Genomic DNA, 57,671 nt, shown 5'->3' on the forward strand with positions numbered 1-57,671 from the left:
ATGAATTCTCCCACCAAACCGCAAGCGGGCACTATTCCATAAATAATCGACTAACGGATTGCGCTGGTGATGAAACATGCCTGCAACCGGCTTACCCTGTTCAGCGAGCAGCATTGCAGGAATATCAATCGACCAGGCGTGTGGCACCAACAAAATGACATTGCGTTGCTGCTGTTGCAGCTCATCCAGAATCTCCAACCCATGCCAATGAACCCGAGTTAATACTTTCTTTGGATCACGAAAGCACAGTTCTGCCATCATCATCAACGGTTGCGCCGCAGTGGCAAACATCTGGTCAATGATATGTTCGCGCTCAGCTTCCGGCAGATTTGGCATACAATAAAGAAGATTAATACGGGCGCGACGACGGGCGCTCTTGGCAAATTTGCCCGCCAGACGGCCTATTCCTGCCAATAAAGGATCACGGAATTTCGGTGGCACATAAGCCATCGCAGCCATCGTCCCGGCCCCCAGCCATACCCCCCAAAACCGTGGGTGGAGGAAAGAGGGCTTAAATACCGGAATAAAGCCTGCGGCGTCGTTTTTATCTTTATGCATGGGGGAGCTCTTGGAATTCTGTGGGCTAATAATAGTATACCTTTCATCTATGAAGCCGCAGGGTTGGTTACGCCTCTCACTCACCCATTAACGTCAGTTAATCGAGTTTCGTTGGTTTGCCGCCCCTGCGACGCCACTTTCTGGGTATAACACTCAGGTAGATAGTGGTGACTGGATAACGATTAATCCAGTTGTAACTGCGGAATGACCTGCTTAGCAATAGCCAGATATTCACTGCGGTCTTTACCACTCAAGCCTTCTGAACGCGGTAGTTTAGCGGTTAATGGATTAACGGCTTGCTGGTTCATCCAGAATTCATAGTGCAGATGAGGGCCGGTTGAACGGCCAGTATTACCTGACAGTGCAATACGATCACCACGTTTGACTTTTTGACCAGGCTTGACCAATAACTTTTTCAAATGCATATAACGGGTGGTGTACTGGCGACCATGGCGGATAGCGACATAGTTACCGGCTGCTCCACTGCGTTTCGCAATGACCACTTCACCATCACCGACGGCGAGTACTGGCGTCCCGACGGGCATAGAGAAATCCACACCTTTATGCGGTGCAATACGCCCTGTTACCGGGTTAAGCCGGCGCGGGTTAAAGTTTGAGGACACACGGAATTGCTTCATGGTTGGGAAACGCATGAAACCACGGGCCAGACCAGAGCCTTGGCGGTCATAGAATTTACCGTCATCGGCACGGATAGCAAAGTAATCCTTACCGCCGGAACGCATACGCACCCCGACCAGTTGGCTTTGCTCACTGCGACCATCAAGAATTTCACGTGACATCAAAACCGAGAATTGATCACCTTTACGCAGTTTGGCGAAGTCAAGCTGCCACTGTAATGCTTTAGTGACCGCGCGAATCTCGGAAGCCGTCAAGCCCGCCTTCCTGGCGCTGGTGACAAAGCTGCCATCAAGGCGGCCCGTCAGAACCTTGTTGCTCCACTCACCTTTTTGTAGCTCTTTGGTCTCTTTGAAATTATTGCCAACACGATCATAAGTGCGCGTTTCACGACGAGAAACTTCCCAAGTCAAGCTCTGTAAATCACCTGTATCATTGACGGTCCAAGAGATTTGCTGCCCGATCTTCAGATTACGCAGATCACGGTTTTGCGTGGCCAGCAGGGAAACATCCGAGATATCGATACCGTACTGGGTAAGAATGCTGCTCAAGGTATCCCCAGTTGAAACCACATACTCATGGACACCGGTTTCACTGGCATCTTTAGCATCTAGCTCATCTTGCGGGATTTCATCATCAGGCGTGGGCTGATCAATGGGTTCACTGGCTTCTGGTAATAAAATGCGGGGTTGACTGTTATCTAATACCACGCTCTTGGCGACAGGTTCATGCTCGGGGTGATAAACAAAAGGCCGCCAAACAGCTACGGCCAGTGTCATTACAGTCAGCGACCCCAGCATAATGCGGTGGGGCCGAGGAAGATTGTTATACGCCAAGGTGATAGTTCGGACTATCTGCTGCACTTATGAGTATCCTTTTAATCTTACTTCAGGCAGCTCACGTATTGGTTCGACAACTGAGACAAAAAGTTCACATAGCTGTCCTTGCCTAATACGATACCGCTGCCCAAGGGATCTAAGGTGCCTGAACGCACATTTGTTCCTTTAGCAACGGCATTAATGACGGCCGGCCTGAATTGTGGCTCAGCAAAAACGCATACCGCTTTATGCTCAACCAACTGTGTTCGAATTTGATGTAAACGCTGCGCACCAGGTTGTATTTCGGGATTGACTGTAAAATGCCCTAACGGGCTCAAGCCAAAGTATTTTTCAAAGTAGCCATAAGCATCATGAAAAACGAAGTATCCCTTACCTTGGGCAGGCTTCAGCATAGTAACAATATTTTTTTCATTTTGCGCTAGTTGATCCTCGAATCGGCGCAGGTTTGCATCTAATTTGTCCTTATTTTGTGGCATAAGTTCCAATAATCTATCGTGAATAGCGATTGCAGATTGTTTCGCAATTACTGGCGACAACCAAATATGCATGTTGTTTTCGCCATGATGGTGCTCATCACTGTGATTATCTTCAGCATGATCATGGTCATGCCCTGCGCTCTCACCTTCAGGTTCATCATGTTCGTCACCTCTAATCAATAAAGGTGTAACTGAAGGTAACTCAGCCAATGCAATCTTTTTATTATCAGTAACTTGTGTCAACGGTTTTGCTAAAAATGCTTCCATTTCTGGTCCGACCCAAATAACCAGCTCGGCACTGCGTAACCGCTGGACATCCGATGGACGAAGCGCATAATCGTGCGGCGACGCGCCATCAGGCAATAAGACTTCAGTTGGCAAAACGCCATCGGCAATGGCTGAAGCAATAAAACCTAACGGTCGTATCGATGTAACGACCGCAGCAGAGGCAATATTAAATGGGTTAGCAAGTAAAATTGCGCTGGCTAACATCGCCCGCTTTAACCACTTTTTTTTATGTAACATAATACGAATTCTCGACGTTTTGTTGGGTAAAGCGTAATATTATAACATTCACTCGGTTCTGCAAACGTAATCATAATGTCCACATTGGTAACTCTAAGTAATATATCCGTCACTTTTGGTAGTCGACGGGTACTGAATGATATTTCCCTTTCGCTGCGCCCAGGGAGAATTCTCACCCTGCTTGGGCCAAATGGGGCGGGTAAATCAACGCTGGTTCGCGTGGTGTTGGGCCTAATTCCGCCCACCAGCGGTACCCTTATCCGTCAGCCGGGTTTACGTATCGGTTATGTTCCGCAAAAACTCCATTTGGATGCCACATTACCACTCACTGTAAGCCGTTTCATGCGCTTGAAACCAGGTGTCAAGCAGGCGGATATCCTACCCGCCCTCAAGCGCGTACATGCCGCGCATTTATTAGACCAACCGATGCAAAAATTGTCTGGCGGTGAGAACCAACGCGTGCTGTTAGCCCGTGCGCTACTGAACAAACCGCAGTTACTGGTACTGGACGAGCCAACGCAAGGTGTTGATGTTAACGGTCAATTAGCGCTATACGACTTAATCGAGCAACTGCGTAAAGAGTTAGGCTGCGCTGTTATGATGGTTTCCCATGACTTGCATTTAGTCATGGCCAAAACCGATGAAGTATTATGCCTTAACCAACATATTTGCTGCTCTGGCGCGCCAGAGGTTGTTTCCACTCACCCTGAATTTATCGCCATGTTTGGCAATCGTGGTGCTGAACAGTTAGCGGTTTATCGTCATCACCATAATCATCGACACGATTTGCACGGAAAGATTATTTTGAAAAACAGTGGGAGTCGCGAGGCATGATTGAATTATTGTTGCCTGGCTGGTTAGCGGGAGTATTGCTGGCAACTGCGGCAGGCCCGCTGGGGTCGTTCGTCGTTTGGCGTCGAATGTCCTATTTTGGTGATACTCTGGCCCATGCCTCTTTACTGGGTGTTGCCTTCGGTTTGCTGCTAAATGTAAATCCGTTTTATGCAGTAATTGCGATGACTATGGTGCTAGCTGTGATTCTGGTGTGGTTAGAACGTCGCCCACAGCTTGCAGTCGACACTCTGCTGGGGATTATGGCTCACAGTGCATTATCACTGGGTTTGGTGGTGGTCAGCCTGATGCATAACGTCCGGGTCGATTTAATGGCCTATCTGTTTGGTGATCTGCTTTCCGTAACACTGAGTGATATCTGGTTGATTGCTGCGGGTGTGATTGTGGTTTTGGCGGTACTTGGCTGGCAATGGCGGGCACTGCTGTCAATGACCGTTAGCCCGGAACTGGCTCATGTCGATGGAGTCAATCTGGAACGGGTACGGATGCTGTTGATGCTGGTAACCGCACTGACTATCGGGTTATCTATGAAGTTTGTCGGTGCATTGATCATCACCTCGCTGCTCATAATCCCTGCCGCTGCGGCTCGTCGGTTTGCTCAAACTCCCGAACAAATGGCTGGAATTGCCATTGGTATCGGTATTGTTGCGGTGACCGGTGGCCTGACATTCTCTGCTTTCTATGACACTCCCGCTGGGCCTTCAGTGGTACTTTGTGCTGCCGTCATGTTTGTACTGAGCCTGTCACAAAAAGCGCGTGGATAATTGCTCAATTAGATGGGGTTTAACGTGATAAACCCCTATCCACCCTTGCCATTAATCTTATCAAACCATGTATTCCCGCCACTGCTAGCAATAACCAGGCTCACTATTAACGCCTATTGCCAAATATATCGACAATCATCAATTCTGTTTTTTATATTTTAATTAGTGTGATCAACCACAAATACAATATAATTGCAGTGTAATACCCTGCCTAACACTCAAACCAATGAGCAATATAATGGTTATGCAGATACGTATCTCGTCTCTGCGTGGGCTTGTATGCTCCCAATTTATGCAGAATGATTATTCCGCAGAGGCGGCCTCTCATGGATAGATCCACACCAACTGGTTTACTTCAGCAACCCAAACCGTTCTTTATGATTTTCTTTGTCGAACTATGGGAAAGATTCGGTTATTACGGTGTTCAGGGTATTCTTGCTGTTTTCTTCGTCAAACAGTTAGGGTTTTCACAAGAACAAGCCTTTGTCACTTTTGGTGCTTTTGCCGCTTTGGTTTACGGCCTGATTTCGATTGGTGGATATGTCGGCGACCATTTATTAGGCACTAAACGCACCATGGTATTAGGGGCTATAGTGCTGGCTCTCGGATACTTCGCTACCGGTTTATCATTGTATAACCCAAATCTGATTTTCTTTGCTTTGGGGACCATTGCTGTTGGTAATGGTTTATTTAAAGCTAACCCGGCCAGTTTATTGTCAAAATGCTATCCCCCCAAAGATCCACGCCTTGATGGGGCTTTCACTTTGTTTTACATGTCGATCAATATCGGCTCCTTGATTTCACTGTCATTGGCTCCGGTTATTGCCGAACGTTTCGGTTATACCGTGACCTATTATTTGTGCGGCATTGGTCTGATCTTTGCCCTGCTGGTCTATTTTTGCTGCCGCCATATGGTGAGCCATATTGGTTCCGAGCCTGATGCCAAACCACTAAATTGGCGAAACTTGCTACTGGTACTGGCTGGCAGTGTGGTGATGATATGTATCTGTGCCTGGTTAATGAACCATGTGGTGATTGCCAATCTGGTGCTAATCGTTTTATCGTTGATTGTCGTATTTATCTTTTTCAAAGAAGCATTTAAGCAAGATAAATTAGGCCGCAATAAAATGTATGTCGCTTTTATTCTGATGATTGAAGCGATCGTCTTCTACGTGCTGTACGCACAAATGCCGACGTCACTCAACTTCTTCGCTATCAATAATGTTCATCATGAAATTCTGGGTTTCACTATAAACCCGGTGAGTTTCCAGGCGCTGAATCCATTCTGGGTGGTGGTAGCCAGCCCGATTTTAGCCTCAATTTATACTCGTTTAGGCAGTAAAAACCGTGACTTATCGATGCCGGCCAAATTTACTTTAGGCATGTTTTTATGTTCACTGGGTTTTCTGACAGCGGCGGCTGCGGGGATGTGGTTTGCTGATGCACAAGGTCTAACATCACCTTGGTTTATTGTTCTGGTTTACTTATTCCAGAGCTTGGGGGAATTGATGATCAGTGCGTTAGGTTTAGCGATGGTAGCAGCGCTGGTACCACAATATCTGATGGGCTTTATTCTGGGGATGTGGTTCCTGACGCAAGCCGCATCGTTCCTGATTGGCGGTTATGTTGCCACCTTTACCGCAACACCTGAAGGGATAACGGACCCACTCGAGACACTGCCTATCTATACCGATGTTTTTGGCAAGATTGGCATGACTACACTGGCCATTGCACTGGTTATGGCGCTACTCATTCCATGGCTTAACCGAATGATTAACATACCGGTCGGCGAACAAGCAACTGCCTGATTATCACACCATCAGGGCTGGCATTGGCTCAGCCCTGCATCAAAAGAATTTACTCTTCGCGGGTGATACCAAAATGTTTGTAGGCATGATTGGTGGCAATTCGCCCACGAGGTGTGCGTTGAATAAAACCTTGTTGGATCAAATAAGGTTCCAGCACGTCTTCAATCGTTTCCCGCTCTTCACCAATTGCGGCGGCCAAGTTATCCAGCCCTACCGGCCCCCCCATAAACTTATCGATTACGGCGAGCAACAGCTTACGATCCATAAAGTCAAACCCTTCGGCATCGACATTAAGCATATCCAAAGCTTTCATCGCCACATCGCCGTTAATCGCGCCATCGGCTCTGACTTCAGCAAAATCTCGCACCCGCCGCAGTAGGCGGTTAGTAATACGTGGCGTCCCTCTTGAGCGACGCGCCAGTTGATGAGCCCCTTCTGGCGTCAATTCTAACCCCATACACCTGGCACTGCGCGCGACAATATGTTCTAAATCTGCCACCTGATAAAACTCCAAGCGCTGCACAATACCAAACCGATCACGCAGTGGAGAGGTTAACGAGCCAGCACGGGTGGTCGCACCTATCAGGGTAAATGGCGGCAAATCAAGTTTGATTGAACGGGCGGCTGGGCCTTCGCCAATCATGATATCCAATTGGTAATCTTCCATTGCCGGATAGAGGATCTCCTCTACAACCGGCGATAATCGATGGATTTCATCAATAAACAGGACATCGTGTGGCTCAAGATTGGTCAGCATCGCCGCTAAATCACCAGCCTTTTCCAAGACTGGGCCGGAGGTCGTTCGCAGGTTCACCCCCATCTCATTAGCAACAATATTTGCCAATGTGGTTTTGCCCAGCCCTGGCGGGCCGAAAATCAGGACATGATCCAGCGCATCGCCGCGCTGTTTTGCCGCCTGAATGAAGATTTCCATTTGCTCGCGGACGTGGGGCTGCCCGACATATTCAGCTAATAGCTTCGGTCGGATAGCCCGATCAATGCTCTCTTCATCACTGATGATACCTGCGGAGATCAGGCGGTCTGCTTCAATCATCCTGTATGACTCACTTTATAGTGCGGAACGCAAAGCGTCGCGGATCAGGGTTTCACAGTCAGCACCCGGTTTAGCAATTTTGCTCACCAACCGGCTGGCTTCCTGTGGTTTATAGCCTAAAGCGACCAGTGCAGAAGCGGCTTCCGCCTCTATATCAGCATCCGATGTTTGCGATGAACTGGCGGGTAACTGAATATCGCCGGTATTATTGAACAGATCACCATTAAGGCCTTTAAAGCGGTCTTTCATTTCCACCACCAGCCGTTCAGCAGTTTTCTTGCCGACACCCGGTAATTTAACCAAAGTAGTAATGTCTTCCCGTTCAACTGCGGCAACAAATTGCTGCGCAGACATGCCGGAGAGAATGGCCAGCGCCAGTTTAGGCCCAACACCGTTAACTTTAATCAGTTCGCGGAACAACGCGCGCTCCTGCTTATCATTAAAGCCATACAGAAGTTGGGCATCTTCTCGCACCACAAATTGGGTGAAAATAATGGCTTCCTGCCCCAGATCCGGCAGCTCATAAAAGCAGGTCATTGGCAATTGGACTTCATAGCCAACACCGTTTGTTTCCAACAGCACCAACGGTGGCTGTTTTTCCAGAATGATACCTCTGAGGCGCCCTATCACGTTGACTCTCTCCTCGTTTACCCACGGCCGGGTATAAGCATAATGGCTGTTTATAGCACAAAAAAGGCTGGATGGATATACAGCCAACAATTACTGTTAACCTGTTCGTCTAGTAATGAGGCTTTACTCAAAGAACCTGGGATTGCAGGGAGGCAGCCTCTTAGAGGCAAGGCCGAGTAATAAACGCCGCACCACCCTGCGCTCACAAGTCTAAGGGGATGATCAGCGTATTCTGCCCCGCGCCAATGTCATTTGGTCATTACCCAATCGCAAGGTATTTTGACTAAGATGGCAATGGGTTATCGCAATAGCCAATGCATCGGCAGCATCGGCCTGAGGATTCGCTGGCAGTTTCAACAGTGAGCGCACCATATGTTGAACCTGACTTTTTTCTGCCGCCCCAGTCCCCACGACGGTTTGTTTTACCTGGCGGGCTGCATACTCAGAAACCGGTAAATTCAGGTTGACCGCAGCGACAATTGCAGCACCACGTGCTTGCCCCAGCTTTAACGCCGAATCCGGGTTTTTCGCCATAAACACTTGTTCAATAGCAAAAAAATCAGGTTGGAACTGAGTGATAATTTCAGTCACACCGGCATAAATTAGCTTCAGACGAGTAGGCATATCGTCAACAACAGTGCGGATACAGCCGCTGCCCAGATAAGTGAGCTGACGGCCTTGCTGACGAATAACGCCATAACCGGTGACACGAGAACCGGGATCGATGCCTAATACGATCGCCATACCAGTTTCTTTACCTTATTCGCTGCATTGCTTCTCATTAATATTATGTTGAGTAACATTAATGAGCAAAGGCACCGCACCTGTGCAATACCGTGGGTGCCTCTAAAAACACTGGCCACATAGTGCGGCCAGAGAGAATGACATAACTCATTGAACAGCCCGATGGGATGACGCTGTTTTACAATGTTGCCGCCACTTCATCAGAGATTTCACCATTATGGTAAACCTCTTGTACATCATCAGAATCTTCCAGCATATCGATCAAACGCAGCAGTTTTGGTGCTGTTTCTGCATCCAGATCTGCTTTAGTTGATGGAATCAACGCAACTTCAGCACCTTCAGCCACCAGACCTGTAGCATCCAGCGCATCTTTCACCGCACCCAGTGACTCCCAAGCCGTGAACACGTCAATAGCACCGTCATCATATACCACGATATCATCAGCACCCGCTTCCAATGCCGCATCCATCACGGCATCTTCTTCCAGCCCTGGTGCGTAAGAAATGACGCCTTTTTTGGTAAACAGATAGGAAACAGAACCATCGGTTCCCAAATTACCGCCGGTCTTAGTGAATGCATGGCGGACTTCAGATACGGTACGGTTACGGTTATCACTCAGGCATTCAACCATCACGGCAGTGCCGCCAGGGCCGTAGCCTTCGTAAATAATAGTTTCCATGTTGTTATCTTCGTCACCACCAACACCACGGGCAATGGCGCGGTTCAGCGTGTCACGCGTCATATTATTCGATAGCGCTTTATCGATGGCCGCACGTAAACGTGGGTTTGCACCGGGATCACCACCACCCAGACGTGCTGCAGTCACCAGCTCACGGATAATTTTAGTGAAAATCTTACCGCGCTTGGCATCCTGTGCCGCTTTGCGGTGTTTTGTGTTGGCCCATTTACTATGACCTGCCATAAATAAGTATCTCCAAAAATACTAGCTTGAATAAAGAACGTACTCTTCAATCGCTTGCTGATTACTCCAGGATTTAGTTAATGCTGCGGCAGTCGCTGCATCTAACCACTGGTAAGCAAGATGTTCGGTGATCACCACATCCCGCTCTTCGGGTAACGCCAGACAGAACCAATGTTCTTTATTCCGCGTAACACCCGGCGCATAGCGACGGCGCAAATGCACAAAGAGTTCAAATTCCACACAACGCTGGCAGTCGAACAGATCAAGGTTTTCACCCAGTATATCAATGCCGACTTCTTCCTTTACTTCGCGCTGCGCGGTTTGCCACGGCGCTTCCCCCTCTTCCAGACTGCCGGTCACCGACTGCCAGAAATCAGGATCATCACGCCGTTGCAACATCAGCACCCGACCACTGGATCTGGCGTAGATCACCGCCAGTATTGATTCTGGGCGCTTATACCCGTCATCTTTCAAACTGCAAGTGTGTTGGCTTCGCTCAATCATCCGAATCACTTACCGGTGTAAGCTCTCCGGGATTCTCTTGCTTGCCGCCTTCCTGCATCTTGAAATCTATTGGGTATATATAATTCATTACTGATTCTCTTCTTCCGCTACGTCTGTTGCCCCTTTCTTCGCCACCACGCTGATTGACAGCTCTTGCAGAGAAGCAGGATTAGCAAAGCTTGGCGCATCGGTCATCAGACAAGCCGCCGCAGTGGTTTTCGGGAAAGCAATAACATCACGAATGTTATCAGTACCGGTCAGCAGCATCACCAGACGATCCAGGCCGAAAGCCAGACCTGCGTGTGGCGGTGTGCCATATTTCAATGCGTCCAGCAGGAAGCCAAATTTCTCACGCTGCTCGTGTTCATTGATACCCAGAATACCAAACACCTGTTGCTGCATTTCGGTACGGTGAATACGCACTGAACCGCCACCGACTTCATAACCGTTAATCACCATATCGTACGCATTGGCGATAGCCGTAGTCGGTGCCGCAGCCAATTGCTCTGGGCTCATCTCTTTTGGTGCGGTAAACGGATGATGCATCGCCGTTAGGCCACCTTCGCTATCATCTTCGAACATCGGGAAGTCAACAACCCACAGCGGTGCCCATGTCCCCAGTTTGGTCAGTTCCAGGTCACGACCTACTTTCAGACGCAATGCCCCCATCGCGTCAGTGACGATTTTGTTGCTATCGGCACCAAAGAACAGAATATCGCCGCTCTCAGCCTGAGCGCGAACCAGAATGGCTTCCAGCACCTCTGCACTAAGGAATTTCGCAATTGGGCTTTGCACACCTTCAACACCTGCTGCACGGTCATTGACTTTCAACCATGCTAAGCCTTTCGCGCCATAGATGCTGACAAACTGGCCGTACTCATCGATTTGCTTACGGGTAACCTGTGCGCCACCGGGAACACGCAGTGCAGCGACACGGCCTTTGGCATCATTTGCCGGGCCAGAGAAGACTTTAAACTCAACGTCTTTAACCAGATCCGCAACATCCACCAATTCCATTGGGTTACGCAGGTCTGGTTTATCAGAACCGAAACGACGCATAGCTTCAGCAAAAGTCATCACCGGGAAGTCACCCAGATCCACGCCTTTGGTTTCCTGCCACAATTCACGCACCAACTTCTCCATCACTTCACGCACTTGATCGGCGGTCATGAAAGAGGTTTCAACATCAATTTGGGTGAATTCAGGCTGGCGGTCAGCACGCAAGTCTTCATCACGGAAGCATTTTACGATCTGATAATAGCGGTCAAAGCCAGACATCATCAGTAACTGTTTAAACAGCTGTGGTGATTGTGGCAATGCATAGAACTTGCCTTTGTGTACACGGCTTGGCACCAGATAGTCACGCGCACCTTCTGGGGTTGCTTTGGTCAGCATTGGGGTTTCAATATCGAGGAAACCATGGCTGTCCATAAAGCGACGGACAAAGCTGGTGATTTTGGCACGGCTTTTCAGGCGATCAGCCATTTCCGGGCGGCGCAAATCCAAATAGCGATACTTCAGACGCTGTTCTTCACTGTTGGTTTGATTTGAGTCCAGTGGCAACGGCTCAGAACGATTGATGATATTCAGCGCATTGGCAAAGATTTCCACTTCGCCCGTCGACATATCTTTATTGATTTGGCTATCAGGGCGGGCGCGCACGGTGCCGGTAATCTGGATACAGAACTCATTACGCAACTCTGAAGCCTGTTCAAAAGCGGCTTTATGGTCTGGATCGAAAAATACCTGAACAATGCCTTCGCGATCACGCATATCAATAAAAATCAGACCACCCAGGTCACGACGACGGTTAACCCAACCACAAAGTGTAACGCTTTGGCCCACATGGGACAGATTCAACTGCCCGCAATACTCAGTACGCATACAATATCCTTTTACTCAGCCGATGCCGCACGCGCTATGCACTGTCCGTGCGACTGTTTTCTTAGGTGTTTTGGATTAAAGAGTCTTGAAAAATGGGGGTCATTATAAAGGAATTTCATGGTATAGATAAGAGCGAACGCACAGCTCAGGCACGACAAAATCCCTTTCAGCGATGTTTTAACACATCATTTAACAAATTTATCCCCTCACAAGGACCGCCCGATAACATATGCTGGCATAAACAGGGCAACGGGTGAAACCGCTCATCCCAACTTTCGCATAATGATATTAAGGTGTAGCAGAATGAAACTTGATGTAAAAACCACCGCACTGGTGCTGATTGACTTACAACAAGGGATCTTACCTTTTGCCAAAGGCCCCTACACGGCAGCACAGATCATCGCGACCAACGCGCAATTGGCAGAACAGTTTCGCTTGCTGGATGCTCCGGTGGTTTTGGTGCGTGTGGGTTGGTCCGATTCCTTCGCCGAGGCACTAAAACAACCGGTAGATCAGCCAAGCCCTGCCCCCAAAGGCGGGTTGCCAGACTCATGGTGGACGTTCCCCGAACAACTCGCGGTGGCTGATCAAGATATCAAAATCACTAAACACCAGTGGGGCGCATTTTACGGCACAGATTTGGATTTACAATTGCGCCGGCGCGGCATCAAAACCATCGTATTGGCGGGGATTGCCACCAATATCGGTGTGGAGTCAACAGCTCGTGCAGCTTGGGAGCACGGTTATGAATTGGTGATTGCCGAAGACGGTTGCAGTACGGCGAGCAATGAGATGCAGCAGTTCGCATTTACGCATATTTTCCCACGGATATCCCGCGTGCGCAGTAGCCGCGAAATTCTTGCGGCCCTTAGCGCGTAACGCTATAACGTCAGTGCAGCTAACAACGCTGTAGCGCCAAGTAAGAAGGGTAAAAAATGTATATCGGACTGCCGCAATGGCAACACCCAACCTGGAACCGGCTGGGTATCAAGGATTTAGCTGACTATAGCCGCTACTTTAATTGTGTAGAGGGGAATACGACGTTTTATGCATTGCCACGGCTGGAGATCGTACAGCGCTGGCGCGATATGACGCCGGACAATTTCCGCTTTTGCTTTAAATTCCCCTCAACGATTAGCCATCAGTCTGCGTTGCGCGAATGTGAACTGGATCTACAGGCTTTTTATCACTGGTTGGCCCCATTGCATGAACGCATTGGTCAGTTGTGGTTACAGTTGCCCGCAGCCTTTGGGCCTAATGCGTTGAATCATCTGTGGCAATTTCTCGATAAATTGCCTGCTGGCTTCAATTATGGGGTCGAAGTACGCCATCCTGAGTTTTTTGCCAAAGGGGCCGCTGAGTTGGCGCTCAACCAAGGTTTGCACCAACGGTCAATCAATCGGGTGATATTAGATAGCCGCGCTATTCATGCAGCCAAACCGGCAACAACGGCAGTACGGGATGCGCAAAGCAAGAAACCCCGCCTCCCCGTACATGCCGTCGTCACTGGCAATCAGCCCTTAGTACGATTTATTGGTGGCGACCAAATGGATGATAATTTAGCGCTATTTTCGCCATGGTTACAAAGGCTGCCACAGTGGGAACAGCAATATCAGCCTTATTTATTCATTCATACCCCTGATAACAGTGATTCGCCGCAGCAAGCGCAAAAGATATGGCAACAGTTAGCAGCACGCATACCGACGCTAGCAACTGCTCCAGACTGGCCCGAACAAGCGACGTTGTTTTAACCTCATCTTTCCAAACACTAAACTGAACCTCAAGAAATGATAATCCAGCGATTTTTCTAGCGACAGTAACCCAACAGGCGGTTATCATTATTCAGCCAGTTATGGTTGGGCAATGGAGTTGAAAATGGTTAGCTCGCTTTATGTCGTGTTGGGCGCACTGTTATTGATAAAGCTTTCATTTGATGTGGTTAAATTGAGAAACCAGTACCGGGTCGCTTATGGCGACGGCGGCTTTTATGAATTACAAACTGCCATCCGGGTACATGGGAACGCCGTAGAATATATCCCTATTGCTGTTATTTTACTCATTATGATGGAGATGAACGGTGCTGAAACGTGGATGATCCATATCTGTGGATTAATGCTGATAATTGGCCGTCTGCTGCATTATTATGGCTTGCGCCATCGTGAAATTCGCTGGCGTCGCTCCGGGATGAGTGCCACCTACGTTTCGTTGGTATTAATGGTTATTGCTAATATTTACTATTTGCCTTGGGATCAGGTTTTCAGTCTGACCTGATCTGAATTGTCGCTTGATCCGTTACGAGAGTGACATCGCCGCAACACCGTTAGTTTGGGCGGCTGACTACCGCCTTCATGCCCATCTGCTCCCGTCACTCGTATTATCGCGCTGATCTACACAGATTTCTGTTATAATATGCGCCTTAAATTTCTTGTTAATGCCAATGACAGTCATGCCAAATCGCGACACTCAATCTCAAAACGACACACAGCGCCATCCGTCTGAGGCGATAGAGCCACAGCGTGACAGCCTGTTTGCAGCCCCTATTGCCCAGTTAGGTGACTGGACCTTCGACGAAAAGGTCGCTGAAGTATTTCCCGATATGATCCAGCGATCGGTCCCAGGTTACTCCAATATTATTTCGATGATAGGTATGTTGGCGCAACGTTTTGTGCAGCCTAACAGCCAGATTTATGATCTCGGCTGCTCGCTGGGTGCGGCGACACTGTCAATGCGCCGTAATATTAAGGCTGAGGGCTGCAAAATTATTGCCGTGGATAATTCGCCAGCAATGGTTGAACGTTGCCGCCGCCATCTGGATGCTTTCCGGGCGGAAACGCCGGTGGACGTCATAGAATCCGATATTCTGGATATTCAGCTAGAAAATGCCTCCATGGTGGTGCTGAACTTCACACTGCAATTCCTTGAACCCGCAGATCGCCAGCGGCTACTTAATCAAGTGTACCAAGGGTTACGCCCAGGAGGTGCCTTGGTATTATCCGAAAAATTCAATTTTGAAGATAACGATATTGGTGAATTGCTGTTCAATATGCACCTCGATTTTAAGCGCGCCAATGGCTACAGCGAACTGGAAATCAGTCAGAAACGCAGCATGCTGGAGAACGTCATGTTAACCGACTCGGTTGAAACCCATAAACAACGCTTGCATCAGGCGGGTTTTGAACACGCAGAAGTCTGGTTCCAATGCTTTAACTTTGGCTCGTTGATCGCGCTGAAAGCAGGAGAGGCGCAATGATTGAATTTGGCGATTTTTACCGGCTGATTGCCAAAGGCCCATTAAGTCCATGGTTAGATACCCTGCCCGCGCAGCTCAGTGCCTGGCAGCGGGAGTCGTTACACGGTAAGTTTAAAACTTGGTTTAACGCGGTAGAGCATTTGCCGTTACTTACACCGACCACATTGGATTTACGTGACGGTGTGCGAGCTGAGATGTCGCCCCTCCTTTCAGCCGGCCAGCGGGAAGGGATGGAGAATATGTTGCGCACTTTGATGCCGTGGCGCAAAGGCCCATTCTCTCTCTACGGGCTGGATATTGATACCGAGTGGCGTTCTGACTGGAAATGGCAACGCGTGTTACCCCATATCAGCCCACTGGCTGGTCGTAGCATTTTGGATGTCGGCTGCGGTAGTGGTTATCATTTGTGGCGCATGATTGGTGAAGGTGCCCACCTGGCTGTTGGCATCGACCCAATGCAACTGTTTTTATGCCAGTTCGAAGCTATTCGTAAACTGTTGGGGGGGGATCAGCGAGCGCATGTACTGCCGCTGGGTATTGAACAACTGCCGGAGCTGGCAGCTTTTGATACTGTGTTCTCAATGGGGGTGCTGTATCACCGCCGCTCACCTTTGGACCACCTTTATCAGCTCAAAAATCAGTTGGTCAACGACGGCGAACTGGTACTTGAGACCTTAGTCGTTGAAGGTGATAGCCAGCAGGTATTAGTCCCCGGTGACCGATATGCCCAGATGCGCAACGTTTATTTCATTCCATCAGCACCGGCGTTAAAAGCCTGGCTGGAAAAGTGCGGGTTTGTCGATGTCAGGATCGCTGATATGGCGCTGACCACCACCGATGAACAGCGCCGAACCGGCTGGATGACCAGCGAATCGTTAGCCGAATTCCTTGACCCACATGACCCAAGCAAAACGGTAGAAGGCTACCCTGCCCCTCTCAGAGCAGTATTAATCGCGCGTAAGCCATAATAAAACCGCCCCCGATTTAATCAGCCGGGGGCGGTGTACAACCGGTGAGCCAAGTACGCAGGATCTAGGCGCTTTGCGAAAGAGGTGCGCCCATCACTAACAGACTCTTCATCGCTTCCACAACGTCACCATCAACACAATAATGGGCAAACTCATCAGCATCGCTGTCGGCACACATTGTGACGCCCGCTTTGCGATATCTCATGGTCGATGGGGCAGCCCGCCCGGCAGAGCTGTGCAGCTCACGGATACCGGCATCGATAAACTTCTGCATATTCGTCAAGCGGACTCCCGCACCAGCCATAATCACCGGCCCGGAATCCTGGGTTGCAGCAAGCAAGTCCTTTAATAATGCCAGTCCCAGTTCAGCATTTGGCTGCTGGCCCGAAGTCAGAATTCGAGCCACTCTCAGGTCGGCCAATTGTTGTAAGGCAGTCATGGGGTTCTGGCACATATCAAATGCCCGGTGGAAAGTGACCGCCAACGGGCCGCTGATGGACATTATCTCCCGCATCCGTGGCATATCAATGTGGCCATCTTCATCCAGTACGCCAACCACTACCCCCGCAAATCCCATATCACGGATTCGCGCGATATCATTCTTGATGATTGCAAAGTCATTATTGCTATAACAGAAATCACCACCCCGTGGTCTTACGATAGGATGCACCGGAATAGTGACGGTTTCATTGGCTTGCATTAACATGCCAATGCTAGGTGTTAACCCCCCTTCGGACTGACCGCAGCATAATTCAATCCGGTCGGCTCCTGCCTTTTCTGCTATCTGCGCGCAATCAACGCTATAGCAACAAATTTCCAATATAGTCATTCTCTCTCCCGTTTGACGAACGCCACAGCGACAGTATCTATACCCTGCTGAGTTGCGGGCATATTAATAAGAATTAAATAATTCATCTATTGAATGAATAAATAGCCAAACCTCTCTCGAACTAAAACACAAACTAATAAATCATACTTAAGTGTTTACTATGGCACTCATTTTGAATCTATGAGTAGATGTCAGTCACAGTGATAACCATAAGTGAAAATCGCTATCGAAATAAATAACCCATTCACGTTAATCATTACGCTCACTGGCCACAATCTGGCGCAACGTATAGGGATGAAACTTAATAGTTATCTCACCATCACTCACCGCCAGTGTCGGGTTGGCTAAGCGCTCATGTTCCCCTTGTGGAGAACTGAATTTCTCGCTAATACCTTCCGGCAATGTGGCTGGCAATAAAGCACGGGCACGTGACCTCAAGGTATGTGGAGAACCAGGCAGGACTAGCTCGATATGCTCCCATCCCTGGTGCGGGTAATGGGTTTTCCCCGGATAGGGCAATTCCACGCAATCTATCAACCATGGCCCGACCACCAGTGGTTGAGCCAGATCAAACAGGCAAATGACTCGGTCATTAATGAGTGTCTCGGACATCAAATCACCACAATGGGCTAAGCCAGTGCGCCAACGTTGCGCGGTTTCGGTTTGGTGGCAACGCAGCGAAATATGGTCAGCGCTAAACTGCATTAAATCCAAATTCAATCTGGCGGCGAAGTTAGCCAATTTTTGCTCAAAATAGGGCAGGTCAGTTAATAAGTCCTGTAGCTCAACAATATCTTTCAGGCTGCGCATTCGGATCTCCTTTTGAATTGTTATTGCGTGCAGTAACGCGGCCATAATCTACCGTTATTACCGCTTATCAGCCATATTTAATCTAACCGTTCTGTTATTTCACATCCGCCATTGCTAATAAAATAACCGGTTAATCTATTTAGCCATGAGATTCACCACAACCATTGGCCTGATGCTGACGCCGAGGGTCAAATATGGTATAAATCCTGCCATATTGTGACTAACCATCCACCAAGCCACTCTGCCGCCCGTCAGTCTTTTGCGGTGCAAGGCTCAGGCTTTGTTTGAATTAACTGGCACAGAGATTCTCTTGTGCGTCATTAATCTGTCTTTTGTGCGTAATTAAGGTAACCCGGTGAATATTCAGGCTCTTCTCTCAGATAAAGTCAGCCAGGCGCTGATTGCAGCAGGTGCTCCAGCAGACAGCGAAGCTCAGGTTCGCCAATCTGCTAAAGCTCAATTTGGCGATTATCAAGCTAATGGCGTAATGGCCGTTGCCAAAAAACTTGGCATGCAACCGAGGCAGTTGGCGGAAAAAGTCATCGAGCTGCTTGATCTTTCAGGCATTGCCAGCAAAGTTGAGATTGCCGGCCCCGGTTTTATCAATATTTTTCTGGACCGCCAATGGGTTGCAGAAAAAGTAGAACATGCGCTGACGGCACCGAAACTCGGTGTTGCACCGGTAGAACCGCAAACTATCGTGGTTGACTACTCGGCACCCAACGTGGCTAAACAGATGCATGTTGGTCACCTGCGTTCGACCATCATCGGTGACGCAGCGGTGCGCACCTTAGAGTTCCTGGGCCACAATGTTATTCGCGCTAACCACGTGGGTGACTGGGGTACCCAATTCGGCATGTTGATCGCCTATTTGGAAAAAATGCAGAACGAAAATGCCAGTGATATGGGCTTATCGGATCTGGAGCTTTTCTATCAGCAAGCCAAAAAAACCTATGACGAAGATGAAGAGTTTGCCCAACGCGCCCGCGCCTATGTGGTAAAACTGCAAGGTGGTGACGAGTATTGCCGTCAGATGTGGCGCAAGTTGGTGGATATCACCATGGCGCAAAACCAGATTGCCTACGATCGGTTAAATGTCACACTGACCAAAGATGATGTGATGGGTGAAAGCCTGTATAACGCCATGTTGCCGGGTATTGTTGCTGATCTGAAAGCCAAAGGGCTGGCGGTGGAAAGCGAAGGGGCAACGGTGGTGTATCTGGATGAATATAAAAATAAAGATGGTGAGCCAATGGGCGTCATCATTCAGAAAAAGGATGGCGGTTACCTCTACACCACCACTGATATCGCTTGTGCCAAATATCGCTATGAAACCTTGGGCGCAGACCGCGTGCTGTATTACATCGATACCCGTCAGCACCAGCATCTGATGCAGGCCTGGACTATCGTTCGTAAAGCCGGTTATGTTCCTGAGTCAGTACCCCTTGAGCACCATATGTTTGGCATGATGCTGGGTAAAGACGGTAAACCGTTTAAGACGCGCTCCGGCGGTACAGTGAAGCTTGCCGATTTACTGGATGAAGCTATTGAGCGTGCTGGTAAATTGATTGCCGAGAAAAACCCCGATATGCCCGCAGATGAGCTGAAGCAGGTGGTGGACGCCGTTGGTATTGGTGCAGTGAAATATGCCGACTTGTCTAAGAGCCGCACCACTGACTATATCTTCGACTGGGATAACATGCTGGCACTGGACGGTAACACTGCGCCTTATATGCAATATGCTTATACCCGCGTGGTTTCAGTCTTTAAACGTGCCGGTATTGATGAAAGCAACCTGACATTGCCATTGGTTATCACTGAAGACCGTGAGGCGGCACTGGCTACCCGCCTGTTGCAGTTTGAAGAGGTCATCACCACGGTGGCCCGTGAAGGCACACCACATGTGATGTGTTCATACCTGTATGATTTAGCAGGCTTGTTCTCCAGCTTCTACGAACACTGCCAGATCCTGAATGCAGAAAGTGAAGAAATCCGCCAAAGCCGCCTGAAACTGGCGATGCTAACAGCAAAAACACTGAAACAAGGTCTGGATACTTTAGGTATTCAAACGGTAGAACGGATGTAATTGGTGGCGACATCAACTCTCGTCGCCCTGCCAAATACAGGGTGAAAGTGAGTCGTATCTCAGTGAAAAAGGCACCCTCTGGTGCCTTTGTTATAATACGAACCAACAGATTAAATCACCGACTGCTAATTACTTTCAGGGACGTCAGGCATAATATGCTCACCGCTTGAATAATTAAAAATTCCGCCCTGAACATTGTTATCCTTGTTAGTATTATAGGGGGTGCGTATCAGTAACTTTTTCCCTGAAGCTGAATCAGAGATAGTGCCTCGGGCAACACCCAGTATAGTAGATGCAAGATTAAATCCACCACCACCTTGATGATAGCTATTACTTATATTCCCAACGTGCAGTTCTTTGATATTAGCAATAACTTCATTCTCCGTGTTATTTATTTGAGCGGCTATCAATGTCGTTTTTCCTAGCACCTTAATATCAGCCATTTTTTGCGCAAAAATGCCTGACACATGATCGATGGCATCATTTTTAACTATATTGACATCTAAATTAGCATGACCGGCTAATCCTGCAGGGCCGGTTAATCCCGATTTAAATTTATCGCCAAGAAAACGGGCCGTCTTATCTGCAAGGTTTTGTGATTGAGTTTTGCTTGATAGTGGCGGCAATGCTACAGTTTGCTTATCTTTGCTAAAACTAACCCCTCCCATGGTATCTTTGGGTGGAAATCTTTTATTATACGCCGCACCTGTCTTGTTAATCCCTCTGGTTAATATATCCTTAATCTGCCCCTCAAAACGCTTGGTGCCGATTTTCGATATATTGCTGACCACACTGCTACTTTTATCATTTGTATGACTCAGGGCAAAATTGACCAATACCTTAGTGATATCTTGTTTATCTTTCTGGCTTTCTATATGGAGATCACCGCCAACATCAACCAGTGCGATATCAGTCGAGACATCAGCACCGACCATGCGGGTATCTTTATGACTTTTGAGTGTGAAAGTGTCCGTCTTTATATGGGTGTTTTGGTGCTCAACGATATCTTGCTTATCGATACCCACTTTTATTCCTGCACCAGTATAATGGCTTTTACTACCACTACTTTTGTCAATAAGACCATCGCTATCTTTATTAAATTTACTGGTTAGCACTAAGTCGGCGTTAATATCAAAGTTCCAATTGTCTTTTGGTAAAATAGTTAACGAAGACTCCATAAATATGCCTCCTTTATTGGCACTGACATCTACTTTTTTTGCATCAACCTGTAGCCCTTGAGTATAAATAGCCTGATTATCATCGCTACCCGCTTGTAATGAAAGCACCCCGGCACTGTATATCTTCATTCCTTTACGGACCACTCTGGATTCATTGACTTTATCTGCATTACCATCACCGCCAATGAAACCCATTTTGCTGCTATCAGTCACAGAAGCGGAGACCTTGCCCCCAACTCTGATATTCCCACCGGCTTTAAGACCATTATTAGCACTGTCTGACAGCGAGGCCCCTAATATTAATTTTTGGCCTGCCATCATCTGAACATTGCCAACCTTGGCTTTTTCATTACCTATTTCAGTCCCGATGAGAGTAATGTTAGCCGCGTCAAAAATGACATCATGCCGTGCATTAATTTGACTCACTTTTGCATTAGACTCATGATCATCATTCTTTTGGTAACCTCCCCCCAAATCAAGGCGTAACTCTTTAGACCCCATACCACCGCCCAGTGTTAACTTGCCTTTCCCATGAGTGCCTGTGGCGTTATTACTGCGGCTATCAATGACCTGATCAAAATATATATCCCCACCAGATTTAATATGCCCCCCTCCTTGCTCAGAAGAGAACTCAGTCGCTTGATAATAAGCATTGCCGATTGTTTTAATCAGAATATGACTACCCGCCTTAATAGATGAGGGTAACAACATGCTACTAGCATTATTTTTTTTAGATGTCTCGGCTGCACCCGATAATACAACTTTTATATCTTTACCCGTCATGGTTGATACCCGAATCGCGCCCTCACCTTTCTCACCATCAACCTCTGACTGACTTGAATTTATTGCTGTATGACTGAAATGATGGCCTGCATCCAAACTAAACAGCCCGCCTTCCTTATTAAGACCCTTGGCATGATACTGCGTCCCATCATCGATGATATTTTCTCTTGCCAGTAAAGTAATATCTGCAGCGGCTATTTCAGTTACTGAAGCCAATGAACTGAGACCTGATTTAGTCGTCTTACCACCACTGGCATAGATATCTACACCAGCATTAGGATCTGAAATTCCTTTGATACTCCCTGTGCCCCCCAAATGATGAAGCACATTCGCCGGGTCCTTTATGATTTTTTCTATTTGCCGGGTATATTTACTGTAATTAATATTAAAACCTAACCCCGATTTAATTTCTTTCTCTGTACTGTTACTGATGGTTTTATCATTGCTTGCCATATGATAGATATTTTTTGCACTTTCTTGATATTTCCCATTAACCTGATGCTGAGCACCTTGATGAGTTATATCCTCTCCAGCGGTAATTAACATGTTACCATTAATGTCAGTCTTTGAGGCAATACTGGTGTTGGTCATCTTATGGTGTTCATAATAACTATATTTACCCTCAACACCACTACCAAACATATCTATTCCACCATCATAATGTGCACCGCCAGAGTAAATCGTGCGTTCTTTATCTGTCAGATGGGAATCAATCGCCGCCAGAAATTGAATCCCCTCTTTAGCCGACAACGCTAAATCCCCCTGATTTGTTTTTATCGCAGTACCGTAAAACCTAATGTCTTTATCTGCATTAATATTAATTTTATTTGCCGTTAATGTAGCGAAATGTCTCTTTGTCTTACTATTTTTTTCTTTGTTATTAACATGTTTAATTTCAAATCCTGCCCGAAATTGCTTATCTTTCTGTTTGTTAGCAAACCACTCCCAGCTAAGGCGACTATTTTCTTCATCACTCTGCTGTTGTTGGCGAGCTGCTGTGACAACAAAATTACCCTTGGCATCAACGCCTAATGCCCCGCCAGTATTAACCAGTGCACCATCAATAAAGACATTATTTGAGTCTAAAACAACGCTGCCCCCGGATATTATTTCAGTATCAACAAAACGCTCATTGCTGTTTTCCTTATTGCTAGAATCAGTAATGATATTAAATGCACCACCGGTTTTTTTGTTATGATATTCTGTTATTTTATTAAGCACTCCCGCCAAAATCAGATCGCCTGCCGCTTTAATCGACGTGTCATTTAACGCATTAACTTTACTAGCAACAATAGAAACATTTTCTTTGGCATTGATATAAACATTGCCGCCAGATAATTCTGACGGCTTATGGATATAAGTATGTTTTTTATCTAAATCTTTTTCACTGCCACCTAACGCGTCCCATTGAGTAAAGCCCGTATAATTCACTTTGGAATCTTCAATTTTTTGTGGATTCACACTAATATTATTGCCACTATTTAACTTAAGATGCCCCCCCCATCGACATTAACTTTCACGCCAGCAACATTGATGTCTCGCCCAGCCTTCAACTCAGTATTTCCATTAGCATATATGTTTGCTTTACCTAAATTCTCAAATGTAATCAATTCTCTTTTATTGCCATTTTTTAGATCCGAACCAAAACTCTTCATTACAACCAATTTATCAGTCGTTTCCTTGCCAATATTCCCGCTGATAAGTAAATCACGACTTGCATCCAATTTTACCCCATCAAAACTTCGCAGAGTCGCCCCTTTTATAACCAAATCACCATCAGTAGCCTCAATATTTAAACTACTGTCACCGAGTATTACACTCTCGTCAAATTTCTTCACACTTTGAGTATACTCGGTGATTTTATCACCAAGACCATCACCCTGTTTGTCTGAATCTATAATGGTTTTCTTTTCGCGTGCTGAACCTTCTATTATTACTGTAGAACCTTTGACCAATATGTCACTTGCTCTAATTTGAACACTGGTTAGTTGGGTTTTATCGCTAGCGATAATATTGACATCACCGCCGTCCACAGAAATAGTTTTAACTACTTGATTCGGTTCTTGTAAGGTTGAAGAGTCTTTAGCCATGATTACATTCTTGGCGTGTAGATCAATAGTCCCTCCCTTTACCACATCGCTTTGTAGCCAGATTGTGCCTGCTGCATTTATATTTAATTCCTCCTGAGCCGTGATATCGCCCCTCAACGCCACACCACTCCCTTTACGGGTATCGATGAGTTGAATACGATTTGCCGCAATACTGCCAAGGTAATATCCGTCAATCATCGTCTTGCTGGCGTCACCAGCATCAGAGTCGAGCACTACATTTTGGCTAGAAACCGTGTTTTGCCCAACAATAACATTTATATCCTTAGTTGCCCGAATATCACTGTGAGCATCGAGAGTCGGGGTGATTAACGTCAATACAGTCGCCAGATCGGCGGCTGCGGTGTTCTTTATTGTCATTCTTTGTGTATTATTTGAAGTATCAAATTGCTGTAATACCCCGTCATTCACCACAGACTGTCCCACCACCAGGGTTACCTGATTGAAATTAGGGTCAAAGCTACAGCCATCACAACTAATACCATTCGGATTTGCCAGAATGTAGTCAGCGGCCATACCAACAACTTGCTGTTGCCCCAGTAACAGCGAGGCATTACGACCAACCACCTCATTTAGAATCAAGCTGGCGGCTTTGTCTTGCAGATTAGGGTTGGCACTGAGTTGCCCCGCATTTGAATTAATACTTTCCAATGAGTTATTAAATACCATACCTTCATGACCCACACTGAACTCCTCATACTGATTGTGAGACATTCCCGATGCCGAAGGTGGGGTGATATCAATCACGGTCACACCATTAGTGGCAACATGAATATCAGGACTATGTGCCCCCGCTGTTGCTGCCAGACTCGACTCCGCTGCGTGAATAACAGAGATAGGCGTTAGCATCATCGCCAATAGAACGGTTAATTTACCTGCTGGCGAAAGTTTAAACTCTTTTTTCCCCATGAATTATTATCCTTATTAATCTGTTTTGTATTAAAATTAAAATGCGTAACTTAGCCGCCCTAATATCTGGACGGGTTCTTTACGAGTTGAACGCTCTGATAACAGCCAACCACGACTTACCTCGGCATCAAGACTTACCTTTTTGTAGTAAAACCCGACACCGGCACTCAAGCCTGCACTGCTTTGCCAACCTTGTTTATTATCACGTTGCAATACTCGCCCAACATCTATGCCCACACGGGGTATAAAGGTTAAATTAGCGCTCGATATATGCCGTGAAAGTGTATTTTTGATATACCAACCTAAGTGCCCTTTACTGGCTTCTCGGCTAAATCCGCGAATAGCATTACGTTCTGTTATGCTGAACTTCTCCGAGTTGGGCAATTGACCATAACTATATTGCCCGGATAAAATACTGTTTAGTTGATACCGGGAATTAAGAACCATAAATCCGTAATTTAAATTAAAGTTGACACCTCCTTTTGTGAATTTATTATCTATTTTAAACGCATTTTTATTACCACGAGTTTTATCATCACCAAACCATGGCATACCTTTTTCGATATAAGTATTAATATTAATTATTCTTGCGGGCTTGATGAAAAATTGGTTTAAACCAAGTTTCAGTGTAGTAAATTGATAACTACTTACCTCGATTTTCTTATCATTAAGATGGGTATTTGTTTTCTTATTTTTTAACTGCACACTGAGTGTGTTTATCTTGTTCTTGCTGCGTTCGAATGTATATTCAGAGCGAAAATTAACGTCTCTTACATTCCCATGAAACTTAACCCTATTATAAGTCAGTGTTTCATAACGCCTATATTGCATTTGGTTAATAAAGGCACTGAATGTAAATGCGCCATAAGGGATTGAATAAGATATTGTTGTTTCATTTTTATAACGCACTCTCTCGTTATCTAATGTTTTATTCAGACTAACACTGATCACATCTGACAGCCCGAGTGGGCTATCCAGAGTAAAAGACATCTTTTTCTTCCACTCATCAATATTTTTATAACCATAATTATCAATTGAACCTGATAAATGCCATGGCATAGCCTGTTTGTTTTTTATCAGAATAATTGAGTTATTCTCGTTACTGCCTGGTAATATATCCAGCGTAACTTGGTTAGATTGCAATCTGTTGGCCTGGTCTATGGCTTGATCAAGTTGTGATATTTGGATGGGGTTACCCACCACGCCAGGAAATAACATGTTGTAATGTGTGCGTTTATCCCCACCGGTAATTTTTTCAACAATACCTTCGGTCACCCGCAGTCCAAGCTGTCCCTGCGCATTTATGGGGATAAATCTGACACGCGCGGCAATATAGCCTTTTTTTATATACTCGTTAGTGATGTCTTTGGCCAGAGCGTTAATGTCATTATTTGTAATACAGTTGCTTTTGACATTAATGAGTCGCTCTATCTCCTTTAATGAGATAAGTGTATTTCCTTGAACAAAGAGACCTGATATTGCCAAACACTGTTTTCTTTTATCATTCCCGGTCAAATCAGTCTTATCTGCATGAGCAATATTACATGTAAAGAAAGCGATTAAAATAGATAACCGTAAAATATGCATTTATCAAATACCTTGAATACGCACTTCAACTATTTCATATACATAGAGACGAGTAAATTCACGGATAGTGAAAGGTCAATATGGACGATTTTATTTAAATTGGTGCACATGTCAGCACCCATTCAAAATACATAATGCCCTAACCCAATAAAGTACATGATAAGCTAATGAAATGATTTTTAATGATTAGTAATGCAATTAGTCGATTTGGTTGTATTTATTTAATAGAAATAAAAATTGTATTATGCAAAGCAATGAATGTAAGGTATTAAAACATAAAAAAAGCCCCAATAAATTATCGGGGCTTTCGCTAAACTATTTATTTAACATATAATTATATTTTGATTGATTGACTCAAGACGTTCTCCGGGCAAAATCCCGAATTTTAAATCCGAGTAACGCCAGCGCGGCAAAGTAGGCAATCACCCCTGCGGCAACGACAGCAGACAACCGTAACAAGCGATAGGCCATCCCTCCCACATCCCACGCAGGCATCACCCAGAGCAGCCCCAGTAACACAGCCGACATCACCACTACACCGATAACCAACTTAGTCAGGAACACAGCCCAACCCGGTTGTGGCTGGAATATTTTCTGCTTGCGTAACTGCCAATATAACAAGCTAGCATTAAGGCAGGCCCCCAAACCGATAGAGAGTGATAACCCTGCATGCTTGAGCGGCCCAATGAATATCAGGTTCATCACCTGAGTCAATATCAGTGTGATAATGGCAATTTTTACCGGTGTTTTAATGTTCTGGCGCGAGTAAAAGCCAGGAGCCAGCACTTTCACCACAATAAGCCCCATTAAACCAATGGAATAAGCCACTAACGCTCGTTGCGTCATTGCTGCATCAAAAGCACTGAATTTACCGTACTGGAACAATGACACCACCAGCGGTTTAGCTAAAATCCCTAATGCGACAGCACTGGGTAACGCCAGTAGGAAACATAAACGCAAGCCCCAATCCATCAACCTGGAGTATTCATCATGATTGCCACTGGAGAAACTTTTTGCCAGTGAGGGCAATAAAATAGTGCCTAGTGCTACACCCAGCACACCTGATGGAAACTCCATCAAACGGTCAGCGTAGTACATCCAGGAAACGGAGCCTGACACTAAAAATGAAGCAAAAATGGTATTAATAATCAAAGAAATTTGGCTGACTGACACACCAAGGATCGCCGGCCCCATTTGGCGCATAACTCGCCAGACACCTGCATCTCGCAGTGATAACCGCGGCAGCACCAACATGCCAATCTTCTTCAGATGAGGGAGTTGATAGCCTAATTGCAGCACCCCGCCAACCACCACCGCCCAGGCCAGAGCCATTACCGGTGGATTGAAGTAGGGAGCAGCAAACAGCGCAAAACCTATCATGCTGATATTAAGGAAGGTGGGTGCAAAGGCAGGAATAGAAAAACGATTCCAAGTATTAAGGATAGCCCCCACTAAAGAGGCCAGCGAAATCAGCAAGATATAGGGGAAAGTCACGCGTAGCAACGCGGAGGTTAACGCAAACTTATCCGGTGTATCAGTAAAACCAGGGGCAGTAATAAAAATCACCCAAGGTGCGGCTAACATCCCCAATACGGTTACGACGGCCAGTATCAGCGTTAACAGACCAGAGACGTAAGCAATGAAAGTCCGCGTTGCCTCTTCACCTTGCTGACTTTTATATTCAGCCAGTATGGGGACAAAAGCCTGTGAGAATGCCCCTTCAGCGAATATACGCCGCAATAAGTTAGGCAATTTAAACGCCACAAAGAAGGCATCCGTTGCCATCCCGGCACCAAAAACCCGCGCCACTATCGCATCACGGGCAAAGCCCAATACGCGGGAAAACATGGTCATGGAACTGACGGCTGCCAGTGATTTCAGTAGATTCATAGGTTGTCTGATATGGGGTTCTGATCTGTTTTCCGATCTATTTTTTAATACGTCGTAAATATCAACGCCTGCATTAGCAGGCGTTGCTTCTACCCAATTGTTGAGGTGCCAAAATTAAGGTGCCCCTGAAACGGTTTGAACACAGCCGCCAGTCTACGTATCCGGCGATGAATATCCATCGCAAGGTGTAACAAATTACTGACTTAGCCCGCTTTTTGTACCGTAATGCTCTGCATTACCGACTTATTGAACAGTACCCTGCGATATAATTTGTTCTATCATCCGTTGTGCATAAATAGCCTGGTCGCCCGAAACTTGTGGTGCCGTTTGGTTGCTTACTGCATCAATAAAATGCTGCACTGCTCCAGTAAAGCCACGCTGATCTAACGTGGTTTGCCAACTGGGTGCAGGCAAACTTAGCACCTGCCCATCAGACTCCTGCTGCCAATGGCTCATGTTGTTTATCTGGTAGCAGGCTCCGGTACTAACTGCTTGCACACTTTCGCGCTGTGTCCCTGCCTGGCGGTGCATACTGGTGGTTATCAGACCATTCCCCGCTTGGAAATGGTGTTCTGCATACAACATCTGCCCCAGAGCATTTGTCTGAACCGTTCCACTCAGGAGCCTTGCCGCCTCGCCACCAAGCCACAGTGCGGTATCCACCACATGCAGATAATCATCAAGCAAGGTAAAGCGCAGATCATTCGGCCCCACACTGTTCTGGCGATGTTTCTCCATCCGCAGCGATGCCGGGTGGATGACTTGTTGTTTAAGCTGCTGGTAGAGCGGAGCAAAACGTCGATTAAACCCGACCATCAGTGCCAAACGCCGTTTCGCGGCCAGCGCTATCAATTGTTCTGATTGCTCAAGTGTTTCGGCCAACGGCTTATCGACATAAACATGAATCCCTGCCTGCAACAGTTCACTTACCACTTTAAAATGGCTGGCAGTACTGCTGTGAACAAAAATAGCATCGCATTCAGCAGCTAACGTATCTAATCGAGAAAAATAGCGCATACGATAGCTGTCACACAGGGGTTGCGCTTTGACTTGATTGGGGGAGAACGCACCAACCAGTTGCCAGTCCCGTGCTTGAGTCAAGATAGGTAAATAGGCTTTCTGCGCAATACCGCCCAAGCCGACAATACCAATACGTAGCTTTTCCATAGGATCCTTATTAATCATCCAACTGAATCAATACTTCATCCAGCCGACGTGTCAGTGCGATCACTTGCCGTTCAAGTTGGGCAACTCTTTCCTCAAGGGCGCTGCTTTCCCCCTCAGCATTCTCTGCTATTGCTGATGCCGGGGCCACATCACCACTAAAAAGATGCATAAAACGGCTTTCACGTTTACCCGGCTCACGGGCCAAACGCACCACAAATGGCCCATCTTCGCGGATTGCCAGTTGGTTTAATACCTCTTCCGTTTCAGTAACATCAGCAAACTCATACATCCGGTTAGTACGGGTACGCAACTCTCCAGGTGTTTGTGCACCACGCAATAATAGCGTGGTAATCACCGCCAACTCAGCGGATGAGAACTTTAGGTTGCCAAATTCTGAATTGCAAAAGCGGTGCTCGTACTTCATTACTCGGTTACCGCTCTGGGTGCGGATAAGGTGTTTTTTGAGCAAGAAATCCAGTGTCTGCTGGACTTCTGAGTCAGATAACTCCATCACCGGTTCACGGTTGGTTTTCTGATTACAGGCGACGGTCACGCCATTGAGCGACATCGGATATTGCTCCGGTGTTGTCACTTGTTTTTCTAGCAAACAGCCAATAACTCTGGCTTCCAGTGCGTTTAAACTGTGTTTCATCCTGACCTCAGCGAGTTGGCGTCCATTCTTTATTAGTCAAAGCAGTCAGCACATGATCGCGCCACTGACCATCAATCAGTAAATAATCCTTGGCGTAACCTTCACGCTCAAAACCAAGGCGTTCCAGTAACTTGCCACTACGATGATTGTGCGGCATATAATTAGCCATGATACGGTGCATCCGTTCCTGCCGCTGCATATAGCGAATCAGCGGCTGCAACGCTTCAAACATTAAACCCTGCCCCTGCCAGCGCTCACCTAGTGAATAGCCCAGAAAACAGGCATGGAACGAACCTCGCAATATATTGCTAAAATTCGCCACCCCACGCACTTCTTTCTCTTCGGGGTCCAGCAGAATAAAATAGTAGGCACTCCCCTGTTTTTGCAGCTCCATGATCATTCCCAGCCGCGCCTGCCAACCGGAAGGCATACAGTGGCTTTGATCGCGTACCGGCTCCCACGGTTTGAGAAATACCTGATTTTCAGCGTAATACTCCGCCATGCGGTAAGCATCACGTTCATAAACCAACCGCAATGACATACGGTCCGTCGTCAGGCGTATTTTAGGTGTTGCTGAATGATAGCCGAACATCTGCTCCCCTTGGGCTGCACTCTGTACTTAATTTAGCGACAATCTTTTAGTTCAATATACCTGTTGCCCATACCCTGCGTAAAACCACCCTTGCAAACTTTGCATACAGGGGCACAATGAAATCACGCAGCTAAAGCGCCAAAATACATATTATTATGAATTTTTGATGAGATAACGTATTGACGATAAAAAAATATTATCAATCTAGCCTCTATCGTTTCTGGCAATTTGGGTACAAACTATAAGCGTATTTTTTATTCCCTCCCTATTTAATTTCTGACGGTGAAGCATGGCCTTGGTATCGCAAGCTCGGAGCTTGGGTAAGTATTTTTTATTGCTTGATAACTTATTAGTTGTGTTGGGCTTCTTTGTTGTCTTCCCACTCATCTCTATCCGATTTGTCGATCAACTGGGTTGGGCTGCGGTGCTCGTTGGTCTTGCCTTAGGATTAAGGCAACTTGTCCAACAGGGCTTAGGCATCTTTGGTGGGGCGATTGCTGACCGTTTTGGTGCCAAGCCAATGATTGTCACCGGTATGCTGATGCGCGCTGCTGGCTTCGCATTTATGGCAATGGCCGATGAACCTTGGATACTCCTGCTCGCTTGCGCGCTGTCTGGCTTAGGTGGCACTCTATTTGATCCGCCGCGAACTGCGTTGGTTATCAAGTTAACCCGCCCCCATGAACGTGGCCGTTTTTACTCCCTGCTGATGATGCAAGACAGTGCCGGTGCGGTGATCGGCGCATTGATCGGCAGTTGGTTGCTGCAATACGACTTCCATTTTGTCTGTTGGACCGGCGCAGTAATCTTCATTTTGGCGGCAGGTTGGAACCTTTGGTTGCTGCCCGCGTACCGCATTTCCACTGTGCGCGCACCAATGAAAGAAGGTTTGATGCGGGTACTACGTGATCGCCGCTTTGTGACTTACGTCCTGACGCTAACAGGCTATTACATGCTGTCAGTACAGGTGATGCTCATGCTACCAATCGTGGTAAATGAAATTGCAGGATCACCGGCAGCCGTAAAATGGATGTACGCCATTGAGGCCGCACTTTCTCTGACATTGCTTTATCCGCTTGCTCGCTGGAGCGAAAAACGTTTTCGCCTTGAACAACGCCTGATGTTTGGGCTATTAATCATGACATTAAGCCTATTCCCGATCGGCTTGATCTCCCATCTGCAAACACTGTTTATGTTTATTTGTTTCTTTTACATGGGTTCAATTATTGCTGAACCGGCGCGTGAAACGCTGGGGGCTTCGCTGGCCGATTCCCGCGCCCGTGGCAGCTACATGGGCTTTAGCCGTTTAGGTTTGGCACTGGGTGGCGCATTAGGCTATACCGGCGGCGGGTGGATGTACGATACCGGCCGCACGCTGGAAATGCCGGAGTTACCGTGGTTCCTGCTGGGGATTATTGGATTAGTGACGTTGGTGGGGCTTTATTGGCAGTTTAATCAGCGCCGCATTGAGTCAGCCATGCTGAGTGGCAGTTAACACGATTCTGTCGTTAGTACCCTTCTGCCGTTAGCACTATCGCCGGAGTAGCCAAGCCCTCCGGCATCACTTTCTATTATTTTCACATAAGCTGTAATTCAGGCTTATCTGATTGGCCTGTGCCCCACACCGCCGCATTATTGTCCGTTATCCTGAACACTGGCTGAACAAATACGGTTAATAATACAAAACTGTGGATTAACCGGTTACTATTGGGCCTGTTTGGCTGGTTTGATTTGACGAATCTATTTTGTTTGTTCAGTACATATTGCTATGAGGCTTTGATGAAGACATTAACGTGGGGCGCTGCTGCGCTGATCGTGACCACTACTCTGGTCGGCTGTAACCAATTAACTCAATACACATTGAGTGAGCAGGAAATCAATGAATATCTGCAAAAACACAATAACTATGAAAAGCAGATTGGCGTACCCGGTTTGGTTGACGCTCACATTACCTTGACACAATTACAGAGCCAGATTGGCCGCGCAGAACCTGGCAAAGTTACGTTAACCGGTAATGCCAAAGTAGATATTACCTCGATCCTTGGGCCACAAAGCGCTGATATGACGCTAACCCTAAAAGCGCAGCCAACATTCGATCGTGAAAAAGGCGCTATCTTCCTGAAAGATATGGAATTGACTGATTATACGGTTAAGCCAGAGAAAATGGATTCAGTGATGAAAGCACTGGCACCTTATCTGAACCAGTCGTTGAAATCCTACTTTGATCAGCAACCTGCCTATGTGTTGGACAGTGAAAAGAGTAAAGCAGAGGGAATGGCGAAAAAGCTGGCAAAAGGTTTAGAAGTGAAACCAGGCCAGTTAGTCATCCCACTGACTGACTAACTGACTGCACGTCGAGGTTTACACCAGATAGTCTGCTGCATCTTCACTGATATCAAACATCATTGGAGTTGCAGCAAGGCAGCTAACGGATAAATCCTCAAAGTGGAGCATCTTCAGACAACTCATCCCACATCGCTTGCAACGCTTCGCGGCTCAACTGTGCCAACGTCCGATAAAAACCGGTGGTGGCATGAGCTTCTACTTTGCCGAGAAAACGACCACACCAGGGCAGTAAATAGTCATTAAACAGTGCGATTTGGGCCGCAACTTCATCTTCCGCCGCCTGATCTTCCAGCCAAGAGGCAGCCAGTAATAATCCGCCAAAATGATCCGTTGGTCCGTCACCCAATGGCATCCCGCGTTGCTGTAAAAATGCTCTAACCTCAGCTTCTGGGCAAGCATCCTCATAATCGCTACCATAAGGTGAGACGCTACGGTCGTCGCCGACAAACAACGCGTTATAGTCAGCAGTTACAGCCTGAGGCTGATAGTCTTGTTGCAAACGCACCAGAAGTTCACTTTGCTCTAGTGGCCAATGCTGCTCTAATTTTCCCTGACTTATCAGCTCAAACAGGGGTTCCAGTAACGGATCTTGTGGTTGGCGGTAAAACAGTGACCCGAGAACCCGGCATACCAGAGAAAAATCATTCATTTACATCTTCCTGTGTCTTATAAACTTTCAAATGATATGTGACAACGTCACATCTTATCGTATTAATATGTTTTATAAATCTGCCAACTCAGTAATTACCGGACCACCACGTTGCTCAAGGTAATTCAGCAACCGACGCGGACTAACATTCAAAATACGATCTTGCGGGAAATTAACCCCAGTAATAATCCGTTCACAATGCTCGAACATTCCCAACGAATAGGCGATATGGGAGTCAGAGCCTAATGCCAACCAGCCACCAGCATCACGAACCGCTTCGGCAATCGCCCGGCAATTCGCCTCGCTACCCTTGCGTGAATGTGTAAAGGATGAGTTATTCAATTCCAACGCCACATTGTATTTTGCCGCAGCCTCAGCAATAGCTGGAATATCAACAGGATATTTAGGATTCCCCGGATGGCTAATGATATGCACATTCCCCTGTGCCATCGCCGCAATCATCGCCTGAGTATTGGCGGCTTTGTCTTGTGGCGGAAATACAGGCTCATGGAAGCCAGCAATCAGCAGGTCTATAGCATCAAGCATCGGACCGGTACAATCGATATCACCGTCCAGATTCTTAATATTGGCCTCAATACCACGCAAAATACCCACGCCATCCACCAACCGTGGCCAGACACGCATATTCATAAAGTGCCAGTAATGCGGGGCATCAGCCATATCCGGGCCATGGTCTGTAATGGCGAACAGCTTAATATTTTTTAACTTAGCTTCGGCAATGTAATCGTGCAGGGTGCTATAAGCATGGGTACTGGCGATGGTATGCATATGTAAATCAACAGGATACATGACTACTCCACAAAATCTTTTAAGGCAGGATGGCTTTTTTGCAGGTAAAGCATAGACCGATAATGATAGCAGGAATTCTTCTCATCAGCAGCGCTAAAAGCCCTTACTTGCAGGGCTATCACTATATCCAATCAAACCGAGTCAGTATGTAAATCAGTAACCACGTACCACATCAACCAGGCCCGCCGGCACTCTTCCTGCTTCTATGGCATGAATATTGGCAACCACTTGATCCATCGCCGCCTCCGGCAGCGTTATTGCTGCAATATGCGGTGTAATAGTAATACGTGGGTGGGTCCAGAAAGGATGCATCGGCGGTAATGGCTCCTCGGCAAAGACATCCAAGGTTGCCGCCGCGATCTTCCCAGCACGCATTGCAGCTAATAAGTCACGCTCTAATAAATGTGCGCCACGCGCAATGTTGATGACATAAGCACGGTTATTCAGTTGTGAAAACAGTGATTGATTCAGAATACCTACCGTTTCAGGGGTATTAGGTAGCAAATTAATCAACAATTGTGTTCCTTGCAGGAATGCCGGTAATTTCTCGTTACCCGCAAAACTGGTTACACCGTCAATCTGTTTTGGTGTTCGGCTCCAACAGCGCACAGTAAAACCAAACTCAGCTAATTTGTGGGCCACACTCTTTCCTAAAACCCCAGCCCCAAGAATACCTACGGTAAAGTTATCATGTTGATGCGGCTCCAACGGTTGCCACATTTTTTGCTGTTGTTGCAGTTGATACTCATCCATTCGGCGGAAATATCGCAATACATTAGCAACAACATATTCCTGCATTTGCACTGACATACCTGAGTCTTCCAAACGTACCAACGGCACTCCAGTGGGTAATGTGCCTGGATAGCGGCGCTCTTGGTCCAAAATAGCATCCACCCCCGCCCCTAATGCAAAAATACCTTTCAGGTCAACGCGCCTGGCGAGCATTTCATGAGGCGGCTGCCAGACAAGGGCATAATCCGCTGGTTGTGTATCGCCACGCCGCCATTGCCTAATTTTCGCCGAGGGTAAGCGAGATTCGATGCCTGACAACCACTGTTTTGCTTCAAAAAACGGGTGATAAAAAATAATATTCATTATTTGCCAGCTCCTTGCGAAAGTACCTGCTAGATTTCCGCGATTAACTATCAGATGCAAGTGCTACCCGCAATAAATGCCGATGAAATCAGCAAACTGTTGTAACTTTAGCTAAACAGTAACAAAGCCAACATAAGAGGGTTGACGCTGGACATAGTTTTGCCTACATTACGCCGGTCGACCGCGTTAACACGGTTGATTGTTGTAACACAGTTGATTGTTGTAACACGGTGAGGTGTCTGAGTGGCTGAAGGAGCACGCCTGGAAAGTGTGTATACGTGTAAGCGTATCGAGGGTTCGAACCCCTCCCTCACCGCCATATTTTGCCAGTAGATGAGCGTAGGTCTCTACAGCAAACGAAGCGGCAATCGATAACATGTCTGGTTTCATATCTGACTGTTATCGATTGCCGTTTTTTTTTGTCTTCAGATAGCTTTATTTCCTGCCGAATGTCGTTTCAGACATATATACCTTAAATAATTCGAGTTGCAGGAAGGCGGAAAACGAAATACAAATCGGTCGGGAACCGATTTGAACAGCACTTATGCTAGCCCGTAGGATGAGCCTCAAGGATGAGGCTCATTAATCCTGATGAACTTACATTTGTAAGCGATTCGGGTTGTTGAGCGTAGCCAACGCTACATGCAGCTTGAAGTATGACGGTATAAACACAACCACTTTATTAAACACCTCTATTATTAATTTTTTTATTTCACTTCAAATTTACATGCTACAAGATAAGACGTATTTCAAATACTCAATAGCAACTATCGAGGTGTAAATTGAAACGTAATCGATTTTATTTTATTTATTTATTATTAACGTTGTGTATTAGCCCACTATCAGCCTCGCCCTTAATTGTTGCTCATCGGGCAGGAACAGCCGATTTCCCAGAGAATACTCGATATGCCATCAGTAAAGCCCTATCAAATGATGCCGATATTATTTGGGTCTCGGTCCAACTCAGTAAAGATGGTGTTTTGGTGTTATACCGGCCCAAGGACTTGAGTGAACTGACTGACGGTAGCGGCCTTGTCTCTGACCACTCTTGGGAAGAGTTACAGTTATTGGATGCTGCCTATCATTTTAAAAGTAACGATCAATATGTATTTCGCGGTTGGGGAGTGAAGATCCCCCTCATTACATCATATGTTATTATCATTCCCACAAGCAAAATTCACTATTGATATAAAATCCCCTGACGCCGATCCAAAAATACTAGCAAGTGCCATAACAGAAATGAGGGGGAATATTCTGTCACCTGACCGCCTTGTTTTCTATTCCACGGAGAAAAAATATCTTGATGCGCTACCTGATTATATAAGTAAATTCGAGTCACGTAATAAAACCCGTAAAATATTGGCGAATGCAATTATGGCAGATAAGTGCATTATCGCCAAAAATAAGGGTAATTCATTCATTAGCAGTCAGAATAGGCATTATGCTTTTGAATTAAGACGCGATGTGAAAGTTGTGGAGAAATTCACCTTGGGTAAAGGGACAACCCGGACCCAATTGGTTTGGAATCAACAGGCCATGGACTGTTTCAAGGACAGTGAAGATGCGAAAATCATGCTGATCGGCATAAATTCTGCCAAAGATTATCAATTAGCTAAAGATTTAGGTGCCGATTATGTGATGGTTGATTCACCACTACAGGCAAAAGAGTGGCGTTAGCCCCTCTGGTTTGCCTGTGATTTACGCTATGTGCACGCAGAATAACCAGATGAATGGCAACGGATAAATACTTCTTGACCATCAGCCTGCCGGTCCTTATAGTACCGCCCCGTTGCAGTGCGTAGCGCGGTAACATAACGGTGAGGTGTCTGAGTGGCTGAAGGAGCACGCCTGGAAAGTGTGTATACGCGTAAGTGTATCGAGGGTTCGAACCCCTCTCTCACCGCCATATTCGAGCAAAAGGCTCTGACGAAAGTCAGGGCCTTTTTCTTTTGTGTTAATAAGGGATTTTTAGCACTACGACTTGCGGCGGCGCTTTTCTTTATTTATGTTGTCTCCCAATGGGGAAAATGGCATTAGTCGGCTGTACACAACTTGATTACGCCCTTGTTTCTTCGCTTGGTAGAGTGCTTCATCGGTCATTTTCAATGCTTTTAGCATCGACATCCCTGGTAAATAAAGTGAAGCGCCTATCGATATCGTGGCCTTAATTTTACGGCCATCAGGCAAAACCACCGCCAGATTTTCAACTTGTTGACGAATTCGTTCCGCAACCGCTTTAATCGTTTGTGGTTCGTGGCGGCGGGTTATAACGATAAACTCTTCACCACCATAACGGCCAACAAAATCCTCATCACGAATGCTTGAAGTCAATAACTTCCCCACTTCTGTCAAAAGTAAATCACCACCATTATGACCATAGGTATCATTTACCGACTTAAAATGATCAAGATCCAGAATCAGTAAGCCACACGCCTGGCGACTGTTGTGAATTGCCGTTAAACGATAATCGATACTTGACCGGTTATTTAACTGGGTCAATTTATCGATATTGACCCGATTTTTCATCGAAAAATAAGCGTAGATATGGCGCTCTTTAAAATTCAGCGCATGGTAACAAATCGCCAGACAGAGCGCGGAAATCAGTTGATAAACCACGATCGGAGCCCAGGACAGCGTATGCGGGACAACGAATAGAGCAGCAACTATACGATAAATTGCGATAGCGAAGATTGTGGTATAAAAAATACGATTGTTTTTTTTCTCCCATACTCGCGACAGTATGAGCGGAATAAATATTATGGTTATGAGTATATTATCGAGTGTAAGCCAGCCGGTGAAAGCAAAATTAATTAACAATGCAGTCAAGCCACTTAACCACCCACCATAGAAGGTGACCAAAATAATCGGAATCAATTCGAAACTATAGAAAAATGTACCTGAAATCACCCACTGATCCTGATTCAGATAAAGTGAAACCAGCCCCGATGTGAGACCAAATAGAATACGCTTCCAAACGTCCCCATTGTAAGAAAATGCACTATTCCTACTTAAGGCGAAATAACTGATTGAGAGAGTAGCATAGGTAACACATGCATCCCGGTATAGTGTCGAGAGAGACTCTAATTCGCTCATGGCGTTGTATCAATCCTTTGAATCCTCAGCATGGATGTTGACTGGCATCGGTTTGGCTGATTTACCACCAATATTAAATCACATTTTACGTTGAATTTATTCATTGGAAATCCTAAAAGTTGATTCTGATTAATAGTCACAGTTCCTAACTCAAATCTTAGCTGTGAGGCTGGTTTTATTCTTGAATAATTTCATTATGAGGCCAGCTATTCCATTCATGTAACAAGATATCTACTCATCACACTAGTTCAGCGGTACACGCAGGATAACCCTCTGAACTGGATGCCTATAATTCAGTTTCCGATGCTTGGGGCCAAAAGAAAGAGCTAGGGGCGATAATAACCACTTTTCATTTAATCACAGAAGAAATTCACTGACCTACCATGAATCCGTTGATTTCCACCCTCTCATAAAACCAGCAGTTATCTAATTTTCCGGCTGAGATTGATATACATCTAGATCTTAGTCGTCTAATTGGCGTATCGTTGTGTTCTGCTACTTCGAGACGGACCCTTACTGGCCCGCCATTTATTTTGTCTTTTCTTTATTTGGTTCGCACCTTAGATGAAAACGCACGGAATTAACGGCATTAGGCCGTTCAGCGCGCTTATAGACGCTTGCTGGCGAGAAACCTATACCTTTCAAAGGCTTCTAAAAGATATAATTGCCGGTGTTACAGTCGGCATTATTGCTATCCCACTGGCGATGGCACTGGCGATTGCCAGTGGTGTCCCACCACAGTACGGCTTATATACCTCAGCTATCGCGGGTATTGTCATTGCTGTTAGCGGCGGTTCCCGTTACAGCGTATCCGGCCCAACTGCCGCTTTTGTGGTTATTCTCTATCCCGTATCACAGCAGTTTGGTTTAGCGGGTTTACTCCTGGCGACACTGATCTCCGGTATATTTCTATTATTTATGGGCCTGGGGCGACTTGGCCGATTGATTGAATATATCCCGCTGTCAGTCACCCTCGGTTTTACCTCTGGCATTGGTATCACCATTGCCACCATGCAGGTAAAAGATTTTTTTGGTCTGCACCTAACAGCAGTGCCGGAAAATTATGTCGGCAAGGTTGCCGCTCTGGCACAGGCCATGCCAACCATCAACCTCAGTGATACGTTAATTGCAACCGTCACCCTGCTGGTATTAATTCTCTGGCCACGGTTAAAACTAAAGTTACCGGGTCACTTACCGGCATTGGTTGCGGGTACTGCCGTCATGGCGGTGTTATCCCTATTTGATCATCAAGTGGCGACTATCGGTTCGCGCTTTGGCTATTTACTGGCCGATGGTACCCAAGGCCACGGTATTCCGCCAATACTGCCGCAATTTGTCTTACCGTGGAATTTACCTGCCGCCAATGGTCAGCCATTTGTATTGGATTGGGCAACCTTCTCTGCATTACTGCCTGCAGCCTTTTCCATGGCAATGCTGGGAGCAATTGAATCGTTACTCTGCGCGGTAGTGTTGGATGGCATGACGGGACAAAAGCATCACTCCAACAGTGAGTTAGTGGGGCAAGGACTGGGTAATATGGTCGCACCGTTCTTTGGCGGGATCACTGCGACCGCCGCCATTGCTCGTTCTGCGGCTAATGTTCGCGCTGGCGCAACCTCTCCGGTATCAGCCATTATCCACGCACTGTTAGTCCTGCTGGCCTTACTGGTGCTGGCACCGATGTTGTCTTATCTGCCCTTAGCAGCGATGGCGTCCCTGCTACTGATTGTGGCCTGGAATATGAGCGAGGCACATAAAGTCGTCGACCTACTACGCCGAGCGCCTAAAGATGACATTATCGTGATGTTGCTGTGCATGAGCCTAACGGTATTATTCGACATGGTGATTGCAATAACCGTAGGTATTGTGTTGGCCTCACTGCTGTTTATGCGGCGTATTGCCCGCATGACGCGCCTGAGTGAGATACCCGCAGCAGTTGATGAGCATACATTGGTTTTGCGAGTGAACGGGCCGCTGTTTTTCGCTGCCGCAGAGCGGATATTTAATGAATTACTCAGCCGCTGTGAGAATTATCAGACCATTATTTTGCAATGGGATGCGGTACCGGTTCTGGATGCCGGTGGCCTAAATGCGTTCCTGCGCTTCACAGAGGCGCTGAGTGAGCAACAACAACTCGTTATCACTGATATTCCTTTCCAGCCGCTGAAGACGCTGGCAAGAGCCAGAGTGCAGCCAATTGAAGGCAAGTTGAGTTTTTATGGATCACTGCCAGAGGCGCTAGAGGCTTTACGCGTGAGAAGCTAGTACGTTTGAGTTAGCGATACGGGTATCAAAAAAGGCAGCGTAGGTAACTACACTGCCTTTTTTCGATTAAGACTTTATGCGTAAATACTTGTTACTTGCTGGTATCCAACACAGGGAAACTCTTCACCAAGTCGTCGATAGCTTTCATCTGCACCAGGAACGGCTCCAGCTTGTCTAATGGCAAGGCTGATGGGCCATCACACTTGGCGCTGTTAGGCTCTGGGTGCGCTTCGATAAACAGCCCTGCTAAACCAACGGCCATACCAGCACGCGCCAATTCAGCCACTTGAGCACGGCGACCACCGGAGGCGGCACCAAACGGATCACGGCATTGCAATGCGTGTGTCACATCGAAAATAACCGGATGACCGCCAGTAGCCTGGACCATAACGTTGATACCTAACATATCAACCACCAGATTGTCATAACCGAAGTTACTGCCACGATCACATAAGATGACCTGATCATTGCCGGCTTCTTTAAATTTATCGACAATATTCCCCATCTGCCCAGGGCTAACAAACTGAGGTTTTTTCACGTTGATAACCGCGCCAGTGCGGGCCATGGCCTCAACCAGATCAGTTTGACGAGCTAAAAATGCTGGCAATTGAATAACATCAACGACTTCGGATACCGGTTTTGCCTGGCTGGCTTCATGCACATCGGTGATGATTTTCACGCCAAACTGTTGTTTCAGCTCTTGGAAAATTTTCATCCCTTCTTCCAGGCCGGGACCACGGTAAGAATGAATTGAAGAACGGTTGGCTTTGTCGAACGAGGCTTTGAACACATAAGGAATGCCCAACTTTTGGGTCACCGTGACATAATGTTCGCAGATGCGCATCGCCAGGTCGCGCGACTCAAGCACATTCATGCCACCAAACAGCACGAAAGGCAGGTCGTTCGCTACGTTGATATCGCCAATGCTAACCACTTTCTGTTTCATACTAATACCTTTATAAAGGGTAAATCGAGATTAATTACAACGATTTATGCGGCAAAATGTGATTGCCACATAACCGCTGTATAAAAGAAATCAGTGCAATGTCACTCGCTGTTGCTCAATGGAGTGGATCTGCATTTTTATCATTTCAGCAATTGGATCTTCAGGGCACTGTTCAACAAAATAGCTTAAATCAGAGATGGCGATATGGTTGCAATCCAATTGGGCATAAATCAGGCCGCGATCGCGGATTTCATAGGGGTCATCGGGATCAAAAGCCAATACCGCTTCACTGGCGCGCAATGCCAATTCCATCTGTTTTTCTTCCATTAATGCCGCTTTCAAGGTATCAAGCATTTTGCGCACAATCAGCGTGTTTTCTGCCTCTTCCAGATCTTCATCTTCCAGTTCAGCACTCAAACCAAGGTTGCCCTTGATCCACACTTCCAGTACATGCTCGTTGAGTGTTTCACCGTTCAGCGGGTTAATCAGCCACATTTCTTCATCTAGCCAATCAGCTCGAAGAATTAATTGAGTGGGAAAGATAACTGGCATCAAAGGCAGATCCAATTGATGGGCGATATGTAAGAAAATAACGCCCAACGATACCGGAGTCCCTTGGCGTTTATCCAACACTTTATCAAGCCAGATCGCGTCGGACAGGCGATAAACGCCACCAGCGCCACCAAATTTCCATTTACGGTAAAACAGATCAATAAGCACTTCTAATTGCTGATCCTGATTGAGATCGGCGGGCATCGCAGCCCGTGCATCATCAACGAGCTGCTGCAATTGCTTGCGTACATCAGCCAGTGGAAAATTTTGTCGAATCTCCTGGGTAACCAGTAGCACCCCATCACACAGGGACGCGTTGTTAAATTCAAAATCAGCAATGCTACTCATAGATATCCCATCAGCAGTGGTAACTTAGTTGTTGCCAGTTTGACAATTAAATACAGGCAACCCAATGCGAGTATAAAGGCAAGCCAGCGACGATTCTGGCTGCGGGTTCGCTTACCTAATGCGACATAGCCAAGCAGGATATAGATAATAACGCCAAACAGCTTTTCAGTCAGCCATGTTCCTTGTGGACTGAAAGGGTAAAATCCGGTAATAAAAATCAGCACAATGCCGCTGACAAATAACAGCGTATCATTAATATGCGGTGTTATTTTTACCCAGCGTTTGTCCATCATAGCTGAACCGCGACATTTCCAAAAGAAACGTAATACAAACAGCGTAATACTGATAACCACTGTGAGTAAATGCAAATACTTCATGGCGATGTAATCAACCCACATGACTCTCGCTTCCTTATTTACGTTAGTTATTTGTCGCTTTTTTTATTCGTTGCAGAATAAATGCCATCCAAAAATCGGACTTTTCTTGATTAGGCGATCCATTGCCCCACAGTAACACGATCATTATTACCATAATCTTTATGCGTCATTACAGCACTAAATCCGGCGGTGTTAAGTAATTTCTGTACTGCATCGGCCTGTTGCCAACCATGTTCCAACAATAACCAGCCACCAGCCTCTAAATAAGCAGGTGCCCGGCGGATAATTTCATCCAGCGAAGCTATACCTTCGGCAGGTGCGACGAGTGCACTGTGTGGTTCAAAGCGAACATCGCCTTCGTTAAGGTGGGGGTCATTAGCATCAATATAAGGAGGATTGCTGGCAATCAGCGCAAACCGCCCACTGACCGTGTCAAACCAGCTACTTTGCAAGAAACACACATTCTCTATCGCAAGTTTTTCTGCATTATGGCAAGCCAGAGCAACAGCATCGGCTTGGATGTCCACACCCACCACAGCACAGTCTGGCCGCTCACTGGCCAACGCTAAAGCAATAGCACCGGTACCAGTACCTAAATCCAGAATACGGCAAGGAGTGACTGGCAGAAGCGCCAACGCCTGCTCAACCAAACATTCGGTGTCAGGGCGTGGAATAAGCGTGGCAGAAGAGACACTCAGAGGTAGTGACCAGAACTCGCGCTCCCCGACCAGGTAAGCAATGGGTTCCCCCTGCTCACGCCGGGTTGCCAGTTGCTCTAATACCTGTAACTGATCGGCTGCCAGCTCGGTCTCTCCAAACGCCAACACATAAGTTCGCGCTCTTGCGGTGACAAAACTCAACAGAATCTCGGCATCGCGCTTGGGGCTGTCACTCTGGCTGAAACGGGCTGCCGCCAGCGACAGCCACTGCTGATAGTCCATTAATCTTGCTCTGACAACGCAGAGAGCTGGTCAGCTTGATATTCCTGCACAATCGGCTGAATCAGCATATCCAGCTTGCCTTCCATCACTTCATCCAAACGATAGAGGGTCAGGTTAATCCGATGATCTGTCACACGGCCCTGCGGGAAGTTATAGGTCCGATTACGATCAGAACGATCACCAGAACCAAGTAAATTACGGCGCTCGGACGCTTCTGCTAATTGGCGTTTTTGCATTTCAGCGGCACGGATACGTGCACCCAACACCGACATCGCTTTGGCTTTGTTTTTATGCTGTGAGCGCTCATCCTGGCACTCCACCACCAAACCCGTTGGAATATGGGTGATACGGATTGCCGAATCGGTAGTGTTAACGTGCTGACCACCGGCACCTGACGAGCGGAAAGTATCAATACGTAAATCACCGGCATTGATTTCTGGCATTTCGGCTTCAGGAATAGCGGGCATTACCGCGACGGTACAAGCAGATGTATGAATACGCCCTTGTGATTCGGTTTCAGGCACGCGTTGCACACGGTGACCACCTGACTCGAATTTCAACTGACCAAACACACCATCACCGGAAACCTTGGCAATCACTTCTTTATACCCACCATGCTCGCCTTCACTGGCGCTCATGATTTCAACTTTCCAGCGACGCGCTTCGGCATAACGGCTGTACATGCGGAACATATCACCGGCAAAAATAGCCGCTTCATCACCACCGGTTCCTGCACGGATTTCCAGAAAACAATCGCGCTCATCATCAGGGTCTTTGGGTAACAGCAGCACTTGCAACTGCTGTTCCAGTTCTTCGCTGCGCGCTTTTGCTTCTTTCAATTCTTCCTGAGCCATTTCGCGCATTTCAAGATCTTCCAGCATCATTTCTGCGGCTTCGAGATCATCTTGCACGCTGCGCCATTCTTTAAAACAGCGGGTGACATCCGTCAATTGCGCATATTCACGTGACAACGCGCGGAAACGGTCTTGATCGGCAATAACGCTGGCATCGCCAAGATACGCCAGCACTTCTTCGTGGCGCTCTTGTAACGCTTCCAGTTTGGCAACAATAGAAGACTTCATCCGTGGTTTTAAACCCTGTAATTAGAGGAAACTAATGCTGATCCAGCCCGAGGCTGTCGCGTAATAATTGTAACCGCTCCATATCGCCATCGCTGGCGGCTTGCTGGAGGGATTTGGTAGGAGCATGAATCAGGCGGTTAGTGAGCTTATGGGCCAATTCATTCACCACTTGTTCTACACTAGCGCCCTGCTCAATGGCGGCCAAGGCTTTAGCCGTCATTTCACTGCGAACCTGTTCGGCCTGAGAGCGATAATCACGAATAGTTTCAACCGCTCCTTGCGCACGGAGCCAGGCCATAAAATTCATGCTTTCCTGCTGTACTATCGATTCGGCCTGTACTGCAGCGGCCTGACGTTGCGCCATATTGTGTTGAATTATCGCTTGTAAATCATCAACACTGTATAAATAGGCATTAGACAGTTTACCCACTTCCGGTTCGATATCCCGTGGTACGGCGATATCGACAAACAGCATCGGCTGATTGCGGCGGCTTTTCAACGCACGTTCGACCATCCCCTTACCAATAATAGGTAATGGGCTGGCAGTTGAACTGATAATGATATCGGCATCGGCCAGCCGGGCATCAATTTCCGGCAACGTGATCACTTCGGCCCCCACTTCTGTCGCTAGCACTTGTGCTCGCTCACGGGTACGGTTAGCGATAATCATATGCTTGACTTGATGTTCACGCAGATGACGTGCCACCAGCTCAATGGTTTCCCCGGCACCAACCAACAACACATTCAGTTCAGAAAGCGACTCAAATATCTGACGCGCCAGGGTACAGGCAGCAAAAGCCACCGAAACGGCACTGGCACCGATCTCTGTTTCTGTCCGAACTCGCTTGGCCACCGAGAAAGATTTTTGGAACAAGCGCTCCAACTCACCAGACAATGATTGACCACGCTGAGATTCAGCAAAGGCCTTTTTCACCTGCCCCAAGATTTGTGGCTCGCCTAAGACCAACGAGTCTAACCCGCTGGCAACGCGCATTAAATGACTGACTGCGTCATTTCCGTGATGCCAATACAGACTTTTTCTCACTTCATCCGGGCTGAGTTTGTGATAGCTACACAGCCAGGCGATAAGTTGTTCATGCAGATTTTCTTGCTGTTCTACGCTGAGGTACAACTCAGTCCGGTTACACGTAGACAATACGACACCGCCCTGCACCAACGGTTGTTGGAGCAAGCTGACAAGCGCCTGATCGATCGATTCCGGTGAAAATGTCACCCGTTCACGTAACGATACAGGAGCAGTTTTGTGATTAATGCCTAATGCGAGCAGAGTCATGAGAACGGCTTCGAGTAATACTGATGTTAGTATGGATTCTCGTCTGAACCGCATTCTACTTGATGCGCGGGTTCAATAAAAGTCACAGTGCAATATCCTAACTATTATCATACATTATGGTCATAATTTGGTTATCTGTTGTACAACAATATTGTGTAGACCCAGTACAAAATAGAACAAGATATTGACGCTAGGCCTTCAGCCCGTTAGCGTGAGCACCTCAGATACCAATAAGCTACGTATCAAATGATTTGTTTTATCAATAATGATTACTTATCGAAATGACCTCATCAAAGACGCGTCGCCAGTGAAAACCCTGCGGCCGATAGGATTTATAGCCATATGTCGATGTATAAAATCAGTTTTTATCGCCTGCTCCCTTTAGCAACACTGTTACTGGCTGCCTGTAGCACCACCCCACCGACAGGGCCAGCGACCAGCCCAACATCGCCACAGTGGCGTCAACATGAGCAACAATTACAGCAATTGAGCCAATTCCAGACGCGGGGTGCTTTTGCCTATATCTCTGAAAAACAAAAAGTCTATGCGCGTTTTTTCTGGCAGCAAACCGCACCTGAGCGTTATCGCCTATTACTGACCAACCCGTTGGGCAGCACGGAACTGGAATTAGTGGTACAACCCGGCGTGACCCAGTTAACTGATAATCAAGGTAAACGCTATGTCAGTGATGACCCACAAGAAATGATTCAGAAGTTGACCGGGATGTCCATTCCATTAGAAAGCCTACGCCAATGGATTCTCGGGTTACCTGGTGATACCACTGACTTCACCCTTGATGATAAATACCGCCTTAAGCAACTGACGTATAAACAAAATGGGATGACGTGGGTGGTGGATTATCAGGAATACAATACTCAAGTGACGCCAGCATTACCAAGCCGTATGGAACTGAGCCAGGGCGGGCAGCGAATTAAACTAAAAATGGATAATTGGACTGTCAAATAACATGGTTAGCACGCAGCAACATGTGTGGCCCTCACCGGCCAAATTAAATCTGTTTCTTTACATCACCGGGCAACGGGCTGATGGTTATCATGAGTTACAAACCCTGTTCCAGTTTCTCGATTATGGCGACCAGTTGACTATTGTGCCACGAGATGACAATCAGATTCGCTTATTAACGCCAGTTGCGGGTGTTGCCAACGAGCAGAACTTGATAATGCGAGCGGCACGATTGCTGCAACAACACTCACAACAACAACCCGGCGCGGTAAAAATACCTCGGGGGGCCGATATCAGTATTGATAAACGCTTGCCGATGGGGGGAGGACTGGGTGGTGGTTCTTCCAATGCGGCAACGGTGTTGGTTGCACTCAATTTGCTGTGGCAATGTGGTTTGTCTGATGAAAAATTAGCCACCCTCGGGCTAACATTAGGTGCCGACGTACCGGTGTTTGTTCGTGGACATGCGGCCTTTGCTGAAGGAATTGGCGAGAAGTTGCAGCCAGCCGAGCCTTTAGAGAAGTGGTATTTGGTCGTACACCCCGGTGTAAGCATCCCAACACCAATTATTTTTTCCGATCCTGAATTAAAAAGAAATACGCCAGTTCGCCCACTGGCGGCGCTTTTAAGCACTCCATACGCAAATGATTGCGAACCGATCGCAAGAAAACGTTTTCGCGAGGTTGAACAGGCTCTTTCATGGCTGTTAGAATACGCTCCGTCACGCCTTACCGGAACCGGCGCTTGTGTGTTTGCAGAATTCGACACTGAAGCATCGGCCCGGCAGGTGTTAAGTATTGCCCCGCAGTGGTTGCATGGTTTTGTTGCTCGTGGTGTGAATGTTTCGCCCCTGCATCGTGTACGCTCTGGGAAAATTGAAAGCAGTGAGCACAGGTAGCGATTTACAGCGTGAGTACGGCCGATGTAATGGCTCTACTCACCTTGAGTTCTGAAAATACCTGTCCCACTTGATTGAAAGCCGGTTCATAATACTGTTTTGTACCCAATAGATTTCAAGATATAGGAAAGCGGCAAACGAGCGAATCCCGATGAACTTACATGAGTGAGTGATGCGGGTGAACGAGAGCAGTCGACACACCTGTAATTTGAATGATGACGGTTATTCACCGTGTTTGGGCTTTAAATACCCGTATGTATATTGCAATCAGTATGAATAATCGCCCCTGATTACTGATATGACAATATCTTCTCTGGACGCATGCCTGAGGTTCTTCTCGTGCCTGATATGAAGCTTTTTGCTGGTAACGCCACCCCGGAACTAGCACAACGTATTGCCAACCGTTTGTACACCAGTCTTGGTGACGCCGCTGTAGGTCGTTTTAGCGACGGCGAAGTGAGCGTGCAAATCAACGAAAATGTACGCGGTGGTGATATTTTCATCATCCAGTCCACCTGCGCACCCACGAACGATAACCTGATGGAACTGGTTGTCATGGTTGATGCCCTGCGTCGCGCCTCCGCAGGACGTATTACTGCTGTTATTCCTTACTTCGGTTACGCTCGTCAGGATCGCCGTGTGCGTTCTGCCCGTGTACCTATCACTGCCAAAGTTGTTGCCGATTTTCTCTCAAGTGTTGGGGTTGACCGCGTATTGACAGTGGATCTTCATGCTGAACAGATCCAAGGCTTCTTTGATGTTCCGGTTGATAACGTATTTGGTAGCCCAATCCTGCTGGAAGATATGTTGCAGCAGAATCTGGAAAACCCAATTGTTGTCTCTCCAGACATCGGCGGCGTTGTTCGCGCCAGAGCCATTGCAAAACTACTAAACGATACTGATATGGCGATTATCGACAAACGCCGCCCACGCGCTAACGTTTCTCAGGTGATGCACATCATCGGTGACGTGGCTGGCCGTGACTGCGTGTTGGTTGACGATATGATCGATACCGGTGGCACATTGTGTAAAGCAGCAGAAGCCCTGAAAGAACGTGGTGCCAAGCGTGTATTTGCTTACGCGACTCACCCGATCTTCTCTGGCAATGCGGTTGAAAATATCAAACATTCAGTTATCGATGAAGTGATTGTTTGTGACACGATCCCGTTGTCGGCTGAAATCAAGGCATTAAAAAATGTACGTACTCTGACTCTGTCTGGCATGTTGGCTGAAGCTATCCGCCGTATCAGCAATGAAGAGTCTATCTCTGCGATGTTTGAGCATTAATCAGTATTAGGTTGTGGATATCCCTGCGGTGCTATTTGGCCGCAGTTAACCGTTAGGCTATTTTTGCGACAGGTCACTTGGTGGGCATTGCAAACGGGATTCATAACGAGTTGATATTGTGCAATGCATTAGCTGATGCAGATAATGCGTGAGCTAAAGCAGATAAAGAAAAACCCGTTGAAGCAGATGCGACAACGGGTTTTCTACTCTTGATCAATAACACCTTGATCAGTAACATCTTGATCAGTAAATTCTTGTCTAATAGCTCGTCGAGCCATTATTTACTCCTCCTGACCATTAGCTCAATTAAAAGCCAAAAAAACAGGTTCTATGTTTGCAGCTCCGCTATTACGCGATTATTAGCCGCTAATGGCTCATTAATTGCTATGAATGGCGCTGATTACGATTACAACGTTTGTCAAAGTGCTTAACCCACCAATAGCGATCTGCAACTTCCTCACGCCCACCGATACGTGCGCCGACTAACCACAACAGTGCACCGACGAAAATACTCATTACGGCACCATGGGCAAAGAATTGCGGTAGACCCAGTTGAGAAACCTCGGTCAGGATTGAGTAACCCACCCCTCCGACCATAGTAACCAAACCTAATCCCATCAGCACATTACCAACCATTGCTGCGCTTTTACGTTTCATATGCCACCTCCACTTAGGTTGCCAATAAATAATCACTGAGCCGAGCACTGAAAACTGCTTGCTTAATGCGATTATTCATGTCCACTTAATAACTAAGTATAGTCAGGCTTGTGATGAAGGTATTGCGCTTGTGATCACAACTGGCAGATATATTTCAACAAATCTTTACATAATCCAGACATTTGGCATCAAACTTGAATTATACATATTGGTAACTATTCACATCTTGAACTATTAACTCCACAGGAAGGATGGGCCGCGTAGCTCCCTTACGACTTCCATTACCGCTTGGTTTTGTTATTACGCCCCATGACAGGTAAACTATGGCACTTTAATTCCTTTAGTTATAGCGAATGGCGACGTGAGCAGTATTAAATTAATCGTTGGGCTGGCAAATCCGGGCGCTGAATATGCCCAAACCCGCCACAATGCGGGTGCCTGGTATGTGGACTTATTGGCGCAGCGCCATAATCAACCACTGAAAGAAGAGAGCAAATTCTTCGGTTATACTGCAAGGCTAAATCTGGCAGGGCAAGATGTTCGCTTGCTGGTACCCTCTACCTTTATGAATCTCAGTGGTAAGGCCGTAGCCGCCATGGCTGGGTTTTACCGTATTCTGCCGGAAGAGATTTTAGTCGCGCACGATGAGTTGGATATCCCGCCGGGCGTGGCTAAATTAAAACTAGGGGGTGGGAACGGTGGTCATAACGGCCTGAAAGATATTCAGAGCAGGTTGGGGAATAACCCTAATTTCTACCGTTTGCGCATCGGCATTGGTCATCCGGGTGATAAAAGCAAAGTTACTGGTTTTGTCTTAGGTAAACCGCCAAGCAGCGAACAGACCTTAATTGACGATGCCATTGATGAATCTATCCGCTGTACTGAAATACTGCTCAAAGAAGATATTACCAAGGCTATGAATCGCCTGCACTCCTTTAAGGCCAGTCTATAACACTTGCCCGGTTCCCCGGCGAACGAGCATTAGCCGGGGTGCCTGTACCAGCTGTTACTCATTTTTGTTGCACAGCGCATTAATTCCCTGTTGCCCCTCAGCCGTTAGCACCACACCGGAGAATATCACCCTCACCCGCCCGAGAAAATTGTTACTTTTACCATCATATTCATCCGCAATATCACCCAGTTTATCGGTACAGAAAAGCGTATCCCAATCCGATGCCTTTCTTTTGTTATCCGACAGATCATGGCTGCGTTCAAACCTGTCGGTTACTGCGGAAAATTTCAACTGGATACTGTCGAAATCTTCATAAAGAGTATTTTTTTTGTATCCTACATACCTAACGCTCTTGCCCGAGTGATTTTCAATTTCCACACCATACTGATCAACTAACTCGGCAAATGAAGGTGCTGCAGGCTCAACATCTGCCGTTAGAAAGCGCATTCCCATAATACCCACCATGCCTGCGAACAAGATGACTATCAGCCATTTATAGATACTCATTTCCATTGGAACTATCCAAATTCAGTATGCGGACTGTAATAGTTAGTTATCGGACATTGCCCAGGAAACTTCAGATAGCATAAGCGTGACCTTGGCCACAGAGTTAGAAAAATCAATTACCTACTAGCCCTTACGGCATAAGCGTTTGCGGTGGTGAAACAGCATGATCGAGATAAATCATCATTATGTGTATAATGGCGATATAAATTTTGATTACATCAGCACGTTAACCCTAACGAGTTGATTTTTAAGTTATTTAAGGTGATATAAAACATGGGATTCAAATGCGGTATTGTGGGCCTGCCTAACGTTGGTAAATCCACCCTGTTCAACGCGTTGACACAAGCGGGTATCGAAGCAGCTAACTTCCCGTTCTGTACCATTGAACCCAACACGGGTGTGGTGCCAATGCCGGACCCGCGTCTGGACCAACTGGCCGAGATTGTTAAGCCTCAGCGCATCTTGCCAACGACCATGGAATTTGTCGATATTGCAGGTTTGGTTAAAGGCGCATCCAAAGGCGAAGGCCTGGGTAACCAGTTCCTGACCAACATCCGTGAAACTGAAGCAATTGGTCACGTAGTTCGTTGTTTTGAAAATGACAACATCATCCATGTTGCTGGTAAAGTTGATCCAGTTGATGACATTGATACCATCAATACTGAACTGGCGCTTTCTGATCTCGAAACCTGTGAACGCGCGATGCATCGTGTTCAGAAGAAAGCCAAAGGCGGCGATAAAGACGCTAAAGCGGAACTGGAAGCGCTGGAAAAATGCCTGCCACATTTAGAAAATGCTGGCATGCTGCGTGCGTTGAACCTGACCGCAGAAGATAAAGCCGCTATCCGTTATCTGAGTTTCCTGACCCTGAAGCCAACCATGTACATTGCTAACGTCAATGAAGATGGCTTTGAAAACAACCCATATTTGGATCAGGTTCGTGCCATCGCTGCGGCGGAAGGTTCTGTAGTGGTTGCCGTTTGTGCTGCTGTTGAGTCTGATATTGCTGAGTTGGAAGATGCAGACCGTGCTGAATTTATGGCTGAGTTAGGTATTGAAGAACCCGGTCTGAACCGTGTGATCCGTGCCGGTTATGAATTGCTGAATCTGCAAACCTATTTCACTGCCGGTGTAAAAGAAGTGCGGGCCTGGACCATCCCGGTAGGTGCAACTGCACCACAAGCTGCCGGTAAAATCCACACTGACTTCGAAAAAGGTTTTATCCGCGCGCAAACTATCGCCTTTGAGGATTTTATCACCTACAAGGGTGAGCAAGGCGCGAAAGAAGCCGGCAAAATGCGTTCAGAAGGTAAAGAGTACATCGTAAAAGATGGCGACGTGATGAACTTCTTGTTTAACGTCTAATACTCTCGCCTCCACAAGCTTCAGTTATTACTTTAAAACCACGCGATCGCGTGGTTTTTTTATGTCATAGATGGGAGTCTAAAGATATTTTAGCTAAATATGCCCCCTGAATTAGCCAAGGCCGAATTTTTCACTGAGCTAACCACTCTTACATGTGCCTAAACCAGAATATCCAGCGGTATGGATGTTACGGTATTTAGCACCGCAAAATGAAAATATCATTACTGGCAACCCGTTACTTGTGGGTAGTTACGGCAAACTAAAGCGAGTTTCTTTTTGGGCTCAAAGCCTTTATCCAACATGCACCGCTGCACTTCGGCGGCCTTTCTAATTGTAGGATCGAAAGGATTTGAACCCAGTGGTTGTGGATAACCACATTGATACATTACTTGTAACGCCTCCGCGTTATTATCAAGCGCGTGTGAAAAATGCAGTGAAGCTCCTGCCTTACGCCAACTTATCAGCGAAGATTCATCGACACCTGAACTTGCCTTAATAGGGTGAAATCCACTATCAGCGACAAAAGGCAGGGCTTCGAGTTGCTGCAGGCTTAATGGGAACCCCTGTATCTTATTAATACAGGCCGGTGTTTGTTTGTACACATCACAAATTTTAAATCCGTGTTTAAAAGTAAAACCTTTTTGTTCCATGCATTGGTAATACAGGACCGTTTCGTTATCAGTAAAATCTGGCTCAGGCCCTGGCAGAGGAATACCACATTGCCCCATTGCTACGCGCACCTCATCCACCGTGGTATTAGGGCGCTGCCATTGAGTTAGATCAGGTGGTGGTGGGCACCCGGTAAGCAGAAATACCGCAGTCATCAGCGCGGGTAAATACACCAGAGTATGTTTACTGTACATAAAAATCCTTTATTCGTTATCTTGTCTGGCGCTGTCTATATTACCCTCACCTACAACCTTACATTTAATTTCGCCTATCATAAACAATTAGCCATCGATACATTATAGGGTACATCCCAATTATTGTGCTATTGCGGCTACTATTCATTAGCAAGCATATACGCTTATTTATATACAGATTAATATTTTATGAATAAGACATATCTAATTAGTAATGACATATTTATCACAAAATAATAAACCGGCTCAACTATATTAGCCATGATGATATTATACGACTCATAAGCTCACACACTGCAAGCAGCAACGGCGACTACCCGCCAGAGTGCTTCATTCCACAGGAAAGCGCTAATCTGGGGTTACTACCGTATCACAAAATTTTGTGAGCCATCTTAGTCTTGCCAATTACCATAGATCCTAAACGATAACCTTACACAGGCTTTTGAACCTTATAGTTCAAATGTTAATATAGCGGCTGAGGGAGTTTGATATCACGATGATGATGATAAAGGAAAAGTTTTGAACACTAAAAGTAGAATGCAGTTGTGGCCATGGTTGGCGGTATATGCAATGGTTGTCTTGCTATTGGCTGGGTGCTCAAACAAATTCAATCGTGACTACACCAAATTGCCAAAAGGCAGTTATAACGATAAGTCGTATACCGTTAAATCAGGCGACACGCTTTATTTTATTGCATGGATCAGTGACAGCGAAGTGAGTGACCTGGCCCGCATCAACAAGCTCCGCCCCCCCTATAGACTTGAAGTTGGACAAAAACTTCAGCTCAGCAGTTCTGCTGCGTCAGGGCGACTAACATCAACTAAGCGTAAATCCTCAAGTACTGTACTCGCTAAATCGACACCACCACCAGGTGCGAGTCGGTGCTGGCGCTGGCCGACTAATGGCCAAATAATATCGCGCTATTCCACCGCCGACGGTGGCAATAAAGGCATTGATATTACGGCTAAACGTGGGCAGCCAATCTACGCGTCGGCCAAAGGGCGAGTTGTGTATGTCGGGAATCAGTTACGTGGTTATGGCAACCTGATAATGATTAAACACGGTGAGGATTTCATCACCGCTTATGCCCATAACGACACCATGCTAGTGAATAATGCTCAAGATGTAAAAGCAGGGCAAAAAATAGCCACCATGGGCAGCACAGGTACAGATACGGTGATGTTGCATTTCCAAATCCGTTACCGGGCAACCGCACTTGACCCACTACGCTATCTACCACCACAGGGGGCATCGCCTAAGTGTTAACAGTTGGCCTTAGGTGTTTTATATTCGTCATACTTCAAGCTGCATGTGTGTTGGCCGCGCTCAATCACCCGAATCACTTACTACAGTAAGCTCGTCGGGATTCACTCGCTTGCCGCCTTCCTGCAACTCGAATTATTTAGAGTATAGCGGTATCAAATAAGCAAAAGGCTCCTTTTCAGGAGCCTTGTTTTATTCTGTAATCACTTGAGGCTATCGTTACGCCAGCACTTCTTTCACGAAAGCTTTAATCTCTTCAACTTGGCAGTTATCAAAGAAGCACTGCTGGAAACGTGCACCGCTTACGGCGGTTTTCACTAATTCGCGATCGATAGAACGCAGTGTATCAAGATAGTTTTCTTTCACTACCGCAGCTTTCACTTGGTTCAGAATACCGGCATTACGCACCTGTGGCTCTTTACGATCCAGCGGGTAACCTTCCCCCTTCACGCCAGTAAACGCTTTTTCAAAGATATAACGCACATTTAATTCAGCACCCCAGCCAAAACCTTTGGCAAATGGCAGTGACAATGCATTACCGTTATTGATCTGAGCAAACAGGAAAGCATCAGCAGGATCGATGCAATATCCACATACAACACCTGGATGGATGTTTAATGACATCATTGCGCCTTGGCCAGTACCACAGCCAGTGACCACAAAATCCACTGCTTTGGAGTTGAGCAGAATGCTGGCCATGATCCCCAGATGAATATAAGTCAGATGATGGTCGTTTTCATCACTCATGCCCACATTGTATACCGGGTACGCTTTTTCCGAGGCTACAGCGTTCAGCTCTTTCAGAATGATGGCGTTTTTAGTTGCCTGACTGTTTTCCATCATCAGTGCAATTTTCATTATGTTCTCTCCTTTGCGCCAATGAGCTGTGGCCCATTGGATGTGATAGTTAGACTTGACTGTGCAGAACATAGCACTCTAAAAACAAAATTTCAATTTTAATGAAAAGATGTTTTATAAATATCACATTTTGAGATTTAGCCGCCATGTATCCTACCGAATAACCATAGAAATAGCAGGTGTATGTAGCTGTGTGCGTCGCTCATCTGTGGCAAATACAAAATCAAATGGGTTAATATTTAGCCTACCGACCAAAATACTCGCTTGAATAACATACAAAAAAACCATGCAGATGCATGGTCTTCTCTTATTGGCAAAAAATGGGTAACACCAACTTTAGTGGTGCAACATCTCGTGAACTATTTCATCTTTGCCTAATGTGATTGGATAAAACGTTGGCCAGTTATCCATTTCTTTAAGCAATACTTCATGCGACGCATTGCTCGTGTAAATATGAAAATGATGGGATTTTTGTGGTTCTATTATATGGTCACTGAATTGGACAAATTTTGGTGCTTTTGAGTTAGTATCTTTACATTCGAATAAATAGCGTACTCCCTTCTTCCCTGAGTCATAGTGCATTATTTTAAAGCCAGAGTAGCTATACTTGCATGAATTAACAGCATCTGCGGTGTGGAAATCAATGGTGTTTTTCTCAATGCCAATCATAGTGATATCAGTAGCGTAGCCCTGGCGGTAATATTCTCGGTATTCTTCAACTGTTTTATCTTTATTTTTTTTCGCTTTATTGACTAATACCAGGTCGAGATCCCCTTTCAATAAATAAGGATTAACCGATTGCCAGACTCCATCCCAATCACTCAACCCCCTATCCTTAACATCTTTATCTGCAAAAATCCCCTCGCTTGCTTTGCGTGCAGCGTCTGATTGATGGTGTTCATGTGAGTGACTATGTTTACCATGCGCAAATGATTTAAAACTGATCAATGAAACACAAATACTCAATGTAATTATGGATAGGTAGTTATATTTTTTAGGCATAAATAGCTCCTTGTTGAACACCAAAGATGTTATGTTATACTATAACATAAATGATAATCAATAGACGCTTTGGGAAAAACTCCGGGGGTGTGAGACAATGCATTTACTTGCGATAAAGCAACTGGCTGTTGATAAGAATGTACCAATCAGCCAATTTGCTCTCTATTACTAATAACTACCTATCTGCCATTCGATTTTATCTTATTAAACTACTGTGGTTATCGGTACGGGTAGATAACCCAGTCTGTTCGTG

The 57,671-nt window shown here is 46.5% G+C and carries 51 protein-coding genes, 2 tRNA genes and 1 pseudogene (1 of these 54 cut by a window edge); 21 read left to right on the forward strand and 33 right to left on the reverse strand.

The annotated features are described in order from the left end of the window. The 3 genes from lpxM to znuA form a co-directional block, all read right to left on the reverse strand. Positions 1-558, reverse strand: partial view of a lauroyl-Kdo(2)-lipid IV(A) myristoyltransferase gene (lpxM, locus tag EL015_RS11600; protein WP_005185252.1) — the 5' portion only. It extends 405 nt beyond the left edge of the window; 558 of the gene's 963 nt are visible here — the first part of the coding sequence; the start codon lies at positions 556-558; the stop codon falls past the left edge of the window. A gap of 182 nt (positions 559-740) precedes the next feature. Continuing rightward, positions 741-2,057 (reverse strand): murein DD-endopeptidase MepM, encoded by a 1,317-nt coding sequence (gene mepM / locus EL015_RS11605; protein WP_032906342.1) that lies wholly within the window; start codon positions 2,055-2,057, stop codon positions 741-743. Positions 2,058-2,077: 20 nt separating this feature from the next. Beyond that, the gene (gene znuA / locus EL015_RS11610) at positions 2,078-3,034 is read right to left on the reverse strand and encodes a zinc ABC transporter substrate-binding protein ZnuA (RefSeq protein WP_005185247.1); all 957 of its coding nucleotides are present in this window, start codon (positions 3,032-3,034) and stop codon (positions 2,078-2,080) included. 75 nt (positions 3,035-3,109) lie between these two features. Between znuA and znuC the strand changes: the two genes are divergently transcribed. From znuC to dtpB, 3 genes are all read left to right on the forward strand, one after another. Then, positions 3,110-3,868 carry a zinc ABC transporter ATP-binding protein ZnuC gene (znuC, locus tag EL015_RS11615; protein WP_005185245.1) on the forward strand — a complete coding sequence of 253 codons (759 nt, stop codon included), beginning with the start codon at positions 3,110-3,112 and terminating at the stop codon, positions 3,866-3,868. Further along, positions 3,865-4,650, forward strand: a complete 786-nt coding sequence (gene znuB, locus EL015_RS11620) for a zinc ABC transporter permease subunit ZnuB (RefSeq protein WP_032906339.1) — start codon at positions 3,865-3,867, stop codon at positions 4,648-4,650. The genes znuC and znuB overlap by 4 nt, the downstream gene beginning before the upstream one ends. Positions 4,651-4,976: 326 nt before the next feature. Next, a complete protein-coding gene (dtpB, locus tag EL015_RS11625; protein ID WP_005185242.1) occupies positions 4,977-6,458 on the forward strand; it encodes a dipeptide/tripeptide permease DtpB in 1,482 nt (493 codons plus the stop codon). Between the two features lie 49 nt (positions 6,459-6,507). Here the strand turns inward: dtpB and ruvB are convergent, their stop codons facing one another. From ruvB to aspS, 6 genes are all read right to left on the reverse strand, one after another. Next, positions 6,508-7,512, reverse strand: a complete 1,005-nt coding sequence (gene ruvB / locus EL015_RS11630; protein ID WP_005185240.1) for a Holliday junction branch migration DNA helicase RuvB — start codon at positions 7,510-7,512, stop codon at positions 6,508-6,510. Positions 7,513-7,527: 15 nt separating this feature from the next. Continuing rightward, positions 7,528-8,142 (reverse strand): Holliday junction branch migration protein RuvA, encoded by a 615-nt coding sequence (gene ruvA / locus EL015_RS11635; RefSeq protein ID WP_032906336.1) that lies wholly within the window; start codon positions 8,140-8,142, stop codon positions 7,528-7,530. A 222-nt stretch (positions 8,143-8,364) separates the two neighbouring features. Next, positions 8,365-8,886 carry a crossover junction endodeoxyribonuclease RuvC gene (gene ruvC, locus EL015_RS11640; protein WP_005185237.1) on the reverse strand — a complete coding sequence of 174 codons (522 nt, stop codon included), beginning with the start codon at positions 8,884-8,886 and terminating at the stop codon, positions 8,365-8,367. A gap of 178 nt (positions 8,887-9,064) precedes the next feature. Further along, positions 9,065-9,808, reverse strand: coding sequence for a YebC/PmpR family DNA-binding transcriptional regulator (locus EL015_RS11645; protein ID WP_004715224.1), 744 nt, complete (start codon positions 9,806-9,808; stop codon positions 9,065-9,067). A gap of 21 nt (positions 9,809-9,829) precedes the next feature. Beyond that, positions 9,830-10,312, reverse strand: coding sequence for a dihydroneopterin triphosphate diphosphatase (gene nudB / locus EL015_RS11650; protein ID WP_005185234.1), 483 nt, complete (start codon positions 10,310-10,312; stop codon positions 9,830-9,832). An 87-nt stretch (positions 10,313-10,399) separates the two neighbouring features. Next, positions 10,400-12,196, reverse strand: a complete 1,797-nt coding sequence (gene aspS, locus EL015_RS11655) for an aspartate--tRNA ligase (protein ID WP_005185233.1) — start codon at positions 12,194-12,196, stop codon at positions 10,400-10,402. Positions 12,197-12,499: 303 nt separating this feature from the next. Between aspS and EL015_RS11660 the strand changes: the two genes are divergently transcribed. From EL015_RS11660 to cmoB, 5 genes are all read left to right on the forward strand, one after another. Further along, positions 12,500-13,075, forward strand: coding sequence for a hydrolase (locus tag EL015_RS11660; RefSeq protein WP_005185232.1), 576 nt, complete (start codon positions 12,500-12,502; stop codon positions 13,073-13,075). Between the two features lie 56 nt (positions 13,076-13,131). Beyond that, positions 13,132-13,947, forward strand: coding sequence for a DUF72 domain-containing protein (locus EL015_RS11665; RefSeq protein ID WP_005185231.1), 816 nt, complete (start codon positions 13,132-13,134; stop codon positions 13,945-13,947). A gap of 124 nt (positions 13,948-14,071) precedes the next feature. Beyond that, the gene (locus tag EL015_RS11670; RefSeq protein ID WP_032906334.1) at positions 14,072-14,467 is read left to right on the forward strand and encodes an MAPEG family protein; all 396 of its coding nucleotides are present in this window, start codon (positions 14,072-14,074) and stop codon (positions 14,465-14,467) included. Between the two features lie 175 nt (positions 14,468-14,642). Next, positions 14,643-15,446 (forward strand): carboxy-S-adenosyl-L-methionine synthase CmoA, encoded by an 804-nt coding sequence (gene cmoA / locus EL015_RS11675; protein ID WP_032906332.1) that lies wholly within the window; start codon positions 14,643-14,645, stop codon positions 15,444-15,446. Continuing rightward, entirely contained in the window at positions 15,443-16,414 is a 972-nt protein-coding gene (gene cmoB, locus EL015_RS11680; protein WP_032906329.1) for a tRNA 5-methoxyuridine(34)/uridine 5-oxyacetic acid(34) synthase CmoB, read from the forward strand. The genes cmoA and cmoB overlap by 4 nt, the downstream gene beginning before the upstream one ends. A 64-nt stretch (positions 16,415-16,478) precedes the next feature. On the opposite strand, the gene cutC is transcribed toward cmoB, so the two are convergent. Next, on the reverse strand, positions 16,479-17,243 hold the full coding sequence (gene cutC, locus EL015_RS11685; protein ID WP_032906326.1) for a copper homeostasis protein CutC: 765 nt from the start codon (positions 17,241-17,243) through the stop codon (positions 16,479-16,481). Positions 17,244-17,492: 249 nt separating this feature from the next. Further along, entirely contained in the window at positions 17,493-18,053 is a 561-nt protein-coding gene (locus EL015_RS11690) for a VOC family protein (RefSeq protein WP_032906324.1), read from the reverse strand. 355 nt (positions 18,054-18,408) lie between these two features. On the opposite strand from EL015_RS11690, the gene argS reads away from it, so the two are divergent. Further along, on the forward strand, positions 18,409-20,139 hold the full coding sequence (gene argS / locus EL015_RS11695; protein ID WP_005185210.1) for an arginine--tRNA ligase: 1,731 nt from the start codon (positions 18,409-18,411) through the stop codon (positions 20,137-20,139). A gap of 125 nt (positions 20,140-20,264) precedes the next feature. On the opposite strand, the gene EL015_RS11700 is transcribed toward argS, so the two are convergent. The 7 genes from EL015_RS11700 to rimJ all read right to left on the reverse strand — a co-directional run bounded on the left by EL015_RS11700 (position 20,265) and on the right by rimJ (position 31,005). Then, positions 20,265-23,561: a hemagglutinin repeat-containing protein gene (locus tag EL015_RS11700; protein ID WP_005185207.1), complete on the reverse strand. Its 3,297-nt coding sequence runs from the start codon at positions 23,559-23,561 to the stop codon at positions 20,265-20,267. A gap of 20 nt (positions 23,562-23,581) precedes the next feature. Further along, on the reverse strand, positions 23,582-25,117 hold the full coding sequence (locus EL015_RS11705) for a two-partner secretion domain-containing protein (RefSeq protein WP_005185204.1): 1,536 nt from the start codon (positions 25,115-25,117) through the stop codon (positions 23,582-23,584). Between the two features lie 36 nt (positions 25,118-25,153). Continuing rightward, positions 25,154-26,704 carry a ShlB/FhaC/HecB family hemolysin secretion/activation protein gene (locus EL015_RS11710; RefSeq protein WP_005185201.1) on the reverse strand — a complete coding sequence of 517 codons (1,551 nt, stop codon included), beginning with the start codon at positions 26,702-26,704 and terminating at the stop codon, positions 25,154-25,156. Positions 26,705-27,058: 354 nt separating this feature from the next. Beyond that, the gene (gene murJ / locus EL015_RS11715; RefSeq protein WP_005185199.1) at positions 27,059-28,594 is read right to left on the reverse strand and encodes a murein biosynthesis integral membrane protein MurJ; all 1,536 of its coding nucleotides are present in this window, start codon (positions 28,592-28,594) and stop codon (positions 27,059-27,061) included. Between the two features lie 243 nt (positions 28,595-28,837). Continuing rightward, positions 28,838-29,779 (reverse strand): Gfo/Idh/MocA family protein, encoded by a 942-nt coding sequence (locus EL015_RS11720; RefSeq protein WP_032906322.1) that lies wholly within the window; start codon positions 29,777-29,779, stop codon positions 28,838-28,840. After that, the gene (locus tag EL015_RS11725; protein ID WP_005185195.1) at positions 29,772-30,413 is read right to left on the reverse strand and encodes a YceH family protein; all 642 of its coding nucleotides are present in this window, start codon (positions 30,411-30,413) and stop codon (positions 29,772-29,774) included. The genes EL015_RS11720 and EL015_RS11725 overlap by 8 nt, the downstream gene beginning before the upstream one ends. A 7-nt stretch (positions 30,414-30,420) precedes the next feature. Further along, on the reverse strand, positions 30,421-31,005 hold the full coding sequence (gene rimJ, locus EL015_RS11730) for a ribosomal protein S5-alanine N-acetyltransferase (protein ID WP_005185191.1): 585 nt from the start codon (positions 31,003-31,005) through the stop codon (positions 30,421-30,423). A 289-nt stretch (positions 31,006-31,294) separates the two neighbouring features. Here rimJ and mdtH point away from each other — a divergent pair, with 289 nt between their 5' ends. Together mdtH and EL015_RS11740 are read left to right on the forward strand one after the other, a co-directional pair. Then, the gene (gene mdtH / locus EL015_RS11735) at positions 31,295-32,500 is read left to right on the forward strand and encodes a multidrug efflux MFS transporter MdtH (protein WP_005185188.1); all 1,206 of its coding nucleotides are present in this window, start codon (positions 31,295-31,297) and stop codon (positions 32,498-32,500) included. A 284-nt stretch (positions 32,501-32,784) separates the two neighbouring features. Next, complete coding sequence (locus tag EL015_RS11740; protein WP_032906320.1) at positions 32,785-33,348, forward strand: lipoprotein; 564 nt, start codon at positions 32,785-32,787, stop codon at positions 33,346-33,348. Between the two features lie 97 nt (positions 33,349-33,445). Here the strand turns inward: EL015_RS11740 and EL015_RS11745 are convergent, their stop codons facing one another. The 3 genes from EL015_RS11745 to ghrA form a co-directional block, all read right to left on the reverse strand. After that, positions 33,446-34,000: a TorD/DmsD family molecular chaperone gene (locus tag EL015_RS11745; RefSeq protein ID WP_005185184.1), complete on the reverse strand. Its 555-nt coding sequence runs from the start codon at positions 33,998-34,000 to the stop codon at positions 33,446-33,448. Between the two features lie 72 nt (positions 34,001-34,072). Beyond that, a complete protein-coding gene (locus tag EL015_RS11750; RefSeq protein WP_005185182.1) occupies positions 34,073-34,810 on the reverse strand; it encodes a phosphatase in 738 nt (245 codons plus the stop codon). A gap of 153 nt (positions 34,811-34,963) precedes the next feature. Further along, positions 34,964-35,905 carry a glyoxylate/hydroxypyruvate reductase GhrA gene (gene ghrA / locus EL015_RS11755; protein ID WP_005185180.1) on the reverse strand — a complete coding sequence of 314 codons (942 nt, stop codon included), beginning with the start codon at positions 35,903-35,905 and terminating at the stop codon, positions 34,964-34,966. 229 nt (positions 35,906-36,134) lie between these two features. Here ghrA and EL015_RS11760 point away from each other — a divergent pair. The 3 genes and pseudogenes from EL015_RS11760 (at position 36,135) to EL015_RS11770 (ending at position 37,811) form a co-directional block, all read left to right on the forward strand. Next, positions 36,135-36,224: transfer RNA gene (locus tag EL015_RS11760), tRNA-Ser, on the forward strand. A gap of 463 nt (positions 36,225-36,687) precedes the next feature. Then, positions 36,688-37,582 (forward strand): annotated as a pseudogene (locus EL015_RS11765) (glycerophosphodiester phosphodiesterase family protein). A gap of 139 nt (positions 37,583-37,721) precedes the next feature. Beyond that, positions 37,722-37,811 (forward strand) — tRNA-Ser (locus EL015_RS11770). A 68-nt stretch (positions 37,812-37,879) separates the two neighbouring features. Here EL015_RS11770 and EL015_RS11775 read toward each other — a convergent pair. Further along, positions 37,880-38,998: a GGDEF domain-containing protein gene (locus EL015_RS11775; RefSeq protein WP_126286787.1), complete on the reverse strand. Its 1,119-nt coding sequence runs from the start codon at positions 38,996-38,998 to the stop codon at positions 37,880-37,882. Between the two features lie 564 nt (positions 38,999-39,562). Between EL015_RS11775 and dauA the strand changes: the two genes are divergently transcribed. Beyond that, entirely contained in the window at positions 39,563-41,263 is a 1,701-nt protein-coding gene (dauA, locus tag EL015_RS11780; protein WP_005185172.1) for a C4-dicarboxylic acid transporter DauA, read from the forward strand. A gap of 91 nt (positions 41,264-41,354) precedes the next feature. Here the strand turns inward: dauA and kdsA are convergent, their stop codons facing one another. From kdsA to hemA, 6 genes are all read right to left on the reverse strand, one after another. Further along, positions 41,355-42,209: a 3-deoxy-8-phosphooctulonate synthase gene (kdsA, locus tag EL015_RS11785; RefSeq protein ID WP_005185168.1), complete on the reverse strand. Its 855-nt coding sequence runs from the start codon at positions 42,207-42,209 to the stop codon at positions 41,355-41,357. Positions 42,210-42,299: 90 nt separating this feature from the next. Further along, positions 42,300-43,109, reverse strand: a complete 810-nt coding sequence (gene sirB1, locus EL015_RS11790) for an invasion regulator SirB1 (RefSeq protein ID WP_032906319.1) — start codon at positions 43,107-43,109, stop codon at positions 42,300-42,302. Continuing rightward, positions 43,106-43,507 carry a SirB2 family protein gene (locus EL015_RS11795; RefSeq protein ID WP_005185164.1) on the reverse strand — a complete coding sequence of 134 codons (402 nt, stop codon included), beginning with the start codon at positions 43,505-43,507 and terminating at the stop codon, positions 43,106-43,108. The genes sirB1 and EL015_RS11795 overlap by 4 nt, the downstream gene beginning before the upstream one ends. 89 nt (positions 43,508-43,596) lie before the next feature. Beyond that, positions 43,597-44,427: a peptide chain release factor N(5)-glutamine methyltransferase gene (gene prmC, locus EL015_RS11800; RefSeq protein ID WP_032906318.1), complete on the reverse strand. Its 831-nt coding sequence runs from the start codon at positions 44,425-44,427 to the stop codon at positions 43,597-43,599. After that, positions 44,427-45,509 (reverse strand): peptide chain release factor 1, encoded by a 1,083-nt coding sequence (prfA, locus tag EL015_RS11805; RefSeq protein WP_005185162.1) that lies wholly within the window; start codon positions 45,507-45,509, stop codon positions 44,427-44,429. The genes prmC and prfA overlap by 1 nt, the downstream gene beginning before the upstream one ends. Before the next feature lie 31 nt (positions 45,510-45,540). Beyond that, complete coding sequence (gene hemA / locus EL015_RS11810) at positions 45,541-46,803, reverse strand: glutamyl-tRNA reductase (RefSeq protein WP_005185160.1); 1,263 nt, start codon at positions 46,801-46,803, stop codon at positions 45,541-45,543. Between the two features lie 342 nt (positions 46,804-47,145). On the opposite strand from hemA, the gene lolB reads away from it, so the two are divergent. The 3 genes from lolB (at position 47,146) to prs (ending at position 49,951) form a co-directional block, all read left to right on the forward strand. Continuing rightward, entirely contained in the window at positions 47,146-47,769 is a 624-nt protein-coding gene (gene lolB, locus EL015_RS11815) for a lipoprotein insertase outer membrane protein LolB (RefSeq protein WP_032906316.1), read from the forward strand. Position 47,770: 1 nt separating this feature from the next. After that, complete coding sequence (gene ispE / locus EL015_RS11820; RefSeq protein ID WP_005185156.1) at positions 47,771-48,664, forward strand: 4-(cytidine 5'-diphospho)-2-C-methyl-D-erythritol kinase; 894 nt, start codon at positions 47,771-47,773, stop codon at positions 48,662-48,664. A gap of 339 nt (positions 48,665-49,003) precedes the next feature. Continuing rightward, the gene (gene prs, locus EL015_RS11825; RefSeq protein WP_004390739.1) at positions 49,004-49,951 is read left to right on the forward strand and encodes a ribose-phosphate diphosphokinase; all 948 of its coding nucleotides are present in this window, start codon (positions 49,004-49,006) and stop codon (positions 49,949-49,951) included. A 384-nt stretch (positions 49,952-50,335) separates the two neighbouring features. Here prs and ychH read toward each other — a convergent pair whose 3' ends face one another. Next, on the reverse strand, positions 50,336-50,608 hold the full coding sequence (gene ychH, locus EL015_RS11830; RefSeq protein ID WP_005185151.1) for a stress-induced protein YchH: 273 nt from the start codon (positions 50,606-50,608) through the stop codon (positions 50,336-50,338). Positions 50,609-50,969: 361 nt separating this feature from the next. Here ychH and pth point away from each other — a divergent pair, with 361 nt between their 5' ends. Further along, on the forward strand, positions 50,970-51,560 hold the full coding sequence (gene pth, locus EL015_RS11835; protein WP_005185149.1) for an aminoacyl-tRNA hydrolase: 591 nt from the start codon (positions 50,970-50,972) through the stop codon (positions 51,558-51,560). A gap of 54 nt (positions 51,561-51,614) precedes the next feature. Here the strand turns inward: pth and EL015_RS11840 are convergent, their stop codons facing one another. Further along, positions 51,615-52,073: a hypothetical protein gene (locus EL015_RS11840; RefSeq protein ID WP_005185145.1), complete on the reverse strand. Its 459-nt coding sequence runs from the start codon at positions 52,071-52,073 to the stop codon at positions 51,615-51,617. A gap of 267 nt (positions 52,074-52,340) precedes the next feature. Here EL015_RS11840 and ychF point away from each other — a divergent pair, with 267 nt between their 5' ends. Further along, complete coding sequence (gene ychF / locus EL015_RS11845; protein WP_005185140.1) at positions 52,341-53,432, forward strand: redox-regulated ATPase YchF; 1,092 nt, start codon at positions 52,341-52,343, stop codon at positions 53,430-53,432. A gap of 221 nt (positions 53,433-53,653) precedes the next feature. Here ychF and EL015_RS11850 read toward each other — a convergent pair whose 3' ends face one another. Then, positions 53,654-54,295: a hypothetical protein gene (locus EL015_RS11850; RefSeq protein ID WP_032906313.1), complete on the reverse strand. Its 642-nt coding sequence runs from the start codon at positions 54,293-54,295 to the stop codon at positions 53,654-53,656. A 537-nt stretch (positions 54,296-54,832) separates the two neighbouring features. On the opposite strand from EL015_RS11850, the gene actS reads away from it, so the two are divergent. Beyond that, a complete protein-coding gene (gene actS, locus EL015_RS11855) occupies positions 54,833-55,561 on the forward strand; it encodes an amidase activator ActS (RefSeq protein ID WP_005185125.1) in 729 nt (242 codons plus the stop codon). 216 nt (positions 55,562-55,777) lie between these two features. On the opposite strand, the gene EL015_RS11860 is transcribed toward actS, so the two are convergent. Together EL015_RS11860 and zinT are read right to left on the reverse strand one after the other, a co-directional pair. Continuing rightward, positions 55,778-56,416: an RpiB/LacA/LacB family sugar-phosphate isomerase gene (locus tag EL015_RS11860; protein WP_005185124.1), complete on the reverse strand. Its 639-nt coding sequence runs from the start codon at positions 56,414-56,416 to the stop codon at positions 55,778-55,780. A 336-nt stretch (positions 56,417-56,752) separates the two neighbouring features. Next, positions 56,753-57,418 carry a metal-binding protein ZinT gene (gene zinT, locus EL015_RS11865; RefSeq protein ID WP_032906310.1) on the reverse strand — a complete coding sequence of 222 codons (666 nt, stop codon included), beginning with the start codon at positions 57,416-57,418 and terminating at the stop codon, positions 56,753-56,755. Positions 57,419-57,671 lie beyond the last annotated feature (253 nt).

This window comes from Yersinia intermedia (assembly GCF_900635455.1).
GTDB lineage: Bacteria > Pseudomonadota > Gammaproteobacteria > Enterobacterales > Enterobacteriaceae > Yersinia > Yersinia intermedia.

What these genes read in the sequence shown, in the direction of transcription:
- EL015_RS11750 (WP_005185182.1), bottom strand. Translation starts at nt 34,810, where the DNA reads ATGTATCCTGTTGATTTACATATGCATACCATCGCCAGTACCCATGCT.
- actS (WP_005185125.1), top strand. Translation starts at nt 54,833, where the DNA reads ATGCAGTTGTGGCCATGGTTGGCGGTATATGCAATGGTTGTCTTGCTA.
- dauA (WP_005185172.1), top strand. Translation starts at nt 39,563, where the DNA reads ATGAAAACGCACGGAATTAACGGCATTAGGCCGTTCAGCGCGCTTATA.
- ychH (WP_005185151.1), bottom strand. Translation starts at nt 50,608, where the DNA reads ATGAAACGTAAAAGCGCAGCAATGGTTGGTAATGTGCTGATGGGATTA.
- prmC (WP_032906318.1), bottom strand. Translation starts at nt 44,427, where the DNA reads ATGGACTATCAGCAGTGGCTGTCGCTGGCGGCAGCCCGTTTCAGCCAG.
- znuA (WP_005185247.1), bottom strand. Translation starts at nt 3,034, where the DNA reads ATGTTACATAAAAAAAAGTGGTTAAAGCGGGCGATGTTAGCCAGCGCA.
- rimJ (WP_005185191.1), bottom strand. Translation starts at nt 31,005, where the DNA reads ATGTTCGGCTATCATTCAGCAACACCTAAAATACGCCTGACGACGGAC.
- mdtH (WP_005185188.1), top strand. Translation starts at nt 31,295, where the DNA reads ATGGCCTTGGTATCGCAAGCTCGGAGCTTGGGTAAGTATTTTTTATTG.
- EL015_RS11665 (WP_005185231.1), top strand. Translation starts at nt 13,132, where the DNA reads ATGTATATCGGACTGCCGCAATGGCAACACCCAACCTGGAACCGGCTG.
- kdsA (WP_005185168.1), bottom strand. Translation starts at nt 42,209, where the DNA reads ATGAAACAGAAAGTGGTTAGCATTGGCGATATCAACGTAGCGAACGAC.
- dtpB (WP_005185242.1), top strand. Translation starts at nt 4,977, where the DNA reads ATGGATAGATCCACACCAACTGGTTTACTTCAGCAACCCAAACCGTTC.
- aspS (WP_005185233.1), bottom strand. Translation starts at nt 12,196, where the DNA reads ATGCGTACTGAGTATTGCGGGCAGTTGAATCTGTCCCATGTGGGCCAA.
- ispE (WP_005185156.1), top strand. Translation starts at nt 47,771, where the DNA reads ATGGTTAGCACGCAGCAACATGTGTGGCCCTCACCGGCCAAATTAAAT.
- prfA (WP_005185162.1), bottom strand. Translation starts at nt 45,509, where the DNA reads ATGAAGTCTTCTATTGTTGCCAAACTGGAAGCGTTACAAGAGCGCCAC.
- cmoB (WP_032906329.1), top strand. Translation starts at nt 15,443, where the DNA reads ATGATTGAATTTGGCGATTTTTACCGGCTGATTGCCAAAGGCCCATTA.
- EL015_RS11850 (WP_032906313.1), bottom strand. Translation starts at nt 54,295, where the DNA reads ATGTACAGTAAACATACTCTGGTGTATTTACCCGCGCTGATGACTGCG.
- EL015_RS11860 (WP_005185124.1), bottom strand. Translation starts at nt 56,416, where the DNA reads ATGAAAATTGCACTGATGATGGAAAACAGTCAGGCAACTAAAAACGCC.
- murJ (WP_005185199.1), bottom strand. Translation starts at nt 28,594, where the DNA reads ATGAATCTACTGAAATCACTGGCAGCCGTCAGTTCCATGACCATGTTT.
- ruvC (WP_005185237.1), bottom strand. Translation starts at nt 8,886, where the DNA reads ATGGCGATCGTATTAGGCATCGATCCCGGTTCTCGTGTCACCGGTTAT.
- EL015_RS11745 (WP_005185184.1), bottom strand. Translation starts at nt 34,000, where the DNA reads ATGAATGATTTTTCTCTGGTATGCCGGGTTCTCGGGTCACTGTTTTAC.
- EL015_RS11690 (WP_032906324.1), bottom strand. Translation starts at nt 18,053, where the DNA reads ATGCGCAGCCTGAAAGATATTGTTGAGCTACAGGACTTATTAACTGAC.
- EL015_RS11670 (WP_032906334.1), top strand. Translation starts at nt 14,072, where the DNA reads ATGGTTAGCTCGCTTTATGTCGTGTTGGGCGCACTGTTATTGATAAAG.
- EL015_RS11775 (WP_126286787.1), bottom strand. Translation starts at nt 38,998, where the DNA reads ATGAGCGAATTAGAGTCTCTCTCGACACTATACCGGGATGCATGTGTT.
- nudB (WP_005185234.1), bottom strand. Translation starts at nt 10,312, where the DNA reads ATGATTGAGCGAAGCCAACACACTTGCAGTTTGAAAGATGACGGGTAT.
- EL015_RS11710 (WP_005185201.1), bottom strand. Translation starts at nt 26,704, where the DNA reads ATGCATATTTTACGGTTATCTATTTTAATCGCTTTCTTTACATGTAAT.
- EL015_RS11725 (WP_005185195.1), bottom strand. Translation starts at nt 30,413, where the DNA reads ATGAAACACAGTTTAAACGCACTGGAAGCCAGAGTTATTGGCTGTTTG.
- lolB (WP_032906316.1), top strand. Translation starts at nt 47,146, where the DNA reads ATGTCGATGTATAAAATCAGTTTTTATCGCCTGCTCCCTTTAGCAACA.
- EL015_RS11705 (WP_005185204.1), bottom strand. Translation starts at nt 25,117, where the DNA reads ATGGGGAAAAAAGAGTTTAAACTTTCGCCAGCAGGTAAATTAACCGTT.
- EL015_RS11795 (WP_005185164.1), bottom strand. Translation starts at nt 43,507, where the DNA reads ATGTGGGTTGATTACATCGCCATGAAGTATTTGCATTTACTCACAGTG.
- EL015_RS11660 (WP_005185232.1), top strand. Translation starts at nt 12,500, where the DNA reads ATGAAACTTGATGTAAAAACCACCGCACTGGTGCTGATTGACTTACAA.
- znuC (WP_005185245.1), top strand. Translation starts at nt 3,110, where the DNA reads ATGTCCACATTGGTAACTCTAAGTAATATATCCGTCACTTTTGGTAGT.
- cmoA (WP_032906332.1), top strand. Translation starts at nt 14,643, where the DNA reads ATGCCAAATCGCGACACTCAATCTCAAAACGACACACAGCGCCATCCG.
- EL015_RS11740 (WP_032906320.1), top strand. Translation starts at nt 32,785, where the DNA reads ATGAAGACATTAACGTGGGGCGCTGCTGCGCTGATCGTGACCACTACT.
- EL015_RS11840 (WP_005185145.1), bottom strand. Translation starts at nt 52,073, where the DNA reads ATGGAAATGAGTATCTATAAATGGCTGATAGTCATCTTGTTCGCAGGC.
- ghrA (WP_005185180.1), bottom strand. Translation starts at nt 35,905, where the DNA reads ATGAATATTATTTTTTATCACCCGTTTTTTGAAGCAAAACAGTGGTTG.
- EL015_RS11645 (WP_004715224.1), bottom strand. Translation starts at nt 9,808, where the DNA reads ATGGCAGGTCATAGTAAATGGGCCAACACAAAACACCGCAAAGCGGCA.
- zinT (WP_032906310.1), bottom strand. Translation starts at nt 57,418, where the DNA reads ATGCCTAAAAAATATAACTACCTATCCATAATTACATTGAGTATTTGT.
- cutC (WP_032906326.1), bottom strand. Translation starts at nt 17,243, where the DNA reads ATGACTATATTGGAAATTTGTTGCTATAGCGTTGATTGCGCGCAGATA.
- ychF (WP_005185140.1), top strand. Translation starts at nt 52,341, where the DNA reads ATGGGATTCAAATGCGGTATTGTGGGCCTGCCTAACGTTGGTAAATCC.
- hemA (WP_005185160.1), bottom strand. Translation starts at nt 46,803, where the DNA reads ATGACTCTGCTCGCATTAGGCATTAATCACAAAACTGCTCCTGTATCG.
- ruvB (WP_005185240.1), bottom strand. Translation starts at nt 7,512, where the DNA reads ATGATTGAAGCAGACCGCCTGATCTCCGCAGGTATCATCAGTGATGAA.
- EL015_RS11720 (WP_032906322.1), bottom strand. Translation starts at nt 29,779, where the DNA reads ATGATTAATAAGGATCCTATGGAAAAGCTACGTATTGGTATTGTCGGC.
- znuB (WP_032906339.1), top strand. Translation starts at nt 3,865, where the DNA reads ATGATTGAATTATTGTTGCCTGGCTGGTTAGCGGGAGTATTGCTGGCA.
- sirB1 (WP_032906319.1), bottom strand. Translation starts at nt 43,109, where the DNA reads ATGAGTAGCATTGCTGATTTTGAATTTAACAACGCGTCCCTGTGTGAT.